We start from the raw sequence: 56,730 nt of genomic DNA on the forward strand, positions 1-56,730 counted from the left end.
TGGGCACGAGAAGAATCAATATATGGCGGTTGCAATGACGCTATCGAAATGTATCGTCATGTGAAGCAATTTACCCTAATTACATCGGACGAGTTTATCGATATCATCACTAGCTATGATCCTGAAATTCAGCTACTATGATTCACGAAAAATAAACACAGCCATTATCTCAACCGAAAACAAATTCAGCGCTGCAAGCATCGGTGCATCCTTCTCTCCGTAGGGACTCCCGAACACCAGCGTCAGCGCAAACAAAGGCAATGGCAACAGTACAGAATCCGTGACCGCCTATTCCCCCACCATCGTTTCTGCAAAGAACGACCTCAGCCTCACCTCCGCCGGCAAGGATATGGACATCATCGGGAGTAAGGCACAGGGCGAGAAGATCACGGCAAAGGTCGGCGGGAATCTCAAGATTGAGACCTTGCAGGAGAAAGAAACCTACGAGGAAGACAACCACTCCACCGGCTTTGGTGTCTCGTGGAACGTCAACTTCTTTGATAAAACCACCGATAAACTTGTTTCGCCAGGTTCTAAAAATGCCTACCGCAAATTTTCCATGCCCAACATCGGAGGTTCCTTCAGTAAAGGAAATATCGACTCCCACTATCGCAGTGCACGCGATCAGGCAGGATTCTTCGCAGGAAGCAAAGGCTTTGATATCTACGTAGAAAAGAATACCGACCTTAAGGGCGGCGTGATCGCGAGCAAGACGACTTCGGACAAGAACCATCTTTCCACAGGTACACTCTCCTTTAGCGATCTCAAAAACGAAGCCGATTACAGTGCAAAGAGTATCGGTGCCTCCTACCACAAATACGGCAACTATAAAAACATGACCGAGGACGAGCAGAACAAAGTTTACAACACCATCGGTCTTGCCCCGAACATCTCCATGCCCGTCAAGGGAGATGCAAGCAGCACAACAAAATCTGCCGTTGCCGCAGGAACAATCGACATCCGTGAGAATCCAGCACAGGACATCTCCGCCCTCAGCCGTGACACGGCAAACTCGCTAAAAAAACAACGATTTTAAATAAATGACAATTAAAGGAGACAGATTATGAAAAACGATTTTGAGGAGAAGTTTACAGAATATCAAGCAGATATGGTATCTATATGTCTTGAGTATGTTGATTGGCGTGCAGATGCTATATATATATACTGCTCATATGAAAGTAATACGATTTATGGTGATTGTTTTTTTGAAATTACTAAAAAAGTTGTAAAGAAGCACCAACTTAATGATATCAAAGGAAAGGAGGAAGGCTTTGAATATGATGTATCTGAAGAGCGACAAAGAGGTCTATTGGATATTATTTCTGAGGACATAGAAAAAATTTATACACTTTGCATGAAATATGGAAAAGACATGCCGACAGAAATGAAACTGGTATATGATGTAAAAAAGAATAGCCTCAAAGCAGACTACTGCTATGAGAATCTATGGACAGATTCTGAAACAAAATTAGGATTACATATTTGCGAAGAATGGTTTGAGGAGGTCAAGAAAAAAGAGGAAGGTTGAGTTAGCGACCTCAAAAATGAAGCCGATTACAGTGCAAAGAGCATCGGTGCCTCCTACCACAAATACGACAACTATAAAAACATGACCGAGGACGAGCAGAACAAAGTCTACAACACCATCGGTCTTGCCCCGAACATCTCCATGCCCGTCAAGGGAGATGCAAGCAGCACAACAAAACCTGCTGTTGCTGCAGGAACAATCGATATCCGCGAGAATAAGTCGCAGGACATCTCTGCCCTCAGCCGTGACACTGCAAACTCGCTCAACGAACTCGGACGTATCTTCGACAAGGCAAAAATCGAAGAACAGCAGGAGCTTGCCGCAGTCTTCGGTGAGGAGGCATTCCGTCTCGCCCACAACTTGAAGGATGATGGCAGCGGACGCAAGATCGCCATTCATATCGCTATTGGGGGCATCATGAGTGCGATCACAGGCGCCGGCTTTGCTTCGGGTGCCATCGGTGCAGGACTCAACGAGGCTCTTATCAAGAACCTAAAGGGTTTAGATCCCGGCACCGCCCAAATCGTCAGCGGCATCATCGGCGCAGCTGCGGCGAAGGCAATCGGAGGAAATGCACAAGCTGGAGCAAGTGCTGCCGCAAGCGGGGCAAAGTGGAATGAATATCAAAAAGATCCTCGTATAAAAGAAAAATTACAAGAAATACTAAAAAAATGAAAAGTTCGATGATCTTAAAGAAAACGAACGTATTATTGTCGTAAAACAAGATGAAAATGGAAACACTATTAGCGTTTCTGTTGATTCTGAAGGAAACTTAAAAGATCTTGATCTACCACCCGAATACGCAGATGCGCACCCTGAAATAAAGAATGGTGCGGTAATTGTACGTCGCGTGACCCTAGGATCGGCAACGGACGATGGCAATACATTTACTGTTTCATTGGGAGAAAACGATGGTCATATATCTAATCTAATCCCCGAACCCAACCAATTAAAAGATCGAGGACAGCAAACTTTCTCTTTTGAAAAGTTTAGCTTTACCACACACAAAGTATTAGATTTTCTCGGATATATTCCAGCAGTCGGTTCTGCAGCAAGTATAGCAGATGGAATCCTATACGTTGCAGATGGAAATTATGAAGAAGCTATACGATCTGTCGGAATGATCATTCCTGGTGCAAAATATCTCAAAGCCGCAAAGAAATTGACTGGTGTGCTGGGAATTTCACGCCTTATACGAACCGAAAAGAATGTTCCAGTGCGTTTGCCGGCAGGAAAACCGGCCTCTTCTTCTATACCGCTGGAAGATCTTGGAAGGATAAAGCCTGGCTCAAAAGACATATACATGCCGGATGGCAAGTCTCTACGCCCCAATATTCAATATAAGGCGGGAGAATTCGAGTATTTGTATAAGACCGATGAGGCAGGGCGTCTCAGCCAATTCAAGACAGACAATCTTCAGCTTACTGAACGTGATAAGAGGCTCAGGCACAACCCGAATACTCCTGGCAAACAAGAAGGAGACCAAGCAGCTCATCTTGCGGCAGATCGTTTCGGGGGTTCACCAGAGCTCGCGAATCTGGTATCTCAGAGTTCACATGTAAATCTGAGTGAGTACAAGAAACTAGAGAACGAGTGGGCGAAGGCCATTAAGGAGGGAAAGAATGTACAAGTTGAAGTAAATGTATTGTATGAAGGATCTAATGCAAGACCATCGTCATTTGATGTTGCATATTGGATAGACGGTAAATTAAACCATAAAACGATAACGCAATAGGAGAATTATTATGAAAAAGATATTTGAAGATTATTTTACAGAATTCCAAGCAGATATGGTCTCGATTTGTTTAGAATACGTTGAAGACAGAGCAGATAAGATCTATATTTATTGTGCATATGAGGCAAATTCGATCTATGGTGACTTCTTTTATATGATTTCCGGAAAAATTGTTGAGAGGGATCAGCTAAATAGCAATCTTGGATGCACTGATCTATTATATGACACATCAGATGATCGTCAGCTTGCAGTACTAAGGATTCTAACAGAAGATATGGAAAAAATCGCTAAATTATGTACGGAATATGAACGATCTGTACCGACAGAAATGAAATTGATATATGATGTAAAATCGAACGCATTAGAAGCCAATTACAACTATGAGAACGTAATAACGGGAACAGAATTTATCTCAGAACACATCTTTGATAAATGGTTCCAGGAGGTAAAAGCGAACAAAAATAATAGTTGAGTTCTCTATAAACTCTGTGGCAGTACCCGGAACCATATCCACATCCGCGAGAATCCAACGCAGGATATATCTCGGCGCTGAGCCGTGACACTGCTAACTCACTGAACGAGCTCGGCCGAATCTTTGACAAGAAGAAGATTGAGGAACAACAGGAGCTCGTGCGCGTATTCCGCGAAGAGGCATTCCGTCTCGCTCATAACTTGAAGGACGATGGCAGCGGACGCAAGATCGCCATTCATTTCGCTATTGGCGGCATCATGAGTGCGATCACAGGCGCCGGCTTCGCTTCGGGTGCCATCGGTGCAGGACTCAACGAGGCACTCATTAATAACCTAAAGGGTCTAGATCCCGGCACGGCACAGATCGTCAGCGGCATCATCGGCGCAGCTGCGGCGAAGGCAATCGGAGGAAATGCAACAGCAGGAGCAACTGCGACGGCGAGTGGGACAAAGTGGAACTTCTTTGGTTTTGCTTATCGCCCAGATAAAATGTATGCCGGCTCAGTAGATGGCAAGTACACTTTTGTAGAGATGGTCAAAGAATCCTTAGTAAAAGAAGATGGAAGCACCTTATCTGAGACAGAAGCAATTCAGCTATTAACGGACTTAGATAATTTTATGATGGAGCAGGAACCAGAAAAAGCAAATTCAAGGAAAATTCTTGTAGAAAAATTTTCAAATATCGTACGTGTCGCAGATCGACTGCATTCTCTAGGGTATACAGAAGAAAGTGTAAATCATTTCTTAAATCGATATACAGATCACGTGAATAAATCCTCTAAGCATCCATTTACATACGTCGGTATTGGAAATGGTAGCGGTTTTGTCGATTCTGAATATATAGGGAAGGATTTTCAATTCTCTAACTATATTTACGATCGAAGCAGTGTACAAAGCAAACAGAATCCCGGCATCTACGGATGGAAATATGTCGATGACATTCTTGTCGGAATCAATAAAAATGGTGATATCTTCCTTGATGAGCAACATAAGCCAGTTATTTGGGAAGCTGATGTGGCAGAGCACCCATTCGCAACAAAATCACTGAAAGATAAAATAGATTTTGTTGTGAAACAAACGGAGCTATTTCCCACGAAGGGAACTTCAGAAGATTTTCAAAAAGAAGTGGATCAAGGTGTAGCATACTACGTAGATCCAGCAGATTATATGGGGGCCGGAAGGGTTGTTAAAGTTGCTCAAGCAGTAAAGCCCCTGACAGAGCCACTCATAAAGGATTTGAGCAAAGCCGCAGCTGATAGGGTTGTGAGCGAGCTAAAAACATTCCAACCAAAAGTATGGATCATTGATAATCAAAAAATCCTACTGGATAAATCTGGCATGAAACATATTTTAGAACGATATCATCCGGCATTCTGGGCTGGAAAAACAGCGAAGGAAAAACAAACGTTTTTTGCACTAAAAACCTCTATAAAAGATATAGAGTACACAATTCAAGAGATCATATATCAAAATCGAAGTTCTCTCTCAAATATTTCCTCCTTCTACCAAAAACAGATTGAGGGGGTTATTAATGAAGTAAACTACGTTGTAGGATTTACAAAAGGAAGAATCGGTCAGTTTTATATTAAAGAGTAGGAGGATATAGTATGTTCATTTGTAAGTCTTTAGTGCGTGATCCAAGAAATAAAATCGTAGACGTGGATCTTATTCAACCCTCATGGTTCACTGAAGCAACGGATGCAGAAGGTCTCAAAAAAATATCTAAATATATTGATGACCGAAACTATATAGAGGGGGTAATTCTATTAAGTTATAACAATGAAAATATTTTCACCTATAGAAATTGGGACGATGTTAATTATTGGTGGATGTATATCACATTGGCAGTTCAGATGGTTTTAGACGAAGGGGAAGGATGGCTATACATGCCAGACCAACCGGCAAAGATCACTTTCAAAGAGTGTGGTAACGATCTCATTAAAATGTACACTGAGTGGAATGATAAAACATACATCTTGCCAGAAAAAGAACTACTAACGACCCTGCTTAAAGGTTCTATTCAATTTTTTGAGGCAATTGATGAACCCTTGGAACTTCATGGAGAGTATAATGACGAAATCAAATTCTCAAAAGAATTATTGCTTAAAGTTGAAAATAAATTTCCACAAAAATTACACAATAATATCAATCTTTGAAAGTATACGGTGATATCACTTGATAACACTCAACCGCCCCTCTTTACTACTCCTCATCCCCATCCTCTCCCTCTCTGCTGCCCCGACTATCGCCGCACCTGCACAGCAGGAGCAGCTCAGCCAGTCACGGGCGCAGGAGGCAGAGCGGCAGGAGCGACTCGGTGAGGAGCGTGTGGAGACGATTGTCGCCCCTCCCCCGTCTGCTGATCTTCCCGCAGATGAGAGCGTTCGACTCCACATCTCTCAGATCAGGATTGAGAACCAAGTGGAGCGATTCCGCTTCCTCGAACGTATCGCTCGCCCTTACAAGAATAAGGAGCTGTCTCTCAGCGACATCAACAAGCTCATCAATGCGATGAATCAGTCCCTCATGGCTCGTGGGTTCTCCACGAGCCGTATTGCTATCCCGGAACAAAATCTCTCCTCCGGGGAGCTCCGTCTCGTTCTGCAGATCGGCTATATTGGCACTGTTCGTTTCGCCGAGGGCAGTGATAATCTCTACTGGAAGAATCTCTTTCCCTTTCACGAGGGAGATATCCTCAACGTACGGGACATCGAACAGGGCATTGAACAGGCGAAGCGTCTCCCTTCACAGGATATCTCTGTTCAGCTCCTGCCTGCCAATGAGCCACAGAGAACGGATGTCGTGCTCACGGTAAAACGTGGAAAGAATTTCTACGGTACGATCTCGGTGGATGATTCAGGGCTTGAGGACACGGGAAAGCTTCAATGGTATACGTCCATCGGTATCGACCAGCCCTTTCACAAGAACGATATGCTCCGCATCGGTATGAATCTCGACGGGGCGCACGACGGGTATGAGAAAGGAACGCGCGGGCATAATATCAGCTATACCTATCCCTATGGGCGGCATACATTCTCGTTTTCCTATCAACGCTCAAAATATCATCAGACGGTAGAGAGTGTTCCCTATAACTTCATCAGTGCAGGCGATTCCAATATTTCTACACTGTCATGGGACTATGTTCTCCATCGCTCGGCTGCGATGAAGACGAGCATGGATATCCGTCTGCGAAAACGGAATTCACACAGTTTCTTGAACGGTGTTGAGCTGCCCATTCAAGCGATGCACCAAACGTCGATGGCGGTCGGCTTTGCTGAGCGGCTCTATCTGCAGCGCAATACGCTCTATTTCCGTCTGGCGCACCGTTTCGGTCTCGGATGGCTTGGCGCACAGAAGGAGAAAACTTATCCCGATGCCCCTAAGACACTCTATCGGATGTGGCTGCTCAATGTAGATTTTGTGCATCCGTTCGAGTTCTGTCATCATCCCGCAACATTTACAACATCCTTTCACGGACAGTATACGATGGATGGGATGCGGCTCTACGGCGTGGATATGATCAGCATGGGCAATCGCTATACGGTGCGCGGATTTGACGGAGAAACAACACTGACGGGAACAAACGGCTGGTATTTGCGAAATGAGCTTTCGACACGATTCCCGAAGCAAAAAGCAGAACTCTATCTTGGGCTTGATGTCGGTGCAGTTTACGGATACGGCACGGAGGTCTACAACGGACACGTAATTGCGGGCACCGTGCTCGGGCTGCGCGGCGCAATGGATGCACTCTCCTATGACGTATTCGCCGCCGCGCCCATACAAAAACCCGAAGGATTCCGTACGCCGGATGTGACGTATGGATTCTCCCTCGGGATGAAGTTCTAGCGTTTCATCCTCCGACACCAATCTCAATCCCTCCCTTGAAAACAACAACCACCTGCCCGTCCTCCTTGACTACAATGTGATCGAGCAATCCGCCCCATAGCTCCTCATCGAACTCAACTTGCTCCCCGTCGATACCACATACCAGTTGAATCATGCCCTCCAAGGTGTTTCTCTTGCTCTCCCTCTCGGTGATTTGCTCGTCCAACTTCTCCAAAGCCCCCTGCTTTTCCAGATAGCGTGCGCGAATCTCATTCTCCTGTTTCAGATACGTCGTCTGATCCTGTGCCACCCGTGCATTCTCGCGAATCAGCGTTTCAAGACGTTCTGCCAAAACGCTGAGTTCCTGCTCTATCTTACCGTGCTCCTCCATCAACTTCTCTGTCTGGCAAACGCCGTCAATCAGCTCCGTGAGTTCCGCAATCACGTTCTCTCTGACTTCCACCAAGGAGTTCAGAGCCTTGACGAAAATCCGTTTGATTTCCTCTTCTGTCAGATGCCTCGTACTGCACGGCTTGGAGATTATTGCTTCCCCCCACACAGCTCTCTGCTTTTGTAAAAATGAAACCTTTGACCGCCTCTCCCTAGTTATGCTCAAACGTTTTGCTTTACATCGTAAACTAAATAAGCTTTACTTGTTCTAAAAGGAAGGAGTATGGTCATCATGTCAACTGTTCCCACTCAAATAAGAATTGACCGGAACATAAAAAACAGGTCAGCGCTTTGTTTTCCGAGCTGGGTCTAGATATGTCCGGTGCCGTTAATATGTTTCTGCATCAGTGTGTCCTTCGTGGAGGTATTCCGTTTTCTATCGAAATACCCCGTTATAAGCAAACTGCCTTGATGGCAATGGAAGCAGCAAGAAGGATCTCCTACGACCCGAATGTCCCTAGTTATGACAACATGGATGATTTAAAGATGGCATTGGAAGAATGACCGATCGCATCAAATTCACCACCGCTTATAAGAAAAGTTACAAGCGTGCCAAAAAACGCGGCTTGAACCTCAAGCTCCTGGATGATGTTGTCGAGGAATTGAGATAAGGGCACAAGTTGGATGCCAAATACAGTGACCACGAACTCCATGGGAATGGGGCTGGATTTCGCGAATGCCATATTCAACCGAATTGGTTGTTGATATACTTCGTTGAAAACGATATCTTAACCTTGACTCTTGTCAAAACTGGAACCCATGCAGATATATCCGATGAATAAGCTGTTTGGTCTGCTCCCTAGAGAACGGACAGTAAAAAGATCCCTCCTGTTGTAAAATAAAAATTACAACAGGAGGGATTCGTCTTGTCTAGGAAGTATACAAAAATAGGAATGTTGTCAGATGAAATTCTCCACTGCATTGAACGGTGCAATGCAAAACTCCGTCAGCCTATGTTCACGCGCCGTAATCGCTATTGGGAGAATATCGCTGCTCAGACGACAGTTCTCGTCGAGAGAGCTCCGCAGATTTACAGCAGTGTCAGTAGTCCCCGATGTACCTCATCCCCGACACGGGTCTCTGTGATGCGGCAGTCGATGTCATAGAACCGACGAAGGTTCTCCTCGATGAGCAGGCTTTCCGTCGGCCCAAAGAGGTGCTCCCCGCGCCGCATGAGCAGGCTCTTGTCCGAGATCTTGAGTGCATTCTCGGGCGCGTGCGTATTCATGACAATGGTCATGTTCTGCTCTGTTGACAGCTTCTTCAGCAGGCGCAGGACAATCATCTGGTTATGAAAGTCCAGATGTGCCTCCGGCTCGTCGAGGATTATCAGCTTCGGCTCGACCGCGAGTGCGCGGGCGATGTAGACCATCTGCAGCTGTCCGCCGCTCAGCTCGGTCGCCGCACGCTCCGCGAGCGGCAGGACTCCGACCAGATCGAGCAGCTCCGCAACACGCGCGCGGTCTGCCGCCGCAGGTGTCCGAAAGAGTCCGATGCGCCGCGCACGCCCCATCATAACCATCTCAAAGACGGTGTAGGGAAAGGCGGGGGCATGGCTCTGCGGCACATAGCCGATCACATCGCTGACCGCAGCAGGGTCGGGTCGCTGCCCGTCCACCAGACACTCCCCGCGCGTCCACGGCAGAATACCGAGCAGACAGCGCAGGAGCGTCGTCTTGCCGATGCCATTGCGCCCGAGAATGGTGAGAACCTCACCCGCCGCGAGGGAGAAGGAGAGATCGGAGAACAGCTCATTTCTGCCGTCGTAGGAAAAGGCGGCATTCTTCACCGTAATCATGACCAATCCCCCTGTTTCTCCCGCGTACGCTTCAGCAGGAAGGCAAAGAACGGTGCGCCGAGGAGTGCCGTGAGAATGCCGATTGGCAGCTCTGCCGCAAGGAGACTCCGCGCGCAAATGTCAACGAGTGCGAGGAAGATCGCCCCCGTGAAGCACGCAGCGGGCAAAAGCCGCGCATGATCGACGCCGACCATGCGGCGGCATATGTGCGGAATGACGAGCCCGACCCATCCGACAATGCCGCAGGCCGTCACCGAGAGAGCCGTGAGGATCGTCGCCGCGACAATGGCAATGTTGCGGATGCGCGCGGGATTCACCCCGAGGCTGCGCGCCTCCTCCTCGCCGAGCGAGAGGATGTTGATGCGCCAGCGGATCGCGATCAGGAGCGCCCCTGCGGCAATCATGGGGAGTCCGATGATCTGGATTTTATCAAAGTCCGCCTTGCCAAGGCTGCCCATGAGCCAATAGGTAATGGCGGGCAGCTTGTCGTAGGGGTCAGCGGTATATTTCACGAGTGAGATGAGCGCGGAAAAGATCGATGAGATGATGATGCCCGAGAGCACGAGCGACATCATCGAGACGGAGCCGCGGCTGCGCGAGAAGTAGTACGCGAGTCCGACACTTGCCATGCCGCAGACGAAGGCGATAACCGAAGTTCCCGTGCCTGTCCCCCAGAGGAGGATGCCAAGCACGGCACCGAACCCTGCACCGCTTGAGACACCAAGCACGTCGGGGCTGACAAGCGGATTGCGGAAAATGCCCTGGTAGACAGCCCCCGAGAGCGAAAGCCCCGCGCCGACGAGCATGGCGAGGAGCGTCCGCGGCAGGCGCAGCTCCAGAACGACGGTCGATGCCATATCCGTCCCCGCATTGCCTCCGGCCGCGCGCATGAGAATGTCACAGACAGCCGTCGGCTCGATCGCAAAGCGCCCCGCTGCAAGAGAAAGGAAGAACACAACGATGAGCAGCACCGTCATGATCGTCCAGAGAGCTGCATTGCTTCGTTTCATCGGGCAGCTCACTCGTGCAGAATCATCTTGAGATCGGCATCCGTCAGCGTGTATGAGAAGAATTTCTCATAGAAGCCGCGCAGATCATCCGTCAGACGGTAGTCATTAAAAACATCCGGATGCAGTTTCTGCGCGATCCACTTGATCATCAGCGGTGTCTCGACACAGGGTGCATCCCAGCGGTACAGACCAATCGGAGCCTTGTAGACACGCCCCTCACGCACCGCCTTGATATTCTTCCAGTTCTGTCCCTCAAGTTTATCCTCGAAGAGATCGGCCGGCTGAATCGGGTCAAAATTGCTGAGGATGATGACATCGGGATCCCACGCGGCAATCTGCTCCATTGTGACCGGCGTCCACTGCCCCTGCACATCCTTTGCGACGTTCACGCCGCCCGCCGTCTCGATCATCATCGTGTTGACGGTTCCGCCCGCTGCAACCTTGAGATCGCGATCGCGCAGGTAGAGTACCTTCGGCGTTGCTTTGCCTTCGAGCGCCGCCTTTTTCGTCTCAAAATACGCCATGATGTCCTGCTGAAAACGCACAAGTTCCTCGGCACGTTCCTCCTTGCCGAACACCTGCCCGATGACGCGGATGCCCTGCTGGACATCCTCCAATGTACCGTACTTCAGTGCAATCGTGGGAACCTTCAACTTCTCGAGCTGCGCGATCTCATCCTCCTGATAGTTCCAGACGATGATGGCGCTTGGGTTCAGCTTGCCGAGTTCCTCCATGTGGATGGAGAAGTCCTGCCCGACAAAGTCTGTTGCGGCATTCGCCATCCCCGGCGCAAGCACCTTGAGCATGGACTTCTCATACGACGCCTTCGCCGACGGGTGCATGCCCGCAATGCGGTCGGCCGAACCGTCTACCGCAAAGGCAACAGATGCCCACGGAATCGGCACAACGGCGATGCTCTTAACCTCTTCCGGCAAATGCACCTCGCGTCCGGCCGTGTCCGTCACGACCCGCTCCGCCTTGGGCGCGGACGTTTGCTGTGATCCGCATCCTGCGAGCACAGCGCATATAAGCAACAGTCCCGCAAGGAGACCGAATGAAAAACGATGTGTCATCATGTCCTCCTATTTCTGCCTACACTTAAATATCCGCCCGAGATTATCAATTGACGGAAAGGTTATCATAGTCTTTAATCGAATGCAATTGAATAAATTCGAAACAATACTTCAATATTTTCGAATGATTATTGTTTCAGAAGTGCCTGTAATAGCGAAGTGAAGTCCGCGCCAAGTACACCACTTCCCTCTCCTGCAGCATCTCTGCCCGAAAGCAGCCCCGACGGCAGCGGAACAATACGCTTCTCCCCCATCACAGGCAGCAGCGCAGGATCGGCAATGACAGCATCTGCCGCATTCCATGCAGACTGCAGGTCTGCAGCCGTACGGAAGACGAGCACGTCGGTATCGGCTGCCTGCCGATAAAGTACTGCTGTCTCCTCTCCCCACGCATAGGCTGCGCTGTGGATATTGCAAAACCCATATGAACGAAGCAGATAAGCAATGGCTACGGCAGCAATCGGATCGGCGATGATGAGGATCTTATCCGCACGCATATCTCCCGCTGTCTGCTCCGCAAATGTGCCCTCTGAGGGCAAACCGAGCGCCGCAGCGATCTCAGCCCGCCAGGCCGTCCGGCCGGCATCCCCGAGCGGCAGGCTGCGGACAACGGGCACACCGCACTCCCTGTGCAGCCATTCCGCCGCAGACACACCGGCAGCAGATACCAGCCAGACCAGCGCAGGGCGTTCGGTCAGTGCATCGCGTCCTGCAATGCACACATTGCAGCCGTACGCAGTGAGAAAATCAATCGGGGCATCCAGCTGCGCCATATCGCCGAACAGCAGCGGACTGTACCCGAGGATGAGAGCTGTCCGTCCCGCCTCCCGCCATCCGTCGGCCGCCTCCTGCACAAGACGAAGTGCCGCCTCTGCAGCACCGTACACGGCATCATGAAAGCCGTCCGTCGGTGAGGCACATGCGCGGCAGCCATGTTCCTCCGCCGCATGCAGAACAGGCGTCGTCTCCATCGCCATAAACGCGGGCACCGGCGAACTGAGGAGATGCACCATGCGGTACGCGCCCTCTGCCGCAAGCGCACCAGTCTCTGCGGCAGCAGTCTCCTCCATGCCGAAGATGTAGTCCTCTGCCTGCGGTATGAGCGCATAGATATCGCTGCGCCCCGGCATGAGATCCATGCGTGCGAGCGCATTGCGGCAGCCCGACGGCGTGACAAGGACATGCGCCGCGCCCTCTTTCCGCAGGAAATCCGCCACGCCTGCCGTATCGCTCATCGGCGGCGGCAGCTGGGCTGATGCCGTGACCGTCCCCTCCTCCGGCGGCAGTGCGGCGAGGATCTCCTCTGCAGTCTCGTGACGGATGCCGTCCGCCTTTGCCAGAGGCCCGCGAAAGAAACAGCGCACGATGCAGCCCGTCTCCGCAGAAAGTGTGCGCTCGATGTCTGAAAAATCTGGGCGTGTGAGGATGTCGAGGCAGGAGAGATAGATCACGACCGCGCGTGTGCCAGGAAGGCGTGCGGCATCCCGCACCGCATCTCGGATCGCTTCCTCCGCCGTTCCGAGCACATAATCCTCTGCCCGCACGGCAGCATAGCGGAACTGCCCGAGTGCTCCGATCTGCCGTGCGCGCCGGTAAATGGAGCGAAAACAGATGAGTGCCCCTGCCGCAACGACGACGAGATCGCGTCGTGCCCACAGTCTGTCGAGGCTCGTATCAAAGTCTTTAATGTCCTCAACGACGATTGGCTGCATCCGCATCCTCCCCGTAACGCAGCAGTGCCTCCCCACCCGAGAGTCCACTCTCTTCCTCAAGGATTTCGAGAAAAAGATTCATTGCAGGGCTGCGCCATTTATTCCGATGAACCCCGTAGTATGACGTGACAGTCATCGGATCCGACTGCGCTGCAGACAGCCGGCCGAGGCCGACGCGCTGTCGTACTGCATAATCTGGCAGTGGTGCAACCCCCATGTTGTTCTCAACCAGATTGATGATCGTCTGTGTGCTCCGCAGTTCAATCATATTCGTAAATGAGATCGCCTGTTTCCGCAGATAATCATCCACCATCTGACGAATCTCGCCCGGATACGGCATTGTAACTAGCGGCATCTCGTTAATCTCCATTTCCCTCTCACGAAAGTTCGGGCACCATACAGCCACATCAACCGAGGTGTAGAAATGCACGGGATTTTCCTCAAACATCCAGAATGCAAGACTTTCCTTATCTCTTTCCTGAATCGTGTACGCGAGACCGACATCGATCTGCCCTTCACTGAGTGCCGCAACAACATCACGGCTCGTGAGCGAACGCAGGCGCAGATCGACGCGCGGTGCATGTGCATGAAGACGTTGGAGCAGTGGGGGCAGACGGAAACAGAGCAGTGACTCCGGCGCGCCGACTGTGAGCGTCCCCTGATAGGTGGCAATGCCGTATTGAAAGCTTTTGACCTTCTTCACTGCAGCAAGCACCTCGTCCACATACGGAATCAGTTCCTCTCCCGCCTTTGTCAGGATCATGCGCCGCCCGCTTTTCTCAAAAAGCGGTACGCCCGTCAGCTTTTCCAGCTGCGCGATGTGGAACGTAATCGTCGACGGCGTGTAACTGAGGAGACGCGCCGCCTTTGTAAAGCTGCCCGTGCGTACAATTGTCTTGAACGTCGTGAATATCTTTAGCTCCATCCGTATCTATCCTCATTGGCAAGTACGAAATACTCAAAAAAATGTAGAGAAGAAATCGTTCATTGTAAAATGAAATTGGACACATAAAAAGTCGAACATACAAAATCGTTCCGGCAAAACACCTTTGCCAAGACCAGTATATTCGACGCTCATTCTACCATAAAACACCGTGTATTCAAACATCTAAACGTCAATCAGCGCGTACAGTCAAGCCGATGATTCGACTCCTTCCGCCTCTCTCTTGACAATAGGCAGAAGCAGTGATATTCTTCCTCACGGAAGCCATCATCACGACAAACAGCATACTGATGAATCAGGTGTCGCAAGACTCAATAGAGAAGCCGGAAGAGCCGGCGCGGTCCCGCCACTGTGTCAGCGAGCGAATCTGCAGGAAACGTCACTGAGGAAACTTGGGAAGGCGCAGAGGAGCGATGAACTGGAGCCAGGAGAACTGCCTGATCAACGATCACCGTCTGACCTGCGAGCGACGGGGAGGGGATCTGCGTCTTGCGCCGGATCGATCCGCATCTTTGCGGCGTCGTTTCGGCGGTGATTTTCTGCACTTCGGCGCTGCACGCGGCGAGGCAAGGATATTTTGCAGTCTCTTCTCTCATTCGCAGAAAGGGGCTGCCTTTATTTTGCGAATGTCCAAGACGCAAAACAGCACCTCTTCTCACAGACCTCGGACGTATGCTCTGCAAATCTACAGCTTCCATGGGCGTCGCAGGAAATGCTTTCAGCAAAAAGGGGACTGCGGCGAAGAACTCATATTTTTGATGGGGTGAACACATGAACACGAAGAGAAGAAATGCACTCATCACGATCGGCGTCGGACTCATCCTATGGTTCCTGCCGGTTCCTGACGGAGTCACACCACTTGCCTGGCATTTGCTTGCGGTCTTTATCGCGACAGTGCTGGGCTTTATCCTGCATCCGCTGCCGATCGGCGCGGTGGCCTTCATCGCGATTTCCTTCTCCGCATGGGCAGGCCTGCTAAAGACGTCCGATGCCTTGGCAGGCTACGGCAACAGCACGATCTGGCTGATCGTCTGTGCGTTCCTCTATTCCCGCGGCTTCATCAAGAGCGGACTCGGCAAACGCATCGCTTTCCGCATCATCGAGGCAATCGGCAAGAGCGCGTTGTCGCTCGGCTATGCCATCGCCCTGAGCGAGCTTGTGATCTCGCCCGCGACGCCCTCGGCCACAGCGCGCGGCGGCGGCATTCTCTATCCAATCGTGCGTTCACTCGCGGAGGCTCTAGGCTCGAAACCCGGTGAGAGCGCACGCCGCATCGGCACCTACCTCATGCAGGTCGGCTACCATACGGACGCCGTGACCTGCACGATGTTCGTGACCTCGATGGCGGGCAACCCGCTCTGCGTGGCGCTCGCAGAGAAGACGCTGGGCGTTCAGGTCACGTGGATGGGCTGGGCGAGCGCCGCAATCGTGCCGGGACTCATCGCGCTCCTGCTCGTCCCCTATGTCATGATGAAACTTTCGCCGCCCGAACTCGTGCGTATTCCGGACGCCAAGGATCTGGCACAGCGTGAGCTTTCCGAAATGGGGCCGATGAGCCTTGCGGAAAAAGGGCTTTCCGTCATCTTCGTCGTCTCTCTCGCACTCTGGGCAAGCTCCGGCCTCACGAACATCGACGCGACACCCGTTGCCATGGGCGCAGTCTGCCTCATGCTGATACTCGACATCATCAACTGGCAGGACGTCATCCAGGAAAAGGGTGCATGGGACGCGATGTTCTGGATGGGCTCTTTGATGACACTCGCTTCGGCTCTCGCAAAATCGGGCATCATCACATGGATCGCCAACGGTGCGGGCGCGGCGATTTCGTCGCTCGGTTTCGATTGGGTCGTTTCCTGCCTCATCATCCTGCTCTTCTACACCTACATCCACTACGCCTTCGCCAGTGTCACGGCACGCATCAGTGCCCTCTATGCGGCATTCATCGCTGTCAGCGTCAGCGTCGGTGCACCGCCCCTTTTGGTCGCCATCATCTTCGGCATCTTCGCCGATGTGCCGATCTCCCTCACGCATTACGGCAACGGCTGCGCCCCCATCTACTTTGGCGGAGGCTATGTCTCGCAAAGCGAATGGTGGAAGAACGGCTTCATCATGACGACCATTACGACGCTGATCTACCTGACAATCGGCGCAGCATGGTGGAAAGTTTTGGGTCTTTGGTAAAAAAAGAGCAACGTTTTGTAGTGACCCCCAAAAGTTAGATTTCTCAAGTCTAACTTTTGGGGGTCAGGTCATTTCATCGCTGCTCTTTATCTTGCTGAAATACCTGCTATGCGAAGATTTCCACATCCGGAATAACAATGCACGTGCAATTCCTACACGCTGGCGCTGTCCCCCGCTCATATTGGTTGGACAGCGTTCGGCAAATTCCTAGGAAATATACAAAAACAGAAATGTTGTCAGATGAAATTCTTCACCACATTGGGCGGTGCAACATAGAACTCCGTTAATCTGTTTTCCCTTGCCGTAATCGCCATCGAGAAAACACCGCTAAACGGACGGCAGTTCCCATCGAGAGAGAGTTCCGCTAAGAAAAGTGCATTCCGTACCGTCGCCTTGCCTTATACTTGCACTTCCACTCCTTCACAAATTGAACGTCCAGACAAGGGCAATCCCCCTCTCATCGAGGAGGTCGTCGCCGAGGCGCGCCATGCTGAGAAGAAGATCGTCTCGCTCTGCTCCTACGCCGCGAAGATGATGACGAGCAAAGAGGAGTACCGCGACGTACTGTAATCTCAGTACTCGCTGAACCCAAAATTCAGACCGAGCCGCTCGCCCGTCGTCGTATACTCTTTGAATTTGTAGATGAGCGGGTGCCACCTCGCCGTGTCAATCCGTCCGTCCCGCAACAATTCATCCGAGACGAAGATCGCCGTGATCCGGCAGACGACAACGGCGAACCAATCCTTGGGCGTGATGCTCTCCACGACGGTCTCGATATGGATGGGACACTCCGCAATCCGCACTGTCCGCACCGTCTCGCCGGACAGCTGTGTGAGGCCGGCGGCGGCGAATTTATCCGGGCAATAGGTATAGCCGAGCTCTTTTTTCACGCCGGAAGGCTCTCGGACGCCCGTCATTTTTTCAATGCGCTTCAGCTGCTCATAGAGCGTGCTGTCCGGCACGCTGAACGTCGCCTCCGCACCCTCTTCCAGATTTTGAAAGCCTTTATTCCCCTGACCGATGCCGATCACCATCGTATTGCCAAGCGTCCAGGACGAGGACAGCGGCGTCAGATCGTCCGCGCCGGTCGCGCAGTCCTTCGTTGTCATGAAAAACACGGGAAACCCGTAGTAAAACCCAAATCGCTCAATTCTTTGATGCATCGTATGCTCCTTTCCGTCAATGAATCTGTTTTCAGCATACCATCTGCGTCAAGCCCCCATAATCAAACACCTGATAAGAACCACGGGTTTGACGCATCATCCACGCGGCACTGGTTCCCCTGGCTGAACAAATTTCTGACAGACAAAGGTGTTACCACTGAATCCATCGATATGCCGACACCAGCACAGCCGGACTGCAAAACATGGATATCATTTCTCTCAGAGCATCTCACGAGCGTAACATCAAACACCTATTTTATTGCCCATAGTCTGGGATGCATTACAACGCTGCGATATTTACAAACAGTCGCTGCACCAATCGGCGGCACTGTGCTCGTCTCCGGATTCGATCAGCCGATTCCAGACTTTTCGTTCCTCGATGAATTCACCGCCACAATCCCAAACTATAAACTGCTTTCAAGAACAATCCCAAACAGAGCTGTTGTTTCCGCCATAGACGATCCGATTGTCCCCCACGAGTTCAGCCGCTCGTTTGCCGAACGGTTCGATGCAGTCTTTTATGAGACCAAGACGGGCAGGCATTATCTGGACGCTGACGGCGTGACAACACTCCCCATTGCTGCCGATGTACTGTCCCGCATGATGGAATAATTGCAAATAGAATACCTGGCCGATGAAATAGAAAAGAGATTCCAAACGTCAATCGGACGAATGGAATCTCTTTTTATCGCTCAAGTGATTTGAGTGCTGCCTGCTTCGCATGAATGCGTGTGGTATCAAAGAGTGGAATATCGGTATCGGATTGCTGGATAAGAAGTCCGATTTCAGTACATCCTAGGATGATCCCCTGCGCCCCGTTCCGTGCGAGTTCATGAATAATGTCCAGATATACGGCTTTGGATTCCTCCAAGATTTTCCCAAGACACAGTTCATCGTAAATAATGCGATTGACGACATCGACATCATCGTTCGGAATGATGACCTCAATCCCCTGTCTGATCAGAACGTTCTTATAGAAATCCTGCTGCATGGTATATTTCGTGCCGAGCAGGCCGACTTTTCGGATGCCGTGTTTCTTTAGCTGTACAGCGGTCATGTCCGCAATATGCAGGATTGGGATATGAATTCTCCTGCCGATTTCAGGTGTTACCTTGTGCATCGTATTGGTGCAGATTACGATATAATCTGCCCCCGCCCGTTCCAATGCTTGTGCGGCTTCAGACAAAACATCTGCGCTCTTATCCCATTCCCCGCTCGCTTGATATTTCTCGATTTCATCAAAATCAACACTGTATAGAATACATTTTGCAGAGTGCAGACCGCCCAGCTGCTTTTTTATCGTTTCGTTGATGACCTGATAGTATGTCACCGTACTTTCCCAACTCATACCACCGATCAGCCCTATTGTTTTCATCATATCACCTCTGCCGTTACGATAACACCGCCCGTCCGTCATGACAAGGTAAAAATTGTAGGGAGGACAATTCACCCCGCTCTGCCTTTGTTCTTCCTAAAGGATCAATGTCTCCGTCTGCGGCGGGATCGTATTTTCCTCCATCAGATCATGAACAATCCGCAGTCCGCGCACGAGCTCCTCATTCGTTGGCGGTGAGCAGAGGGCAAGACGGATAAAGGAATGCTCCGCCTCGCTGCCGACGGCAAAGCAATCCGACGAGAGGACACGCACACCGCGATGCTGCGCCTGCGCCTCAAAATTCGCCCCACCGCATCCCACAGGTAGCGGCATCCATTGGAAGAAGCTGCGTGTATTCCCCGTATGTGCAGGGAAGAGCCCTCGAAAGATGCGATTGCGCTCCTCAGTCAGCCGACATTTCTCCCGCATTATACGCTCCGCCGCGCCGCTGGCAATCAGCTCTGATGCAATCGCGGCACTCAGCGGCGGGATCGCCATACTGATGCTGCGCGCCGCTCTTCGAATGAGCTGCCTAAAATGCGATGGAACAAGCATGTATGCAACACGCAGTCCGGGACAGGTAAGTTTTGAAAGACTGTGCAGATAAACGGACTGCCGCGGGAGGAGCACGGTCATGGGCGCAGCGTTCCCGCGTGCCGTAAAGCCGTAGGCATCGTCCTCAATCAAAAGGATGTTGTGCTTACGCAGCACTGCTGCAATATCCCTGCGCCGCTCCTCAGGCATGACGATGCCAGTCGGATTCGCGCAGGACGGCATAAGATAGATACCCTTGATGTTTATCTGCTGATGCTGCTGTGCGAGCGCATCCGGCAGCATCCCGTCCGCATCTCCCTCGATGGGGATGAGGCGGATGTTCAGCTGTTTTGCAAGGCTGATGAAATTCGCATACGTATACCTGTCCACCGCAATTCGATCTCCTGCATCGAACAGCGCAGTGAGTACGATTGCAAGTGCACTCTGCGTTCCGGCAGTAAGGAGGAGATTCGTCGGCTCTGCCGTGAGAAAAAAACGTGCAAGCCAGCGGCACGCAGTCCGCGCATGACGGTCCTCATCCTGCGCACTGCCAAGCGTGAAGAGCCGCGCTGCATCCCTGCCGCGCAGGATCTCCCGCGCGGTATCCGCAAGAATCTCGCTAAGTGAATCGTACGGATGTATGCTGCCAAGTTCGATAAGGGGCTTTTTCGTATCTCCTGTTGTATTCGACAATGCTGCATTCGGCGAGACGAACGTCCCGCGCCCAATGACCGCATAGATCAGCCCCTTGTCCGTACAGAGACGAAAGGCGCGCGTCACCGTGCTCAGATTGAGATCGAGGTAGTCGGCAAGCTCCCGCTGCGGCGGGAGTTTTGTATGCGGCGGCAGTCGTCCGCTGAGGATATCCCGTTCAAGCTGCACGGCAAGTGCACGATAGAACGGAGGATGGAGCCCCGCGCGTGCGGGACTCCATGTCATCGGATAATTATCGAACGAATTGATGGGCATAGGACATCTCCTACAACATTGTCATACATACAATTTTACTGTTGAAATCATACAATAAGCAGTCTAACATAATAATTGTATGTATTATATCACAAAGGGGATGCCAGTGGAGATGAAAAACAACGTTACTTCAACGTGCACAGCGATATCTGCCTCACTTTATATCCTGCCCTTTATCCTGGTCGGCTCGTTCCTGTCCATCTTCGACCAGTTCGTTATCAATGTCGCCGCCCCCGCCATTATTTCCTCCTTACATCCGTCGGCTGCAGAATTCGAGGGCATTATGAGCGGATACGCGCTCGTCTATGGGGCGGGGCTGATGGTCGGCGGGCGCCTTGGCGACCGTTTCGGACGGCGACGTATCTACCGTCTCGGGCTTTTTCTTTTTGCCGTGACCTCGCTGCTCTGCGGTGCTGCTCAGACAGCACCGCAGCTTGTTGTCGCACGCCTTCTGCAGGGGCTTTCGGGCGCCGTCATGGTGCCGCAGGTACTTGCTCTGATTCGTGTCTCATACGAAGATAATGCACGTGTGCAGGCACTATCCGCATTCGGCGTGTCCATTGGACTCGGACAGATCATGGGGCAGATACTCGGCGGCTGGATTCCCGCATGGGATTTCCTCGGACTCGGTTGGCGCATGATTTTCCTTGCCAACATGCCGATCTGCCTGATCGCCGGCATTGGCTGCAGGTCGCTGCCCACAGGCCAAAACGCTGCACACGGGGCACACCAAAAGCAGCTCGGAAGTCCTCTTCGACTCTTTCGTTATCGTGGCTATACGGTCGGAATTTTTCTCAACGTATGCCTGTACGCCGCCATTGTCCCCTTCTTTGTCGTGCTCGGTCTCTACCTGCAGAATATCTGTGACCTCACACCGCAGACGGCGGGGCTCGTCTTTATGGCAGTCGGTACGGGATTCGTCCTCGCCTCGTCCGCAGGTCCTGCACTCATGCGGAAGTTCGCGCCGCCGCGCGTACTGATCTGCGGAACGATCTGTACCAGCGCGGGCATCTTCGCCGTCCTGCTCGGCTCGATCACGGGGCTGTCCACTGCGATTCCCTTTGTCCTCCTCTCTCTTTTTCTCCTTGGGATCGGCAACGGCACGGTGATTCCCATTGCGACGGGTATTGTCCTGCGCTATCTGCCGATGGCTGATGCGGGCGTTGGCGGTGCCATCCTGACGACGGGGCAGCAGCTCGCAGGTGCACTTGGGATTGTGCTTACGGGTGAGTTTCTCATGGGAGACGGCGCATCCCTCAGCTCTCCCGCCACCTATGTGGACGGTCTCGCCCTTCAGGTGTGCGCCGCATCGGCTGCACTCTGCTGCGCCGCTCTCCTCAGCCGTATCCCTGCCTCCGCGCAAAATGTATCCTAAGTCGCAATATCAAATCAGACAGCAGAACATAACAGAATCAAAAACTATGGCCAAAGATTTTTTAGTGCGGCATCGAAGCATTCTTGCAGCGCCTCATAACCTAGAATTTTGAGTGGCAGCGTATTGACCCAATCCTCTACGCGCTCCACTTCTTCCTCGCTCAAGTTCGTCATATCCATCCCCTTCGGAATGAAATACCGAATGAGCGCATTCTGCTGCCCCTTCGTTCCACGTTCCCTATGGACGTAAGGACGAGCATAGTACGCCTTCGCCTCCGGAACAGCGTCTTGCAGACGAGCAAACCGCTCCCATTGTCGCAGGTGGTCGTATGAAACACCTGTGAAAACTGTGCCCCGCAGCGATCTCTTAGTTAGGTGGTCTTCGTGCAGATCTGAACCTCAAATAGACATGTACGTCTGTTGAGCCCTCAGATCGCACCAGGGGAATGCTTGTCTTTAAGAATGCGGGGGCTTCTACATATCGGGTGAAATCCCACGCGCAATGAGCTTGGAGGGCTTTACTGCGTTCTTGCGATTACGCTCATAAACGATTTGACCAGTTTCGGCAAAATGCTGGTCATAGTATGTCCAGTCTGAACGCATCTGCCTTGCTGTACTGCGCTTTATTTCAGCGTACAGAGTGGAGCATGCGGTGCCGAGGGCTTTGGCGATTTTCACCTTAGGAATTCCAAGACGCAGCATCGCTTCGATCGGCCCGTGCAGATAAGCGTTTAAGTGTTTGAATGTGCGGCGTTTTGTGAATGCAGATCAAGTAATTGACCTGATCTATCTGAAGTATCTGAAAGCTAATGTGTCATATATACATGATCGTCGAGTGGAAATATACCCTTACGCAAGAGATTCCATACATTATGCCTCCCGCCGCTGCAATCTCAAGCGCACGCTTCGCCTGATACTGCCCCTGCACATCCGCAAAGTCATCGGTAAAAGCCGCATCTTTTTTCTGTTCTGTTGGATGTGGCACAGCAGGAGTCAGCATCTCCATACCCGTCAAATGACGCACAAGCTGCGCCAGATTCTCGACCGCATAGACCTTTAGTCCGTCGACGAGCAGTGCCTCATCTGCATTGGACGGTGCAACGTAAAACTCCGTACCTCGCTCACGCGCCGTAATCGCCATCGGGAGAATGCCGCTGATCGGACGGCAGTTCCCATCGAGAGAGAGTTCCGCTGAGAAAAGTGCCTGCTGCACCGCCGCCTCCGGAACCATACCGTAGGATGCAAGCAGACCGACGGCAATCGGAAGATCGAGCCCCGAATTATCCTTTCGCACATCGACGGGCGTGAGATTCACCGTCACACGCTCCTGCCGCAGCTGAATGCCGGAGTTCCGAATCGCAGTGTGTACCCGCTCCTTCGACTCCTTTATCGACGTATCAGGAAGCCCCACCAGTTCAAAACCCGGCCGCCCCGGCGACACATCCACCTCAACGTCGATCATCCGTCCATCTATCCCGAGGGTCATCGCACCATAAGTTTTTGCAAACAACGGCCTTCCCTCCACATTTCAAATATAAGAAAATTATGACACAAAAGAGGTGAAGATGCCTAATAATTCTTTGCAAAGAAAAAGAGATTCCAAACGCTAGGTCGGGCGAATGGAATCTGTGTTGATCTTGTATTCTTCACGCCCATTGTTTATGTTGAGAGTCTTTCAACTAAAAGAAAATACACATCCTTAAGCTAAAGATGGTATAGCATATTGGATGTGCATTATTTTGTTCAGTAATTATATTTTTGAGTAGCATTATCGCCGATAGGGCATCGGGCAATCCCTCTATTTTTTGTACCCAGTCCACTGCTCGTATTTATTGGCACAGTGGTACCCCGCCTTGGTTTCTTTGCCCTTGAACGAACTCTTCTTATTGATGCACACACCCAAAACTCGATCATTTTCACAGCGAACAGACTTGCCGGATTCTCGCTTGCCCATCCAATGTTCACAAGTAGCACAGCATTTGCGGTTCAGTAGGACGCTCATTAATATCACCCCTTTTATCAATAATTCGCTAAATTTTTATGCCTAATGTGGAAATCAACGCTCTGGCAATAAACACGACCTCCTCACATTTCTTACCCACTCTCACTGTCCATATAAATCGTGCTGCCGGGAAGCAAGGGATAATCGCCTGCACTTTTTCGCTAATATAATCGAAAAGCTCATCCTCCTGCTCTGACACCCCCCACCATTCCAGCATTTCATCTGGGATGAGAGAATGTTCTTCGTCCACACTAAAAGAGATCAGCACGCCCTCTACTGTCTCATCCCGGACAGGCAATTCTCCTGCCTCAGAGACACATTGGATTTTCCCATCACGCGATGCCAGCGTTTTACTGACATGCAAATAGTCCAAGTCCCCCATATCCTCATAACAGCTTTTGCCCCACCACAGTCCAAACCAGTGCATAAAGGCCTTTGCACAATCCGCATCTGCGAAGCAAAAAATATCGGGATTATTCAAATGTCGGTAAAACTCATCCGTTTGCCGCGCCAGCAAGGGCTGCACGGATTCGATAAATTCCCCCTCGGAAGCTGTACGATATATGAGAAGCATATCCTGCTGTTCGAATATCTCTGGCGGCATCTCTGCAATGTGAGTGCCCGAGACCAGCAAAACACGCCATAGCCATACTTCATCCTCGTCCACATTGTCCTCGCAGCTTTCTCTGTCTAAAGCCCACTTCCATATCACGTACGGCTCATCATCCCCTTCGTATCTCTCGCGCTCTTTATAAAACCGTCGCATAGGCATACCATATAAGGGATCACATTCCATAACACAGGAATAATTGTGCTCCAACGGAGGGATCAAATTCTCATCGGTACAGGTAATCCGCAGATCCCAAATTTCCTTGTAGGATGACATTTCTTCCCCCCATCCATTCGATTGATCGCACGCCTTTTCCGCGCACAAGTTTTTGAATGCTGCACCTCTCTATGCCCATCAGTTTGATCATAATTCGTCGCGCGAGCGAAACCCTTGATCGGTCAGACTCGTTGCAAGAAGTGCAGTCACGCTCTGCTCATGACACTCTATGATCATCCATATAATGTCTGCACTTTCGTGAAAAGAACGACTAAGTTCCTCCGCTTGTCCACATACTTCAAGCATTGAAAGCTGCTCATCCCCTCGAAAGATTAACAAAGCTCCCTGTACTTCTGCATCTTGTGCGGACAATTTTTCCTGCGGAAACAGATTTTTCTTCGATATGCAGAGAATATTGCCTTGCTGTGATGCGAATGCCTTGATCACATCATCGAAGTCAATATCAATCACTTGAACATCAGCGAGCATCTGCCATCCAATGAAGCGAATAAACTCTTTTGCTGCATCCACATTGGCAAAACAAAAGACTGCAGGATGACATACGACCTCACCCGGCTCCCTCTTCTGCAGAGAAAAGAGCGGTCGCACGCATTCGGCCAGCTGCTTCTCGCTGTTTGTCCGATAGACAAGTACCATATCCTGCTTCTTGAGCATTTCGACAGGGATCTCTGCTACGGATACATCCGCCGTCAAGAGGATTCGCCAGACCCGAACATCATCTTCGGCATGTGTCAAATCGGCTTTTTCTGTCCCTCGACAGAACCGCTTGACAGGAATGTCGCATTCGATCTCACAGCTCTCCTGATGAGGAGCGTATTCGCTCAATGACGGCAGTAAATCATCATGCTTGCACGCAATTCTAAGCTCGCGCGTACTCTCGTAGACTCGCATGTTCGCTCTCTCCTCACCAAGTTGATTTCCTGCATACAAATAGAGCCGACTCAATTCACTGCCCTTTGGGTGCTATGGTTTTTAGGGCATGGGCTGTGCGACAAAAACAAGGATTTCGTTCTTATCATGCACCTCAATCTGCCATAGAACATTTACCCCATCTGCAAAACAACCGGCGATGGCTTCCGATTTTTCCATAACTTCGAACATGGAGAGATCTGCCGAACCTCGGAAGATCAGCTGTACCCCCTGTACTGCTCCATTCCGAGACGGCAGCTCCTCTAACGGGAGAGATTCTCCCGAGATCCATTGCAGAATCCCTTTTGTCGATGCAAGAAGCGGTAAAACATCGTCCCATGTCGCACCAACCACCTGAGATTGACGCGGTGCCCATAAGCCCGACCCACAAACATAAGCCTTCGCAGAATCGGCATCCGTGAAACAAAGGACGGCAGGCATGGCGCATCGGTCACCGCCATTCTCCTGCAGCGCGACCAAGTGCTCTGCACAGGCGGCAAAGTTTTTCTCAGAATCCGTACGGTAAACACAGATGGCATCCTGCTCTTTCAACACTTCAGATGGTATGCTTCTCACCTGCATGTCCGAAAGCAACACGGTATTTCGCCAAGACACCTCATCCATGGAGATTGGAGTTTCATGTTCCTGTTCCACTTCCGGATAAAATAGACGCACGGGCATCCCGCATCGGGATTCATACTCCTCGACATGAGAGTAATAGTGAGCAAGCGCAGAAAACACGCTCTCATCCGTGCAGGTGAGTCTTACCCCATGATCCATCGAGGTATTCTCTTTGTCTTTGAACATTTCCTCAAACATTGTTCCCCCTCTTTTCATCCGTTTCAGTCAAGACTGGATTTTTCTCAAAGCCTTATACAAATATCACATCATCTCCCCTGACTTCTGCGCCACATATCAATGGAACCGGATCGATAACATCAGGATTGTATCCATGCGCTGATCTTATCCGTAAAATCCATTGCTTTCCGTTCAGGATGACCGACACGCAATATACGGATACCATCCGTCTCGGAAGCAGCCTCTAGCCACGGCATATTCCCTTTTCCGATTTGACACTGTCCATCGACCTCGACCGTAAAGTCACCAAACAAATTCCGTATATAGCCATCATAGTTTCTCCCCGTATAAAAGACGATCTTAGCGGGTTTAATAATTTTTATCTCTTCTTTTATGATTTCGAGTTGCGCAATACAAAAATCCTTCATCTCTCTCGGATTCTTATCCGTTGTCGATGAAACATTGCATTTTACCATGTTAGTGAAAGCAATATTCTCAATGCTGTCATTCCCAAACACGTTTTGACAAATCAATCTTGTATAATTCCAGTATGCCCACCTTCTCTTATACCACAATACATCTCTGGAAACAGTAAAGTTATTGTAACAATGCGTCTCCGCGCTTCCCGGAATACCACGAGCTGTTTTCCCTACAAATAATACACGATAAGAGTTTTTATAAAAATTTTTACCTACGCACCATGCGCTGATCGGACCTTGAAGTTCAAGCCCATTCTGGTCGCAAAAATTTTTACATGCAACGCAAATGGGATTCGTGGAAGCATCATGGTGAACACTTAAACGTTTCGCTGCATACATTTCCAATATCTTTTCCTCAGCTGGACTATAAAAGTTCATATCGGTTATATCCCCCTCTATTACCTAAAACCATCTTCAATAAGCAATGCAAGGAACACCTGCAATTGTCCCCTTGTTTTCTGATTCATCATCTTTTGGATATAAAAGGAGCAGATTATTTGCTCCAATCGTACGCATTTCTCTCAACTGAGTGACCTTCCTTGCTGTCGTGATGAGGATTGCCTGCCCTACATTTTTGTGGGACTTATATATCTCCTTAAAATTTTCCCAACTTCCGCTCGCGTTTCCGTATGCATCGATTTTTTCAAAGTGCCGCCCAAGTCTCGATGCCGACACACGCAAAGGTGACAGTGGCGAAAATATCTCATCCCGCCATAAAAATACGCTGTAATACGACAGCCAAAAGTAATTGTCCTTTTTTATAAATCGAACGAGCGCATCCAGAATCGGCACTATCGTCTTTGCGTCTGTTTCGCAGTCAATGATAATGACCACGCGATCATGCCCTGTCGTTATCTCGCGCAGTTCTACCGCCCCTTCAATTCTGTACGACACAACATAATCGAGTCTATTTGGCAATCGCTTCGTAAGAGCTCTCCTTAACTCACTGTCAAATTTTCTCATTGTACCTCAACTCCGATCCGTGTATACCTATCATCGAAAACATCAGGATCCCTTTAGATCCTTTGGCAAATGGAGCTTGAAAAGCAATGATGCCCGCATCTCCTCCGGTGTGTGGCACATTCTTCCCACAAAAGTGATCGTTAGTGCATGCGACTTACCGATAAACACTTCCCATACAATCGACTGCGTCACGAATATCATCCCGCAGACTTTCCGGCTCTAAAATCTCTGCATACTCCCCGTACTGCAGTGCCCAGTATCTCATCGCCAGTTTATTGCAGGCAACGGAAACAATAAGTTTACCCGACTCCTCTTGAACAATGCGAAACTCCTTACCGAACCAGTCGATCAGCGCTCCCATCTTGTACTCAGAGACGCGCATCTTCACTTGCACGCTCGGACTACTGAACATATAGATGTGCTCTGCCATATGCTTGGGTAAACTGTAGCCTTGGACAAAATCTTCCATTTGATCCATCGGCTTGACCTTCTCATCGAGCATCTCCAGCTTCGTCATATAATCTAGGCGATAGTGAGAAAGTCGATTACTTGTGTCGTAACTGCAGAGCAAATAATATCTGCCCTGATTTGCCACCATCTGATACGGGTTCACGATGTACGGTTCTTTCCGTCTGGGGTGCAGCTGGAAGTCTTTGCCATAGCTATTGTAAGTGAAGCTGATGATAGCCAAAGTCTGTCACAAATGTCCTGCGTACCCAATCGATCTCCTCCGGTGTCTGTCAGTAGGTGTAGATGTTGCTCCAAAGATTCATACGTCCTCCTCATACACTCTTGCCATCCGTCGTATAGCCTCACGAACTGCCGTGCGCAGGCTCTGCGGCTCTAGAATCTCAACATACAGACCATACTGCAGTGCCCAGTACTTCATCGCCGTCTCATTGCACGACAGCGTGACAATCATCTGATCGTTCTCCTCCTGCATGATGCGGAAGGCTTTGCCAAACCAGTCAACGAGCGCATCCATCATATAGGGAAATGTTCGCATCTTCACGGTAACGCTCTCGCCGCCGAACATATAGATATGCTCTGTCATGTGGCGCGGGAGGTTGAATCCACGAGCAAACTCGCGCACAGCACTCTTCGGCTTTGCCGCATCGGGCAGCATCTCAATCGCCGTGATGCGGTCAATGCGGTAGTGCGATACGTTGTCGTATTTGTCGTAGTTGCCGATGAGATAGTACCAACCGTTGTTCGCAACAAGTTGATAAGGATTGACGATATAAGGCTTACTCCGTTTCGGATGGAGTTTAAAGTCCGTCCCATAGGTGTTGTAGGTGAACCGCACCTTGCGTTTTTCCTCGATGGCATCGTTGAGCACATCAAGGGCGATCATCACCTGCTTGTTGTCCGCATGTGCGAGTTCGGGCAGATTCGAGATGTGCGCAACCTTTGCATGAAAGTAGCGATTGCCGAATGACCGCAGCTTTTCAACGAGCCGCCTTGCCTGCGCTGTCGAGAGCGTCCGCGAGAACAGCACGCTGTCGATCAGCATGCGCAGCTCGGCATCATCGAAGTCCCGTTCCACAAGCCAACATCCGCCATGCGTTGCGATGCCGTACCCCATGTCCTGCAGGGACTGGATGTTGCTGCGCACCGAGCGGCGATCGCAGGTAATCCCATACTGCAAATGCAGCAGACGGATAATCTCGCCCTGCGTCAGCCTATGCTCTGCATCCGAGTGCTCCTGCAGTACCTTCAGAATCAGCAGGTTCAGCATTTTCTTATTTGCACCATACATTGCTCTATCTCCCTCTCATCTTGCTCACACAGAGAGTATAGCACAGACGATGTGCATTTTTTTTGTACATTTCTCCAGGCGGATATAAATACCTTAAACTCCCTGCACCATAGGTCCAGCAAACATGGTCCCACACATACATCTCCTAATGATGCTTTGCAACAAAAAAGATTCCAACCGCTAATATGGCGATTTCCATATTGATGTGATTCAAAATGGTGGTCTGTTCGCCGGCTGATGTGTAACTTTCCTGCTCCTTCTCCATAATCCTGGTTGACAGACATAACAAGATTCATCCAATCGCTCTCATGATGTCATTAAATAAGAGCAACAGCATTTTTTGTTTGCGTTATCATAGGAATCACTGGTAAAATGAAATCTATCAGATTGGCACGGCTTTCTCGTCTGAACAAAATGAGAGAATGAATGCGGAGTGGTTCTCTGCGGGAGATTTTTCGCCGAAGCGCAGGCAAAAAAGATATGTCAAAAGCCGTACACTGAATTTATCAGTGATTCCCTAATCATCAGTTGTTTCATAAAAATGGAGGAATGAAACATGAAAAAGCTTATTTTGTTCATGATGCTGGTCGCAGCTGCTGCGATTTTCATGCCGACGAACAGCTGCGAGGCACAAGATGTCTGGGTGGAACACTGGAACTACGAGGATGTCGACATCTATGTGATGGACGAAACCTTGAAAACCGGCACATCAGGCACAGGAAAATTTTTCAAGGTATCCGTCAAAGAAGTACGAGATGGAGAGCTTCTGTCAGTCGTCAACTGGACGTTCAGTAAATATAAAACGGATATGTGGCGATACGTCACCAGCGATATGAAAGGTGACCATACCACAGTCGTCATTCCGCGAAATCAGATATTTGAATTCTGCATGAAATCCCTTGGCTGGAGCTATCGCTTGCAGGGCAGCTATTACTACTGAACATGTCTCACCCCTTCACAATTCCTCCCGCTCCATGCGTGTCAGCTGCTGCCAGTGACGGTACATCGTTGACATAGCGAGGATGAAGGCGAGGATCTCGGCGATGGGGCCCGCGTACAGCGCGCCATCCAGCCCAAAGATGCGCGGCAGGAGGATGAGCAGCGGCAGGAGGAAGAGCCCCTGCCGCGAAAGGGATAGCATGAGCCCCGTTCGAACGCTGCCGATTGCCGTGAAGTAGTTAACGGTGAGCGGCTGGACACCGCTGATGCAGACCATCATCAAATAGATGCGCAGATATTTTTCGGCAAAGTCAAAATAGAGCTCCGACCCGCCGCCGAAGATGGCGGTGATTTGGCGTGGAAAGAGCTGAAAGACCAGAAAGATTGCCATGCTTAAAAGCAACGCAAAAACAAGTCCCTTGCGATAGGTCTCCTTGATGCGTCCGTAGTTCTCCGCCCCCATATTAAAGCTGAAAATCGGCTGACACCCCTGCGCCAGGCCGACGGTAAAGGCGATCAGCACACTATTGAGCTTCGTGACAATCCCCGCCACAGCGAGCGGAATATCCGCACCGTAGACGCTCGCCGCACCGTAATGCGTGAGGATATTGTTGAGCGTAATGCCGACAGTCATCATGATGATCTGATTCAAAAAATTCGACAGACCCAGTTTGGCGATACGAAGCATCTCATGCCTCCGCATCCGCAGCATGGTGCGCACGATTGGAAACGCCTGAAAGCGGGAGAAATAACGAATACATACGAGGAATGAGACGATCTGCGCCATGACGGTAGCGAGCGCCGCCCCCTCCATTCCCCAGCCGAATCCGAGCATGAAGAGTGCATCCAGCAAAATGTTCAGAACGGCTCCGCTGACCATACATCGCATCGCATAGGACGGCGCGCCATCCGCGCGGATGAGCGCCGTGAAAAAGAGGAGAAACGGCAGTCCGCATGCCGTAATTCCGAGGTAACGCTGTGCATACGGCAGAACGTTCTCCGTCGCTCCGCAGAGCAGGAGCACAGGCGTCTGGAAGATGAAAATAAGACCGCCGAGCAGGATGCCGAGCACGGCGGACATGACGAGCCCCGTGCCGACGTAGCTGCGTGCGGCGTCCTGCGCCTTTTCCCCCATAGAGAGGTTGAAATTTGCCGCCGTCCCGATGCCCACGAGCTGCGCCAGTCCCGTGGAGAGAATCACGATGGGAAAGGCGGTATTCGTCGCAGCGTTTCCTAGGATGCCGACCGTATGTCCGATGAAGATCTGATCCGTGATGTTGTAAACCGTATTGACGAGCATACTGACGATGGCAGGAAGTGCAAACTTCCGAATCAGTCCGCCCACGGATGCAATGGCAAGCGGATTCTCCTTTTGTGTCACAATGGATTCCGTCATAACGCTCTCCTGACCAGCGTGGTATCGTCATCGATTCTCCCGTGCGCGGACAGACAGCGCCCACCAGACGGCAGGCATACTGCAGCTGCACTGGGCACGCCGCACACCGGCGCGCTTCACCTCAATCCCCATACTGCTCCACCATGTTCTCCAATTTCTCGAACGTCATCGGCGTCGGTACGCTGAATTGTTCGTTCCGATCAATGTCCTCCGCCAGCTTTCGATAGCCCTGCACCTGCGCGAAGTCAGGAGCATAGATGCCGTACGTCTGCCAGAACGCAATTTTTTCAAACTTATCTCTCCTTACTGTCTCTTCATATAGAATACCACAATGGCACGAAAAATTCTGTGCGTTTTGCGCCATTTGCCCATCGATATAATGCTCCACCGTTTTGCAGAACACCGACAATTTATGGTATACTGCCGATAGAACAACACAGAGAAAGAATGGAGCACAATGGGAATGGGAGGACTCACAATGACAAAGCTGCCAAAGATCGCACTCGGCACATGGGCATGGGGCAACGACGGCACGTTCGGCGCGGCATACACGGAGGATCAGCTGCGCCCCGTCTTTGATTCCGCTATGCAGCATGGGCTGACCCTCTGGGACACGGCTTATGCATACGGGATCGGCACAGCGGAGAAGACACTCGGCGCATTTCTCAAGGGGTATGCACGCGACTCCTTCCTCCTCTCGGATAAGCTCACACCGCAGTGCATGGATGAGTCGTCCGCCAGTCCCGTCGCGGATATGTGGGCCATGCAAAAAAAGCTGCTTGGCACAGACAGCATCGACATCTACTGGGTGCACAACGCAATTGAGGCACCGCAGTGGATCAAGCACCTTGCCGCATTCTTCGAGAAAGCGGAACATACGCCCATCATCGGCGTATCGAACCACAACATGGGACAGATCGAGGAAGCAGATACCATCCTCCAACATCATGGACTGAAACTCGGCGCGGTACAGAACCACTTCAGCCTGATCAACCGCTTCTCCGAGGAGGCTGGCATCCTTGACTACTGCCGCAAGAAGGATATCCCCTTTTTCTCCTACATGGTGCTCGAACAGGGCGCGCTCACAGGTCACTACAGCACGTTGTATCCGATGCCGGCGGACGCGGCGCGCGCAGCAGTCTACAACCCGATCATGGACAAGATCGACACACTGAACCTCTCGCTCAAACTGCTCGCAGACAAGTACAAGGCGAACATCGCCCAGATCTCCATCGCATGGGCGATCGGCAAGGGTACGGTTCCCATCATCGGCGTGACCAAGGAACATCACGTTACCGATGCACTGCGCGCGACGGAGATCACACTCACCGCCGAGGAGATCACCCTCCTCGAGAGTACGGCGGACAAGCTCGACTTTGACATCATCCGCGACTGGGAAAAAGGGATGGTATAGATCAGTACAAATGCAAAAAGACTGCGGTACGAGGTATATCCCCGTACCGCAGCTTTTCTTTTATACAACAAAAAATCCCCGGAAATCCGAGAATTTGCACACAAAAAGAGCAGCCATTCTGCCGGTTTTCCTTTGCAGTGCAGAGTATCTCTGCGGGCAGGGAGCGGCGTTTCCGCCTGCTCCCCCGTGACTGCATGCCACAGTCAAACCGCCGTACCATAGCGTATGCCACAGGTACGGCGGTTTGAAAAACATAGCGCGTAAATTGCTTGCTTAGCATAGTATGAGAATTGCATTAAATCAAGAGAATGTTGAAATACCGCTGACATCCGACCGCATGCCGACTCGTACCGTCAGCGGCAGTGACCGGAAAAGCTGCAAACAGTCCTCTGCAACGACAGAAGAGCTTCATGCACCTTCCCTCCGTGCGAGTTCCTCGCGCAGAACGCGCTGCATGAGGTCGGTGTTCGGTCGGACACCTGTCCAGAGGGAGAACGCCTCCGCGCCCTGCATAACGAGCATGGTCTCACCGTTGATTGTCGTGCACCCATGCGCTGCCGCCGCACGAAGAAATGCAGTCTCGGCGGGGGTATAGATGAGATCGTAGACGGCGGCAGAGGGGCTGATTGCCGCAGGATCCACAGGCGGCATTGCATCCGTCTGCGGGCTCATGCCGATCGGCGTGGTCTGCACGACAATGTCTGCCGTACAAAGCACATCCCGAAAGTGCGGATCGTCAAAGCAGTACACGGCAAGTGTGCCGTCTGCCGCAAAGTCGGTGCAGAGCGCCTTGCCTTTTGCGAGATTCCGCACACCGATGCACACAGAGGATACGCCGCTGCGCAGGAGTCCCCAGAGGGCGGCACGTGCTGCACCGCCCGCGCCGATGAGGACAGTGCGTTTTCCCGCAAGCCCAATCCCACGCGCGGCAAAGCCTGCCATAAAGCCTGTTACATCCGTATTGTGCCCCGTCATTGTCCCGTCCGATGCAATCACGACGGTATTGACCGCCCGAATGCGCTGTGCATCCTCGCTCAGCGCATCGAGGAGCGGCATAATCTCTGTCTTGAACGGAATCGTAACGTTGAACCCTGTCACACCCGCGTCGCGCAGTCCGCATACCGCCGAAGCCAGTGCATCACGCCGCACAGGAAACGCCGTATAAACATAGTCCAGACCTGCCTCATGCAGTGACGCATTCTGTATGATCGGCGACAAACTGTGTGCAATCGGCGCACCGATCACACCCAGTATTTTTGTTTTCCCCGTAATCACGTGCATCCCTCTTATCTTTCCCGTCAGCTGTGCTTCCCGCGCACCTCTTCGAGCAGTCCCATCTTCAGCTCGTAGTAGTTCGGCGTCGTATCGAGATAGTGGCGGTGCGGATTCTCAAATCGCTGTTCCTCCGGCCAGATCTCCTCCGCCAGCTGACGGCGCACATATGCGCGAATCTCCTCCAAGGGCGGCAGCTCCTCGACCCGCTCCCCATCCCTGACATAGAGACGGCGCAGGTTCACCGCCGAACCACCCTCGAAGAAGCGGTTTTTCCATGGCTTGCGCGGATCAACATAGCGGAACGGCTGCGTGAGGTCGACCGGTTCGCCCTGCACTGCAATCATGTCCGCGACCGCCTTGCCGTGACGGTCATAGATGCGGTAGAGATCCTTCAGTCCCGGATTCGTCAGTTTCTCGACATTCTCCGACATCTTGATGCGCGGCTGAAAGATGCCGTTCTCCTCCACAGCGACGAGCTTATACACGGCGCCGAAGACAGGATCGGACTTTGCCGTGATGAGCCGTTCGCCGACACCGAAACTGTCCACGCGTGCGCCCTGCAGGAGGAGGGATGAGATGGTGAACTCATCGAGGCTGTTCGAGAGGATGATCTTGCAGTCCTCAAGACCCGCCTTATCGAGCATTTTTCGAATGCGCTTCGAGAGATAGGCGAGGTCGCCCGAGTCCACACGCACGCCTGCGAGACGATGTCCCTGCGGCGCGAGAACCTCATGGGCGATACGGATGGCGTTTGGGATACCCGAGTGAAGCACATCGTAGGTGTCGACGAGGAGGACGGTGGCCTGTGGGTAGATCTCTGCATATTGTTTGAACGCCGTGTACTCATCCTTGAAGAACATGACCCAGCTGTGCGCCATAGTGCCCGAGACGGGAATATTAAACTGCTGCCCTGCCGAGACCGTCGCCGTCATGTCGATGCCGCCGATGTACGCCGCGCGTGCCCCATAGGTTGCCGCGTCCATATTGTGCGCGCGCCGCGCACCGAAGTCCGCAACTTTGCGCCCCTCGGCGGCACGCACGATGCGCGACGCCTTTGTCGCGACGAGGGACTGATGGTTGATCTGCGCGAGGATCGCCGTCTCCACAAGCTGTGCGTCGATGATCGGTGCAACAATCGTCAGGAGCGGCTCATTCGGATAGATGATCGTTCCCTCAGGCATGGCGTAGATGTCGCCGCGGAAGCGGAAACCGCGCAAGAAGTCCAGGAATTCCTCAGAGAAGAGGTTCTGTTTGCGGAAATAGGCAATGTCCGCATCGGAGAAGGAGATATTCTCCACGAACTCGATGACGTGCTGAAGCCCCGCAAAGATGGCGTAGCCCCCCTTGTCGGGGACGGAACGGAAAAAGAGATCGAACGCCACGCGAACATCGCGGTTCGGCTGATGAAAATATCCATAGGACATGGTCATTTCGTAGAAATCCATCATCATGGATAGATTTCGTTTATCAAACTGTGTCACAGCGCGTTCCCCCTATCGGGCATAGAAACAAGACAGATCAAATCGAATCCATTATAGCATTTTCTGGAGATTCACGCAAAGATTCTTTATTTTCTTTTGTTTTCGTCTGCTGCTCTAAAAAATCACGGTCTGCCTGTGACAGCGTGACGCGTGCGAGGAGCTCAGGGCGATGCCGCATCGTCGTGAGAAGTGCCTGTTCGTGCCGCCAGCGGGCGATCTCTGCATGATTGCCCGAGAGGAGGACGTCGGGGACAGCTTTGCCCTCGAAGTCACGTGGGCGTGTGTACTGCGGATAGCCGAGCAGCCCATCGAAGAAGGAGTCTGTTGCGGCGGATGCGGCATCACCGAGCACGCCCGGCAGCATCCGCGCCGTAGCGTCCACGGTCAGCATAGCAGGAATCTCCCCGCCCGTCAGGACAAAATCTCCGACGGAGATCAGTCGATCTGCGAGATCATAGATTCGCGCGTCAAAGCCCTCATAGTGTCCGCAGATGAGCACCAGCTGCTCATACGATGCGAGTTCCTTTGCTGCACGCTGGGTAAACACCTCCCCTGCGGGATCGAAGATGATCGTACAGCGGTGCTCCGCATACGCAGCGGTCCTCCCATACACGTCGCGCACGGCGGCGTACAGAGGCTCAGGCTTCAGCACCATGCCTGCCCCGCCGCCGCACGGCGTATCATCCACATGATGATGCTTATCCGCCGCGTAGTCGCGAAAATCTGTATAGTGGATGTCGATGAGCCCGCGCTGCACTGCGCGTCCAATGATGCTGCTGCCAAATACGCCCGCAAACATCGCGGGAAAAAGCGTCACAAGGTCAATTCTCATAGCTGCTTCATCCTACTTTCTGCATATCCTTCATTATAGCATGAAGCCGCAGACAAATTGCGGCGTCTCTGCAAAATATTTGATAAATATATTCAGAAAAACTGCACTTTGATATATAATGGAGAAGTCAACACTATGGCAGTGATTTGGAGCGGTACCATGGAAATCAACCTTGCACATTTCAATGTCAGCATCGGACGGCAAAAGCCTGAGAATATTCTGCACAGCGATGTTCCCTGCCCGTTCTGCGACACGTCAAAACTGACGGGCATCATCGAAAGGGACGGCGACATCATCCTGCTCAAAAATAAATACAATGTGATTGAGGAAGCCGACCAATTCGTCCTCATCGAGGGGGCAGACTGTTATGCCGATATTCCCGAGTATTCCAAGGCGCATATCCGCCGCCTCATTGCCTTCGGCATGCGGCACTGGAAGAAGATGCGCGAGAGCGGCGCATACGATACAGTGCTCTTTTTCAAGAACTACGGTCCGTACTCAGGCGGAACGATCCGCCACCCGCACATGCAGCTCGTCGGCTTCCCCCATTTTCGTCCGGAGCTTGCCTTCTCCCGTGAGGAGTTTGAGGGACTAACGATTGACGAAACGGACGGCGTGGCGTTCACGCTCTCCACGCATCCGCGCGTCGGCTTTCGCGAGCTCAATATTATCCCGCGGAATGTGCGTACAACCAATGTGATTGCCGACTACATACAGATTGCCGTGGATTTTATCCGGCGGCGCAATGACAGCTATAATATTTTCTTCTACCATGACGGCGCGGATATCTTCATCAAGATTCTGCCGCGCTTTGCGACCTCCCCTGTCTTTATCGGCTACAACATCCGCCTGCTTCCATCGAATCTAAAGGAGATGCGGGATGAGATCCGAACAATATATTTTGAAAGCGACCATACAAAATGCAGGACATGAACAACACGATTGAAGAAATGCCGCGCCGCAGGAAAACGCGGCGCAGAAGCAGCGTGCGAAAGAAGCCATCGCGCAGAAAAAAAACGCCCCTTTCCCTCGGGCGTTTTTTCATGATACTGATTCCTATACTGCTTCTCGTTGGTGCGGGGACATTCTTCTTCGCACCGCATACATGGCAGGAGCTCGGTACACTGCTGCCCGAGGCGGAGCATCAAAAGCCTGCGAATCAGCTGCATGAGATCTGCGAGCCGGATGCGGCCGATCGAATTCTGCGCGTGCTCTTTGTACGACGCGCCATCGATGCGCGTCTTGACCGTGCGGACTACGTCCCCATCGGACGCATCGCCCCCGATCTGCAGCATGCCATCATCGCGGTGGAGGATCGACGTTTCTATGAGCACCATGGATTCGACATGACGGGCATGGCACGCGCGACCCTCGTCAACATCCAGCATGGGCGCATCGAGGAGGGGGCAAGCACGATCACACAGCAGCTGGTGAAGAATCTTTTCTTCGGCAGTGAGCAGACCTTTGTACGCAAAGCCGAGGAGCTTCTGCTCGCCCTGGACATCGAGATCGCCTGTTCAAAGGAGGAAATCCTCGAAATGTACCTGAATGTTGTCTACTACGGTGACGGATTTTACGGCGTACATGCGGCATCCGACGGGTACTTTGGGAAGTCTCCTGACGCACTCGATCTGCCCGAGGCATCCATGCTCGCGGGTGTTCCGAATGCACCGTCCGAGGTCTCACCATCCGTGAACTTCATCGCGGCGAAGAAGCGGCAGGCGGTCGTGCTGGATGCAATGCAGGCACAGGGAATGATTGATGCGCGGACGGCGGAAGATGCGAAGCTGCAGGCTCTTATTCTGCGCCCGCGCCGTTAGGGCGTTCAGCGGTCGATGAGTGCTGTTTCCTCCGCAAAGAGTCCCGTGCGCGTCACGTACGCTTCGGCAGGGTCGATCGGCAGAGCAAAATCCCGTGCCATCACGCTGAGCACCTCGATGGGCTTCACACTGCCTGCAGGTCTGACCGCCAGATGCATCCAGAGAATGAGGCATCCATTTTCATACTGAAACGAAATGGGTGCCTTTATGTATTCCTTTGTCTCTATGCTGCGGCTTTTTTTCGGGGTCACACGTTCCCATACAGCATGCACGGCGGCGTTGTAGCGGCGTACGCTCTCACGTACGGGTGCGAGATCTCCATCATAGGGGATCTTGAGCCGATAGCGTGCCTCATCCACCTCTGCCATCAGGGCGCGGTGTTTCCCCTCCTGAAGGCGCAGACGGATGATCTCTGCTCCGCGCGGGAGCTGCGACCGCAGGCACTGCATGACCTCATGAGGAGGCAGTTCCTCGGTCATCTCAAAGTCCACATATTCCGCATCGCTCGCTGCGCCCAACGAGAGCGCCGAGGCGAAGGCGACCTTCATGTGCGGGTTAAAGCCCTCCGAATACGCCATGGGAAGCCCTGCACGTTTGCATGCGCGGACAAAGAGGTTCGCATAGTCGAGATGGGAAACATAGCGCAGTTCCTCGCCCTTGGTGATGAGTCCGCGATAGCGTACGGCCATGCGTTCCTGCGGCGCTCCTCCCTGTTTTGACGGATCAGCAGTCATGTCCGCCGCTCCATGTACTGCAGGTATATCCTGCTCTTCCTCGGCAGCATAGTCGATTACGTCGACGCCGAGCGTCGGACAAATCCCGCAGCCCGTACAGTGCGTGCGTCGGCAGTCCTCCGTAAGAGATGCCGTAAGTGCCTTCTGCCACTCCGTTTTCAGATAGCGTTCGAGCACGCCGGGTGAGGTGTGTGTCCACGGCAGTGGTTCTCCGATCGTGCGTGTGCGGCGGCTGTAATACGTCCAGTCGACACCGCAGTCCGCAAAGGCAGCGAAATAACGTGCATCGTCGAAGAGATCCGACCAGCCGTCAAACTTCGCCCCATTTTTCCACGCGGTAAGAAGTGCCGGCGCAAGGCGGCGGTCACCGCGTGCAAAGACTCCCTCGATCACGGAAAGGCGCGCATCATGATAGTGAAATGTGATCGCTCGATCCGCGATATTCTCCTTCAGAAGCTGCTGACGCCGCTGAAATTCCTCAATTGATAGCTGCCCAAACCACTGGAACGGTGTGTACGGTTTCGGTACAAAGCAGGAGACGGAGACGGTGACCTTGCACCCACGCCGTCCGCGAATCTCCGTATAGAGATCGACGACCTTCTTCGCGAGGAGGGCGATGCCGATGATGTCCTCATCCGTTTCCGTCGGCAGCCCCATCATAAAGTAGAGCTTCACCTGCTTCCATCCGTGACGGAATGCCGCCCCGCATGCTGTGAGCAAATCCTCCTCCGTCACCCCTTTATTGATAACGTCGCGCAGACGCTGCGTCCCTGCCTCAGGCGCAAAGGTCAGTCCAGACCTACGCACACGCTGTACCTTCTGCGCGAGCTCCACGGAAAAGCTGTCAATGCGCAGAGACGGGAGAGAGACACTGACCTTCTCGTCCCGATAGTCATCGATGAGATCATCCACGAGACATCCAAGCCCCGAGTAGTCCGCCGAAGAGAGCGAGGTTAGGCTCATCTCATCGTAGCCGCTGGAGGAAATCATCTCATGCGCCATATTCCGCAGTCGTTTCTCCGTGCGCTCACGTGCAGGACGGTAGGCGATACCCGCCTGACAGAAGCGGCAGCCTCGTGAACAGCCGCGAAAGAGCTCGAGCATGGCACGGTTGTGCACGATGTCCATATAGGGAACGATGGGATGTTCTGCTGAGACAGCATCGTTCATGTCCTTCACCACGCGCTTGTAGATCACGGGACGCGCATCAGGGTGAAGCGCATCCATGCGCACGAAATTTCCTTGTGCATCGTAGACGGGCGCATAGAATGACGGCACATAGATGCCGTCCACGCCGAGCAGCTGCGTCAAGAATCCGCGCCGTCCGCCCGGTCTGTCCGCTGCGCTCCACCGGATAAAGCAGTCGCAGATCTCGGGCAGTACCTCCTCTCCCTCGCCGATGACAAAGAAGTCGAAGAAGTCGGCAATCGGCTCGACGTTGTAAACACATGGGCCGCCGCCGACGACGAACGGCATATCCTCACCGCGCTCCGCCGCATAAAGCGGGATTCCCGCCAGATCGAGCATATTCAGCACATTCGAGTAGATCATCTCATATTGGAGAGAGAAGCCGACGAAGTCAAATGCACGAACTGCGTGACGAGATTCCAGTGAGAAGAGCGGAATCCCGCGCACACGCATCTCCTCCTCCATATCGATCCACGGAGCGTAGACGCGTTCTGCCGCGATATCCGCACGGCGATTTAGAATCTCGTAGAGAATGGCGAGCCCGAGGTTGCTCATGCCGACCTCGTAGACGTCGGGCAGAGCCAGTGCGAATCTGCACCGAACGCCGTCCCAGTCCTTATGGACGGCATTCCACTCCCCCCCCGTATACCGCGCAGGCTTCAGCACCGACTGGAGCATGCTGTGATCGAGTTGTACCACCATTTCCTGTCCCCACCTTGTATCGTTCATAAGAAAAGGGGCTGCGCTGCACGAAGGCAGGCAGCCCCGAAAAATCTAAAAGAGTAACTTTTGCCGCCGCAGCTGGATGTTCAGCAGGATGGCGATCGCCATAATATTTGTCGTCAGTGAGCTGACACCGTAGCTCATGAGCGGCAGCGGTATGCCCGTAACCGGCATGATGCCCATTGTCATTCCAACATTGATGAGAACATGGAAAGCAATCATTGATGTGATTCCGACCGCGAGCAGCCGTCCGAATGTATCGCTTGCATTCTGCGCGATGCGTATCCCACGCCATAGGACGACGAGATAGAGGAGGAGCAAAATGGTACAGCCGACAAAGCCAAGCTCCTCTCCTACGACGGAGAAGATAAAGTCCGTATGGTTCTCGGGCAGGAAGTTCAGCTGGCTCTGCGTCCCGCCAAAGAGCCCCTTCCCGAACAGCATACCCGAGCCAATCGCAATCTTCGATTGGATGATGTGATAGCCTGCACCGAGCGGATCGACATTCGGATCCATAAACACCATGATGCGCATTTTTTGGTAGTCTTTGAGAAAATGCCACAGCACGGGCATCGCCGCCAGTCCCGCAGCGAAAATTCCGAAGAGAATACGGAGACGAATCCCTGCCGCGAAGATCATGCCGAAGAAGATCGCCAGGAAGACAAGCGATGTCCCAAGATCCGGCTGCTTCAAGACGAGCAGGAATGGTATGCCGACATAGGCTGCAATAGGGGCGAGGTCCATCAAGGAATCAATCTTTCCACGCTTTTCGAGCATTGCTGCAAGCGCGATAATCATGATGAGTTTAGAGAACTCTGATGGCTGTATACTGATCGGACCGAGTGCGATCCACCGCTGCGCACCAAGCGCTGTCTGCCCGATAAGCATAACAAGGATCAGCAGGACAAGATTGAACACATAGAAGTGGTTTCCGTACCGCTGGAGGATTTTATAGTCGAAGTTCATCAAAAAGGCGGCAATCGCAATATCCACCAGAATGGAAATGCCCTGCCTCTGCACAAACCAGTAGCGTTCCTCACTCGGTGTATTGACATGTGTCGCACTGCCGATAATGATGAGACTCATGATGACAATGGCAGCCGCTGCCGCGATAAGTGTCAGATCTGTGCGGCGCAGCAGGCGTTTCGAAAGAATCATCGCACATTCCTATGACCGCCGCCGTGCTGAACGCTGACGACAGGAATATTGACGACGAGTGCCATTGTATCATTTTCATTCTCGAGCGCAAATTCCATTTCCCGCGTATCGATATACATGTACTTCGAAATCACCTGAATGATCTCCGCTCTCATGTTATCCATGATTTCCGGGGAAACATTCGCGCGGTCATTGATGATAACGAGCTGCAGACGGCGGCGTGCGACATCGCCTGAGCTCTCCTTTCTGCCGAGAAGTCTTTTCAGTGCCTCAATCACGCCAACGCCCCCTTACTTCTTCCCAAAGAGTTTGCCCTTAATCGTTTCCCAGAGGCTCTCTTTTCCTAGTTCACGGAAAGGAACCTCCTCGCCGCAGAGCCGCGCAACCACATCAAGATATGCCTGTCCGGCAGGTGACCCCTTCATGGTGACACATGGCTCGCCACGGTTTGTACTCGTTACGACCATCTCATCATCGGGAATCTGTCCGATGCACTTGACTGACAGGATCTCATCAATATCGTCCATATCCAGCATATCGCCCTTCTCAATCATCTTCGGACGGATACGATTGACGACAAGGCAGATATCCTCCTTATCGGCACGGCCGAGTTCCCCAATGATCTTATCGGCATCACGCACCGCAGAAATCTCCGGCATCGTGACCACAATTGCTGTGTCTGCCGCAGCAATTGCTGTCTTAAAGCCCTGCTCGATTCCTGCAGGGCAGTCGATGATGATGATATCATAAGAACGGCGCAGCTCTTCACAGAGCGCTGCGAGTTCATCCGGATTTACGGCACTCTTATCTTTGACCTGTGAGGTCGGCAGGAGATAGAGCGAATCGTATTTCTTGTGGCGAACCAGTGCTTTTTTATACGGTACATGCCCGGATGTCACATCGACGAGATCGTACATGATGCGATTCTCAAGGCCAAGCAAGAGATCCAGATTACGCAGCCCCGTATCGGTATCAATGAGCACGACACTCTTGCCGCGCATGGCAAATCCGACGCCAATGTTCGCTGTCGTCGTCGTTTTTCCAACGCCTCCCTTACCTGATGTCACCACATAGATTTCACTCATACTACGGACCTACCTCTCTATTGGTTCAATGACGATCCGACCGTCCTTCACATATGCACGCTCTGCTTTTCCGCTGTCCTCCGGCTCATCCGGTGAGCGGGCAACATAGTTGGCAATACGGATCTGCGTCGGCATCAAATGATCTGCAATGACAAATGCTGTCGTATCTCCTGCCGCTCCCGCATGGATTACGCCACGGCATGTACCGCGTACATCAACGCTTCCTCCTGCCGTGATCTGTGCCCCAGGGTTGACGTTGCCGAAGACGATGACCGATCCCTCCGTTTCGATCGCCTGCCCGCCGCGCAGCGTCTTCTCGACAACGAGCATCTGCCGGAGTTCCGGCTCCTCACTCTCCTGTACGGCAGGTGCCTGAACATCGGCAGCCATCTGCGGCGGCAGCGGTGCCGGCTTAGGCTTTTCCTGGCGGCAGATCAGGCCATGCGTCCGAAAGAGTTCCTGCAGCTCCGCCAGCTCTTGCTTGGAGAACAGATCACGCGGTACACGCACCAGTGTCCCGCGCAGGAAGAATCCAGCGCCGGAATCCAGTTTTTTCCCTAATTCTTCCATGATCTCCGAAAAGGGCATGGCAGGGGGAAAGGCAAGCGACAAGCCGCCGTTCTCCCCCTTGATCTTGATCTTTTCCTCACTCATTTCCATCCCTCACTTGCTCCCTGCAGGCCGCTCCTGATCCAGGCCAAAGGCGGCTTCCATGATGCGTCGGCCGATCGGTACGGCCGACAGGGAACCAAAGCCGCCCTGCTCTACGATCACGGCAACCACAATGTTCGGATTCGCAAAAGGCCCATACGCCACAAACCAACCATGATCTCGCCCCTGCGAATTCTCCGCCGTCCCCGTCTTGCCGGCAATATCAATGGGAAATCCGGCAAAGACCCCCGCTGCCGTGCCGATCTTCGTCACCTCGTGCAGTCCCTCCTGCACTTGGCGAATGACCCCTTTGTTCACATCCAATTCCGAAAGCAGCACCGGCTGGAACTCACGCACCGTATTTCCATTGACATCCACAATACGCTGCACAAGATGCGGCTGATAGCGCCTGCCGTTCGCCGCAATCTCCCCCATGACCATCGCTGCTTGGAGCGGTGTCACAAGGTTGAATCCCTGCCCGATCGCTGCATCAAAGGTCTCCGAAAGATACCAGTCACCATCTTCATAGTTGTCCTTCTTATATTTGCGGTTTGGCACCAACCCCTCTGCCTCATAAGGCAGATCGACCCCCGTACGTTGCCCGAGCCCGAACATGCGGGCATAGCGTTCGAGAGTATCAACACCGAGACGGTTGCCCATCTCGTAAAAGTAAACGTTATCCGAGTGCGCCATCGCCTGCTGGAAATTGATCCAGCCCAGGGCCTCGCCTGCGGCATTCGTCTTCGGAATGATCCAATGGCGCCCGGAGTCAAAGATCTTCTCCTGCGGGGTCACCTTATGCTCTGCGAGTGCTGCTGTCCCCGTGACAATTTTAAAGGTCGACCCCGGCGGGTATTCCCCCGTAATCGCCTTGTTGTCCATGGGATGGAACGGGTTGTTGTTGAGAACATTCCAGTTTTGCGTGGAGATGCCTCCTGCAAAGAGATTTGGATTAAACGCCGGTCGGCTGACCATCGCGAGCACCTCACCTGTCTGAGGGTTCATGACGACAGCAGCTGCGGCGTTGGCATGAACAGCAGCAAGCTGTTCATCGACGGCACGCTCTGCAGCTTCCTGGATGTGCTTGTCAATGGTCAGAACCAAATCATTGCCCGGAACGGGCGACTGACGTCCGAGGATCTGTACGGGACGTCCGGATACATCCACTTCGACCTGGTCGCCGCCATTAACCCCGCGCACCTCCTTGTCATAGACACGTTCCAGACCAAACTTGCCAATGATATAGCCGGACTTATACCCCTCACCTTTGCGCTTTTCCAGTTCCTCCTCGTTGATCTCACTAACATAGCCGAACACATGCGCTGCATATTCACCATAGATGTAGTCACGGACGGGAAGAACCTCGATGACAACACCTGGATACTCATCCTTTTGCTCTTCGATCACCGTGACGATATCGGGAAGCACATCATTTTTGATGCGGATGGGATCGAACCCGACATGTGCATCGATCTTCTTCTGAATCTCAGCAACGGGAACGTTGATGAGTTTCGATACCCGCGCGATCACCTCCATGGAGATCGGCTCAGTCAGGGGAAGCAGCGAGACTGTGAACCCGGGACGATTCGTCACCAGCAGTTCCCCATTGCGGTCATAAAACGTCCCTCGTGCCGCCTCTGCGGGGATGATGCGAATACGGTTTCCCTCCGCAAGACGGGTATATAATTCTCCCTCATATATTTGAAGGTAAGCAGCACGTCCGATGAGTACGGCAATGATGAGAACGATCACGCCGCTGAGGAAATGCAGGCGTCCGCTGAAATCTTCATTTTCGTTCACAGTCACACTCCGAGAAAACGATCAATTGCGTTCGCGTATGCGTCGCTCCAGATGAAACGTTGCCCAGTGAATCGGATAAGCAAAGATCACCTGAAAGAGGAGCAAAACCAAAAGGATGCGCCCCATATGCAGAAACAAATTAAAGCGATAGCCGAGCAGATATACGACCAGTGCCGAGCTCAGATATTTCGCCGCTGTTGCAGCAACGGATGCCGTAATAGGGAAAAAGAACTGCTCCTGAAGCACGCGATCCGAAAAGCGCCCGAAAAACAACCCAATCAAGGTCAGCAGAAATGCATTCAAACCGAAAAAGGAGCCTGTACTGAGATCCTGTACCAGTCCAAGAAAAAATCCGACCAATGCCCCCCACACACTCCCACGCAGGAAGGAAAAGGAGACCGTCGCCAAGATCAGCAGGTCTGGAACAACACCATAGATGGAAATGAGCGGCAGAAAAGAAAATTGAAGAACAAAAAGGAGCAGAAAGAAAGGGACAAAAAGACGATATTTCTTCACGGTGCCGCCGCCTTCGTCTGCGCCGCCGAAATCTGTGCTGCCGCCTCAGCCCCGGGGCTGAGCGGCTGCGGCTGAATCGGCTCGGGGGGAGCCTCCCGTGACGCCGTGATGATCGCCACGTCTTCCAAGCGTTGGAAGTCCACGGCCGTCTCGATGACTGCCACTTTTAAGAGACCACTGTCATCACTGTGCTGTGAAGCAACACGTCCAACCGCAATTCCCTTCGGATAGATCCCCCCGAACCCGGACGTAACGACAGCATCTCCGTCTTCAACGTCCGCATTCCGTGGAATATTGATCATCTGCGGCATATAGGGGTTATCCATCGTGCCGGTTAGGATGCCCGTCACACGCGACTCAGCGCGCTGAACCAACGTACCAACTGAGGAACGTGCATCGAGGATGAGCTGCACCTTGGAGGAGACAGGGTCGACCTCGGTTACATGCCCGACAAGGCCCTTCCCCGTCACCACCGGCATGTTTTCACGTACACCGTCCTTCGCGCCACGGTCAATGACGATCATACTCGTCCACAGTGCCGTATCTCTGCCAATCACACGTGCCGCAAGCAGATCAAATTGATGTGCTCCCTGTTTGTAGGAAAGAAGCTCTCTCAGTCGCTCATTCTCAGCGGCATACTCTGCCGCCGTCGTATTCTGCTGCCGCAGCTGCTCGACTTCATTCTTGAGCATCTTGTTCTGCTCGTGCACTGTAGCGATCTCCCAGAGATTCGCCGAGATCGACTGAATCTGCTGTCCGACAAACGAGGACGCCATCTCAAATGGAGCGAGTATTGTCCCCACAGTACTCGTTGACGCAGTGGCCTGAAACCGACCGCGTGCAGCGAAGAAGATCACGCAAAAGAGTGCGAGAAGGACAAAAAGCAGTGCCCATATTTTGCGTCCCGACTGCCTTGCCCGTTCGAGTCGGTCAATCATTGCTTCAATTTCTTCGAAGACATAACGACACTCTTGAGAAGTCCGATGTTCTCCAGAGTACGCCCTGTCCCCTCACCGACACAGGAGAGCGCATCTTCAGAAACGAGAACCGGCATCCCCGTCTCATGAGAAAGGAGCTTGTCGAGATTCATGAGGAGCGCTCCGCCGCCTGTCATCATGATGCCATGATCCATGACGTCCGCAGCAAGTTCCGGCGGCGTTTTTTCCAATGTGTTCTTCACCGCATCGATGATCTTGTAAATTGGCTCATTCAGTGCCTCACGAATCTCCTTGGCATGAACAGTAAGCGTTTTGGGCAGTCCGCTCACAAGATCACGTCCGCGGATGTCCATCGTGCGATCCGTATCCGGTGTCACAATTGCCGTACCAACCGAGATCTTGATTTCCTCTGCCGTACGCTCGCCGATCATGAGATTATACATACGCTTGATGTACTGGACAATTGAGGAATCCATCTCATCGCCGCCGATGCGAATGGAACGGCTCGTCACAATACCGCCGAGCGAGATTACCGCAATCTCCGTCGTGCCGCCGCCGATATCAACGACCATACTTCCCGTCGCCTCTTCGACAGGGAGCCCCGCACCGATCGCTGCAGCCATCGGTTCCTCAATGAGATAAGCCTCACGTGCCCCTGCCTGCTGCGCTGCGTCAATGACCGCACGCTTCTCCACCTCGGTGACCCCCGAAGGGACACCGACCACAACACGCGGCCGAACGAACGACTTCGAACGCATTGCCTTGCGGATGAAGTACTTCAGCATCGCCTGTGTCACGTCAAAATCGGCAATGACGCCGTCTTTCATCGGGCGAATCGCAACGATATTCCCCGGTGTGCGGCCGATCATCTGTTTCGCTTCCTCGCCCACCGCGAGAACATCGCCTGTATCATTCTTTATCGCAACCACCGAGGGCTCACGCAAAACAATTCCGCGTCCCTTGACATGAACCAGCGTATTTGCCGTCCCGAGGTCAATCCCCATATCATTTCCACCAAAAAGACCAAACATTGTAAATGGAGTCTCCTTCCGCAAAATAAGCAGCATTGTATAAGTCCGTTCTTTGGCCGATTCTTTCCCTGGGCAAATATATGCACAGAGTTTTCCTGCCGACAGACGTGCAGAATCAGTATAGCATAAGAAGGTATTTTTTTCCATGAGATTTTATTTGGAAAGAGCGATATTCATCCCCTTTTCTTCCCATGCATAGCAGTTCAGACAATCTTCCCGGATTCCTTGACGTACGACCTATGTTTCCTCTATAATAAATTTAAGGACTCGCTGATAAACTCGGCGATTTCTCAAGGGAACACTGTTAAGAGGAGACGATAGCAGATGGACATTCAATCGAGGCTGCTGACCGTGGATTTTTACGACTGCAAAGGCGATCGGTGCGGCAGTGTGCAGACTCTGCAGGAAAGCGTCTCCGAAGCGCTCCGCACGCTGAACCTTACCCCTCTGCAGATCATCAGCAGCAAGCAGAACAGCGGACACATCTCTCTGCTGGCACTCCTCCCGGACGGGCACATTGCTGTCCACGTACATCCTGACCTTCGGCATGCATCACTTGACATCTACCTTTGTCAGGAGAACGTATCGCTCGATCCCGTTACCCATGCAATGCGCAGGATCTTCCAGCCGGACAAAATGAAGAGCACCCATCTGCGCCGCGGCGATTTCCGCTCATCGTCAGAGATTCGTCCAAAAACGACAACACGCGTCGCACCGATACGAAAAATTAAAAGTACAGGGGCAAAGGTTATCCGTATTCTTGCCCGTCGAAATCGACGTTAACAGATCATGAACAAAATAAACGTCCTCCGCAGGTTTACCACCTCATTTGGCAGATTGCGGAGGACGTTTCAATTTTATACTGTTATATTTTTTTCTGGCAGGCCGGACAATAGCCAAAGAAATACATCTGCTGAGAAACAATGCGATATCCGGTCACAGATGCCACGTTCTTATCCAACGAAGGAATCGAGGATATCGGTACATCGGCAACTGTATCACAGGAGATACACCGCACATGCGGATGCTGGGATATGTCCGCATCATAACGAAACGCCTCCTCACCCACATTCAGTTCACGTACAATTCCAATCTCACAAAACGCATCGAGGGATTTATACACCGTAGCGAGACTCATCGTCGGATAGCTCGGACGCAGTTCCTTATACAGCGTCTCTGCTGTCGGATGTTCCGTCGTCTGCGCCAGTGCCGCATAGACGGCAAGCCGCTGAGGGGTAACCTTTTTTTTATTTCGGCGAAGAATATCTGTTACCTCACCGACGGTCAGCATTGTTCGTTCACGCATAATTATTCCTATTTCCCATTTCAAAAAATCTAAAATCATTATTATTTATGTATTATAATACTCTATCTCAAAACTCATGTCAATAGTCCCTTCTTCCCTTTTCTTTCTTCATCATACGATGGGAACAGTAATTTATTCCTGTCCATAAAAAATCGTGTTATAATGGCATATATTAAATTGAGAAAGGCTGGACAGCATGCGCATTTCCGATATTCCCGCAGCCATAGCAAAAGAATTGTCCATTCATCCCAAACAGGTGGAATCCGTCATCACACTTCTCGACAACGGCAATACGATTCCCTTTATCGCACGTTACCGCAAGGAGGCAACAGGCTCCATTGAAGATGAACTGCTGCGCCGCATAGAAGAGCGTCTGACGTATCTTCGTAATCTCGTCAAACGCCAGGAGGAAATCCTTGCGCACATCGAGGAGCAGGGCAAGCTGACAGATGACCTGCGCACAGCAATTGATACGGCCGAAAAACTCCAGACGCTCGAGGACCTCTACCGTCCCTATAAGCAAAAAAAACGCACGCGTGCCTCCATTGCACGTGAACGAGGGCTTGCCCCGCTTGCCGATGCCATGCTGCTGCAGCGTGAGACAAAAGGAAGCATCGAAGAATATGCGGCTGCCTTCATCGATGCGGAAAAGAACATTTCTTCCTCTGCTGACGCGATTGCAGGTGCACGTGACATTCTCGCCGAGATCATCATGGACGAGGCAGGCGTACGCCGCAGCATACGTGAGAATTTCAAACGCAGCGCCATCCTTGAAACAACACTCCATCACGAGGCAGAGGATGCCGGCACCTTTGCCATGTATGATGGTTACAGAGAGCCTGCCCGTACGCTTCCCTCGCACCGCATTCTCGCCATAAACCGCGGGGAGAGAAAAGGCTGCCTGTCCGTCCGCATCAGCATCGATCATGAAGAAAACATAACATGGATTGAGCGGCACATCCATAAGCATCCATCAATTTTCACCGACGAACTGCACGCTGCTGTAGAGGACGGCTATAAGCGTCTTCTTGTCCCCGCACTGGAGCGTGAACTGCGCGCCGGCCTAACCGCCTATGCAGAAGAAAAGGCAATCCGCATTTTTGGGCACAATTTGCGTCAGCTCCTTCTGCAGCCGCCGCTCGCAGGGCATACGGTACTCGGACTTGACCCCGGTTACCGCACGGGATGTAAAATGGCCGTTGTCGACGCGACAGGAAATGTGCTCGACAGCGGCGTGATCCAGGTGACACAGAGTGACGGCGCACGTGCGGCAGCGGCAAGGACGGTGGAAAAACTCGTCACCGCATATGGCATCACGCTGATCTCCATCGGCAATGGTACGGCATCCTATGAAACAGAACAGTTCGTTGCGGCACTGATTCGCAAAAATGGATGGAGCGATGTACGCTATCTCATCACAAACGAGGCAGGTGCATCGGTCTACTCTGCCTCCGCGCTGGCAAAGGAGGAACTGCCGGACTACGACGTAACGATACGCGGTGCCGTATCCATCGCGCGGCGTGTACAGGATCCCTTGGCGGAGCTTGTCAAAATTGATCCGCAGGCAATCGGTGTTGGGCAGTATCAGCACGATGTCAGTCAGAAGGAACTAAAGGATACCCTCGACGCTACCGTCGAGGATGCTGTCAATCATGTGGGCGTTGATCTGAACACCGCCTCACCGGCACTCCTCAAGCGTATCGCAGGCATTAATACGGCAATTGCAAAGAACATCGTGACCTATCGCAATAAGCATGGACGCTTCAAAAACCGCGCTGCCCTGCACGGCGTCCCGCGCCTTGGCGATGCTGCATTCACCCAATGCGCCGGATTTCTGCGCATCCATGACGGTGAAACGCCGCTTGACAGTACCGCCATTCACCCCGAATCCTATGAACTTGCCCGCCGTATTCTCGCCGAACTCGGCGCAAAGGAGAGTGATCTCGGCGACCGCACAAAGTTTCCCACATTGGCGTGCAAAACTGCACAAAGCAGTCCGCAGACACTGGCACAGAAGCTCCATGCAGGCGTTCCAACCGTTACAGATATTCTAAAGGCAATCGCCTGTCCGGGACGCGACCCGCGCAAGGATCTTCCCGCACCGCTCACGCGGCAGAATATCGTCAAGCTCTCCGACCTCGCCGTCGGTACCATCATGCGCGGAACCGTCCGCAACATCACGGACTTCGGCGCATTTATCGACATTGGGCTGAAACAGGCAGGACTTCTCCACATCTCGGAGATGAGCTGTCACCGTGTACGCCATCCGCTTGATGTTCTGTCCGTCGGCGACACTCTCGACGTCATGATCATCAGCATCGATGAGGCACGCGGCCGTATCGGGCTCTCAGTAAAACGCATGGAGGCGGAAAAAAAGCACGCATGACACTTCTTGAAAAAACAATCGCATCCATAAAAGTCCCTGCAACACTCCCTGCTTCTTCTGCTTTCTCCGTACTGGCAGTACAGGACATCAGATTTGGCAAACTGATGACCGCCCTCCTCCGCTATATCAACATTACGGGTGAGCGGCATCCCCCTCTGCCGCAGACAAGTGTTGTCATCTCCTGCGCCGACCATGGTGTCGCCGCTGAAAGTGTCAGTGCGTATCCGCCGGAGACGACACTGAACATGATGTGCAACTACCTCATCGCACATGGCGGTGCCGCCAATGCCGCAGCAAACTACGTGAATGCCCGCCTTCTCATTGTCGATCTCGGTGTCAATGCTGACACATCCGCAATCCCGGGGCTCCTGCATCGAAGTATTGCGCGCGGTACGGAAAATATGACAAAGGGGCCAGCGATGACACGTACACAAGCCGTGCGTGCCGTCGAAACAGGAATTCAAATTGCATCCGACTGCGCTGCCCGCGGCGACCACTGCATTCTGCCCGGTGAAATGGGCATTTCAAATACAACGTCGAGTGCCGCCATCAGTGCCGCTATTCTGGGACTCCCTCCCGAGGAAGTTACGGGACGCGGAGCAAACATTTCGGACGAACGACTGCAGCATAAAATTGACATTGTACGGCGTGCCCTCGCCGTCAATCATCCTGATCCGCGCGATGGCATCGACGTACTCGCCAAAGTCGGCGGCTTTGAACTGGGCTGCATTGCCGGGATCATCCTTGGTGCCGCCGCACATCGTATGCTCGTTATTCTGGACGGAGCGAACACCACGTCAGCAGCGCTCATTGCCCACACCATTGCCCCCCACTGCGTGCATTATCTCCTCGCCTCGCACGTCTCTCTGACCGAGCACTCCCAACCCCACGCCCTGCAGCGCATGGGACTCCCACCCATGCTGCGCCTCGATATACGTCTGAGTGAGGCAGCAGGCGCATCGATTGCCCTGCGCATGTTGGAACAGATGTTAAAGGTATGGAAAACAATCGACACTCCCGTGAAGATGTGTGATATCCTTCCCATTCCGCCGCAAAAAACAGCGACAGAGGCACTGCCCATCCCAGCTCCCGACAGCAGCGTCATGGATGACGCCCAATACCGACTCGACAATCTGGCAAAGCCAATTCACAGTCTCGGCTACCTTGAGCGTGTCGCCGTGCAGCTTGCCGGCATCACGCGGCAAGTATGTCCGCCCGTCGATAAAAAAGCGGCACTGCTCATCATTTCTGATGCGGAGGAGATGTCCCCTGCACTGTGCGGTATCATCTCCGCAATGACGAAGGGAAACGGCATTGATGTCTATCTCCTCTGCACCGGAGCAGCAGATGCGCAGGACATCAGCACTGCTGCACGCAGGATCGCAGCCGAGCATTTGCTCCTCATCCTCGGCAGCATTGGAGATCATACGGCGGCTGTCCGCGCGGTACTCCATGCGGGTGCAGAGGGCGGTGCACTGCTCCTGCCGGGTGACGCTGCAGCCGACCGCATCGCACGTGATTACAGTGCGGAGGATGCTGCGCTGCGCCCCTATCTCTTACACGTTCTGCCCGATATGATTACAGCAGAGATCGATGCGCCTGCAGGCATTGGCGGTCTCCTCGGGCTTGAGATTGTCCGCGCCGCCCTCCACGTCATCAACGATATGAAGACCTTCTCTGAGGCAAACGTCGCCGTTGCCATCGACGGTGCAGGCGCAGGACGGCAGGTACGGGAACAATAAAAATACGGCAGAGAGATCTGCCGTATTTTTATTTTGAACATTATATCTCTGCCTCAAGCTGACCGCGCTTAAAAACTTTGCCGATCGTACCGAACTGGAAGGTTGCCGGCTCTTTGACCGTAAAACGTCCATAGGTATTTCCTGCACGGTAGTTTGAGTTAAATGCCTCGCGCATCCCCCCCGCCGTATGCATCTCCTCCCCATAGACAAGAAAGGGGTTGGGAACAACAGCAAAGAGATTATTTCCAAGCGGCATTGCCCAGTAATCCGCATCCCGCGTTGGTGTCACAGCGACGAAACGCGGCTCAAGCTCAGGGCGGCTGTGGCGGAGCTGCATATTCGTACAGCGCATCCCCTGCACTTCAAATTCTTTGATGAAGTCATCCTGTGCCTTCTTCTTCTGAAACATCGTCCCTGGCACATCATAGAGGGCATTATACTTCCGAACAAAATCCGCCGCACGTTCCTCGGGCGTCAGCTCACGCAGTTCGTGCTGGGGAATTCCTGCAAGCGTTGCCTCGGCTGACCTCTTTCGTGCAGCTTCCGTCTGCTTCGCCTGATTGCTTTGCACCGGTTCTTTGCCGCCGGTCGCATGTGCATAGCTCCCCGCAGCTCGCTTCATGGCAGTTTGCGGTTTTTTATGCTTTGCCTCAGTCGGCTGCGCAGATGATGCCCCCGTATAGGCACGCGCCATTTCACGCTTCATTTCTTCATCGAGAAGATCACTGACTGAGACAGGTGTTCGCGCCGTCGTTTCTTCGTGCAGAGTACCGTTATCTGTATTTTTCTCTTCCTCTGACAAGTACTGCGGCTGTCCTTCTGCATGCACCACTTGTTCCAGATGCTGCGTCAATTCGTCGATACGGCTCTGCTGACGCAGAACCATTTTCTCGAGCAGCGTGACACGCTTCGCAAGTTCATGAATCCGTGTCAGTTCATCAGTTCCCATTCCCCTGTTTTACCTCCCAAGGAAGCACGAATGATTTCAGCACTGTCATCTGGACGGGCTGCATTGCATCAGCGATTCCCTAAAGTGCAATCGACTGTGCACGGGCAAGCGTCTCACGCGCCTCACGCACAATGCCGTCGATGATAGCCTTAACCGGCTCGACCTTGCGCAGCAGTGTCAGCGTCTCGCCTGCCTGTATCATACCATTTACGACATCGCCGTCGACGGCGGCGAGCTTGTTCGTCCCCGTTGCACGGTCGAGAAGCTCCTGCTTTGTCGCCTTGCCGGAGTACTCGAGCGCGACAAAGTCCTCAGAAAATTTATTTTTGATGCCGCGCACCGCACCGCCGATGGTAATCCCCGTCACGATCGTATCCGTATCCACTGCTGCGAGCAGCTTCTCCTTCATATTCGGATGTACAACGCACTCCTCCGCAATGAGAAAGCGTGTCCCCATCTGAACACCAGCAGCCCCCATGAGGAGTGCTGCAGCGAGGCCGCGTCCGTCACCGAATCCGCCCGCCATAATCACTGGGAGCTCTACTGCGGGGATAACCTGCTCCATGAGCGGCATCGTCGAAAGGACACCGATATGTCCGCCCGCTTCCATTCCCTCGACGACGATCGCATCTGCTCCCTTTTCCTCGACACGCTTTGCAAGTTTGACACTCGGCACAACCGGAATGACCTTGACCCCGGCAGCATGAAGCTTCTCAAAATACGGAACGGGATTGCCTGCGCCGAGCGTGACAAACGCCGGCTTCTCCTCACAGATTACGTCCACGATCTCTTCCTTGTTCGGCGCCATGAGCATGATGTTGACACCGAACGGACGGTCGGTCAGACTGCGGCAGCGGCGAATTTCATTGCGTGTGTACTCCGTCGTGCGTCCGCCCGTCGAAATGATGCCCGCACCGCCCGCATTGGATACCGCAGAAGCAAGGTTCGCCTCCGAAATCCACGCCATACCGCCCTGCAGGATGGGAACATCCAGCCCCAAAAGTTCCTTCAGCTGATTTGCCATATGAATCCCTCCTATATATTAGACTCGTTCTATGCCTGCAATGGCATAGGCGGACATTCCTTCGCCCGCGCCTGTAAACCCTAAACGCTCCTCCGTCGTTGCCTTGACATTAACATTGGAGACAGCAACCCCCAGCCTGCCTGCAATATTTTCACGCATCGCAGGAATATAAGGCATTAGTTTCGGTGCCTGTGCTACGATACAGGCATCCACATTGCCGATGGCATAGCCTTCAGTCTGCACGAGGCGCACTACCTCGGAAAGCAGTGTGCCGCTTTCTGCTCCCGCATAGCGCGCATCCGTATCAGGGAAATGCTGTCCGATATCCCCGAGTGCTGCCGCGCCGAGGAGCGCATCCGAAATTGCATGGAGCAGGACATCCGCATCTGAATGTCCGAGCAGCCCCTTTTCATACGGTACATCGACACCGCCGAGGATGAGCTT

At 52.5% G+C, this 56,730-nt stretch carries 54 protein-coding genes, 6 pseudogenes and 2 riboswitches (1 of these 62 only partly in view); of the genes and pseudogenes, 22 read left to right on the top strand and 38 right to left on the bottom strand.

Annotated elements, in window-relative coordinates:
* Window positions 1–247: 247 nt before the first annotated feature.
* The 8 genes and pseudogenes from HMPREF0908_RS11155 to HMPREF0908_RS01630 form a co-directional block, all read left to right on the top strand.
* Window positions 248–1,036, top strand: a pseudogene (locus HMPREF0908_RS11155) (hemagglutinin repeat-containing protein); the annotation flags it as partial.
* Between the two features lie 27 nt (window positions 1,037–1,063).
* Window positions 1,064–1,528: a hypothetical protein gene (locus HMPREF0908_RS01600; RefSeq protein ID WP_006689667.1), complete on the top strand. Its 465-nt coding sequence runs from the start codon at window positions 1,064–1,066 to the stop codon at window positions 1,526–1,528.
* 81 nt (window positions 1,529–1,609) lie between these two features.
* A complete protein-coding gene (locus tag HMPREF0908_RS01605; protein ID WP_006689668.1) occupies window positions 1,610–2,203 on the top strand; it encodes a hypothetical protein in 594 nt (197 codons plus the stop codon).
* Window positions 2,204–2,378: 175 nt separating this feature from the next.
* The gene (locus tag HMPREF0908_RS11095) at window positions 2,379–3,263 is read left to right on the top strand and encodes a DNA/RNA non-specific endonuclease (RefSeq protein WP_211204777.1); all 885 of its coding nucleotides are present in this window, start codon (window positions 2,379–2,381) and stop codon (window positions 3,261–3,263) included.
* Between the two features lie 10 nt (window positions 3,264–3,273).
* A complete protein-coding gene (locus HMPREF0908_RS01615; protein ID WP_006689670.1) occupies window positions 3,274–3,735 on the top strand; it encodes a hypothetical protein in 462 nt (153 codons plus the stop codon).
* A gap of 200 nt (window positions 3,736–3,935) precedes the next feature.
* Window positions 3,936–5,330: a hypothetical protein gene (locus HMPREF0908_RS11160; RefSeq protein WP_245522889.1), complete on the top strand. Its 1,395-nt coding sequence runs from the start codon at window positions 3,936–3,938 to the stop codon at window positions 5,328–5,330.
* 11 nt (window positions 5,331–5,341) lie between these two features.
* The gene (locus HMPREF0908_RS01625) at window positions 5,342–5,890 is read left to right on the top strand and encodes a hypothetical protein (protein WP_006689672.1); all 549 of its coding nucleotides are present in this window, start codon (window positions 5,342–5,344) and stop codon (window positions 5,888–5,890) included.
* A gap of 19 nt (window positions 5,891–5,909) precedes the next feature.
* On the top strand, window positions 5,910–7,580 hold the full coding sequence (locus tag HMPREF0908_RS01630; RefSeq protein ID WP_006689673.1) for a ShlB/FhaC/HecB family hemolysin secretion/activation protein: 1,671 nt from the start codon (window positions 5,910–5,912) through the stop codon (window positions 7,578–7,580).
* 4 nt (window positions 7,581–7,584) lie between these two features.
* Here HMPREF0908_RS01630 and HMPREF0908_RS01635 read toward each other — a convergent pair.
* Window positions 7,585–8,094: pseudogene (locus HMPREF0908_RS01635) on the bottom strand (recombinase family protein); the annotation flags it as partial.
* Window positions 8,095–8,324: 230 nt separating this feature from the next.
* On the opposite strand from HMPREF0908_RS01635, the gene HMPREF0908_RS10500 reads away from it, so the two are divergent.
* On the top strand, window positions 8,325–8,513 hold the full coding sequence (locus HMPREF0908_RS10500) for a type II toxin-antitoxin system RelB/DinJ family antitoxin (protein ID WP_245522910.1): 189 nt from the start codon (window positions 8,325–8,327) through the stop codon (window positions 8,511–8,513).
* Window positions 8,510–8,791: pseudogene (locus HMPREF0908_RS10505) on the top strand (type II toxin-antitoxin system YafQ family toxin). Before HMPREF0908_RS10500 ends, HMPREF0908_RS10505 begins: the two are co-directional and overlap by 4 nt.
* Before the next feature lie 129 nt (window positions 8,792–8,920).
* On the opposite strand, the pseudogene HMPREF0908_RS11405 reads toward HMPREF0908_RS10505, so the two are convergent.
* The 6 genes and pseudogenes from HMPREF0908_RS11405 to HMPREF0908_RS01665 all read right to left on the bottom strand — a co-directional run.
* Window positions 8,921–9,028 (bottom strand): annotated as a pseudogene (locus tag HMPREF0908_RS11405) (magnesium chelatase domain-containing protein); the annotation flags it as partial.
* 11 nt (window positions 9,029–9,039) lie between these two features.
* Complete coding sequence (locus HMPREF0908_RS01645) at window positions 9,040–9,807, bottom strand: ABC transporter ATP-binding protein (protein ID WP_006689676.1); 768 nt, start codon at window positions 9,805–9,807, stop codon at window positions 9,040–9,042.
* Window positions 9,804–10,817: a FecCD family ABC transporter permease gene (locus HMPREF0908_RS01650; protein ID WP_006689677.1), complete on the bottom strand. Its 1,014-nt coding sequence runs from the start codon at window positions 10,815–10,817 to the stop codon at window positions 9,804–9,806. Before HMPREF0908_RS01650 ends, HMPREF0908_RS01645 begins: the two co-directional genes overlap by 4 nt.
* Before the next feature lie 8 nt (window positions 10,818–10,825).
* Window positions 10,826–11,893, bottom strand: coding sequence for an ABC transporter substrate-binding protein (locus tag HMPREF0908_RS01655; protein ID WP_006689678.1), 1,068 nt, complete (start codon window positions 11,891–11,893; stop codon window positions 10,826–10,828).
* 125 nt (window positions 11,894–12,018) lie between these two features.
* A complete protein-coding gene (locus HMPREF0908_RS01660) occupies window positions 12,019–13,608 on the bottom strand; it encodes a nitrogenase component 1 family protein (protein WP_006689679.1) in 1,590 nt (529 codons plus the stop codon).
* Window positions 13,583–14,527: a LysR family transcriptional regulator gene (locus HMPREF0908_RS01665; RefSeq protein WP_006689680.1), complete on the bottom strand. Its 945-nt coding sequence runs from the start codon at window positions 14,525–14,527 to the stop codon at window positions 13,583–13,585. The genes HMPREF0908_RS01660 and HMPREF0908_RS01665 overlap by 26 nt, the downstream gene beginning before the upstream one ends.
* 298 nt (window positions 14,528–14,825) lie before the next feature.
* A riboswitch (cobalamin riboswitch) is annotated at window positions 14,826–15,000 on the top strand.
* Between HMPREF0908_RS01665 and HMPREF0908_RS10895 the strand changes: the two genes are divergently transcribed.
* The gene (locus tag HMPREF0908_RS10895) at window positions 14,959–15,312 is read left to right on the top strand and encodes a hypothetical protein (protein ID WP_156778190.1); all 354 of its coding nucleotides are present in this window, start codon (window positions 14,959–14,961) and stop codon (window positions 15,310–15,312) included. (Overlaps the previous riboswitch by 42 nt.)
* Window positions 15,313–15,316: 4 nt before the next feature.
* Window positions 15,317–16,726 (top strand): anion permease, encoded by a 1,410-nt coding sequence (locus HMPREF0908_RS01670; RefSeq protein ID WP_006689683.1) that lies wholly within the window; start codon window positions 15,317–15,319, stop codon window positions 16,724–16,726.
* Between the two features lie 257 nt (window positions 16,727–16,983).
* On the opposite strand, the pseudogene HMPREF0908_RS11165 reads toward HMPREF0908_RS01670, so the two are convergent.
* Window positions 16,984–17,121: pseudogene (locus HMPREF0908_RS11165) on the bottom strand (magnesium chelatase domain-containing protein); the annotation flags it as partial.
* On the opposite strand from HMPREF0908_RS11165, the gene HMPREF0908_RS11170 reads away from it, so the two are divergent.
* The gene (locus HMPREF0908_RS11170) at window positions 17,120–17,296 is read left to right on the top strand and encodes an N-acetyltransferase (protein ID WP_006689684.1); all 177 of its coding nucleotides are present in this window, start codon (window positions 17,120–17,122) and stop codon (window positions 17,294–17,296) included. The pseudogene HMPREF0908_RS11165 and the gene HMPREF0908_RS11170 overlap by 2 nt on opposite strands.
* A gap of 2 nt (window positions 17,297–17,298) precedes the next feature.
* On the opposite strand, the gene HMPREF0908_RS01680 is transcribed toward HMPREF0908_RS11170, so the two are convergent.
* The gene (locus HMPREF0908_RS01680; protein ID WP_006689685.1) at window positions 17,299–17,889 is read right to left on the bottom strand and encodes a flavin reductase family protein; all 591 of its coding nucleotides are present in this window, start codon (window positions 17,887–17,889) and stop codon (window positions 17,299–17,301) included.
* On the opposite strand from HMPREF0908_RS01680, the gene HMPREF0908_RS01685 reads away from it, so the two are divergent.
* Window positions 17,884–18,501: an RBBP9/YdeN family alpha/beta hydrolase gene (locus tag HMPREF0908_RS01685; protein ID WP_245522892.1), complete on the top strand. Its 618-nt coding sequence runs from the start codon at window positions 17,884–17,886 to the stop codon at window positions 18,499–18,501. The genes HMPREF0908_RS01680 and HMPREF0908_RS01685 overlap by 6 nt on opposite strands.
* Window positions 18,502–18,574: 73 nt before the next feature.
* On the opposite strand, the gene HMPREF0908_RS01690 is transcribed toward HMPREF0908_RS01685, so the two are convergent.
* Both HMPREF0908_RS01690 and HMPREF0908_RS01695 read right to left on the bottom strand, forming a co-directional pair.
* Window positions 18,575–19,267, bottom strand: coding sequence for an aspartate/glutamate racemase family protein (locus HMPREF0908_RS01690; protein ID WP_006689687.1), 693 nt, complete (start codon window positions 19,265–19,267; stop codon window positions 18,575–18,577).
* A 93-nt stretch (window positions 19,268–19,360) separates the two neighbouring features.
* Complete coding sequence (locus HMPREF0908_RS01695; RefSeq protein WP_006689688.1) at window positions 19,361–20,767, bottom strand: aminotransferase-like domain-containing protein; 1,407 nt, start codon at window positions 20,765–20,767, stop codon at window positions 19,361–19,363.
* A 112-nt stretch (window positions 20,768–20,879) separates the two neighbouring features.
* Between HMPREF0908_RS01695 and HMPREF0908_RS01700 the strand changes: the two genes are divergently transcribed.
* The gene (locus tag HMPREF0908_RS01700) at window positions 20,880–22,142 is read left to right on the top strand and encodes an MFS transporter (RefSeq protein ID WP_245522893.1); all 1,263 of its coding nucleotides are present in this window, start codon (window positions 20,880–20,882) and stop codon (window positions 22,140–22,142) included.
* 44 nt (window positions 22,143–22,186) lie between these two features.
* Here HMPREF0908_RS01700 and HMPREF0908_RS11370 read toward each other — a convergent pair whose 3' ends face one another.
* The 9 genes and pseudogenes from HMPREF0908_RS11370 to HMPREF0908_RS01745 form a co-directional block, all read right to left on the bottom strand.
* Complete coding sequence (locus tag HMPREF0908_RS11370) at window positions 22,187–22,315, bottom strand: hypothetical protein (protein ID WP_281042001.1); 129 nt, start codon at window positions 22,313–22,315, stop codon at window positions 22,187–22,189.
* A gap of 685 nt (window positions 22,316–23,000) precedes the next feature.
* Window positions 23,001–23,651: pseudogene (locus tag HMPREF0908_RS01710) on the bottom strand (magnesium chelatase domain-containing protein); the annotation flags it as partial.
* Window positions 23,652–24,171: 520 nt separating this feature from the next.
* Window positions 24,172–25,029 carry a hypothetical protein gene (locus HMPREF0908_RS01715; protein ID WP_006689693.1) on the bottom strand — a complete coding sequence of 286 codons (858 nt, stop codon included), beginning with the start codon at window positions 25,027–25,029 and terminating at the stop codon, window positions 24,172–24,174.
* An 87-nt stretch (window positions 25,030–25,116) separates the two neighbouring features.
* Window positions 25,117–25,881 (bottom strand): hypothetical protein, encoded by a 765-nt coding sequence (locus tag HMPREF0908_RS01720; RefSeq protein WP_006689694.1) that lies wholly within the window; start codon window positions 25,879–25,881, stop codon window positions 25,117–25,119.
* Between the two features lie 81 nt (window positions 25,882–25,962).
* Window positions 25,963–26,718 carry a hypothetical protein gene (locus HMPREF0908_RS01725; RefSeq protein ID WP_006689695.1) on the bottom strand — a complete coding sequence of 252 codons (756 nt, stop codon included), beginning with the start codon at window positions 26,716–26,718 and terminating at the stop codon, window positions 25,963–25,965.
* Window positions 26,719–26,837: 119 nt separating this feature from the next.
* A complete protein-coding gene (locus HMPREF0908_RS10900; RefSeq protein WP_156778191.1) occupies window positions 26,838–27,554 on the bottom strand; it encodes a hypothetical protein in 717 nt (238 codons plus the stop codon).
* 36 nt (window positions 27,555–27,590) lie between these two features.
* On the bottom strand, window positions 27,591–28,139 hold the full coding sequence (locus tag HMPREF0908_RS01735) for a hypothetical protein (protein WP_006689697.1): 549 nt from the start codon (window positions 28,137–28,139) through the stop codon (window positions 27,591–27,593).
* Window positions 28,140–28,293: 154 nt separating this feature from the next.
* Window positions 28,294–28,830, bottom strand: coding sequence for a WYL domain-containing protein (locus tag HMPREF0908_RS01740; protein WP_006689698.1), 537 nt, complete (start codon window positions 28,828–28,830; stop codon window positions 28,294–28,296).
* Between the two features lie 78 nt (window positions 28,831–28,908).
* Window positions 28,909–29,898, bottom strand: a complete 990-nt coding sequence (locus HMPREF0908_RS01745; protein WP_006689699.1) for a helix-turn-helix transcriptional regulator — start codon at window positions 29,896–29,898, stop codon at window positions 28,909–28,911.
* A 556-nt stretch (window positions 29,899–30,454) separates the two neighbouring features.
* On the opposite strand from HMPREF0908_RS01745, the gene HMPREF0908_RS01750 reads away from it, so the two are divergent.
* Window positions 30,455–30,838: a hypothetical protein gene (locus HMPREF0908_RS01750; RefSeq protein ID WP_006689701.1), complete on the top strand. Its 384-nt coding sequence runs from the start codon at window positions 30,455–30,457 to the stop codon at window positions 30,836–30,838.
* 15 nt (window positions 30,839–30,853) lie between these two features.
* Here HMPREF0908_RS01750 and HMPREF0908_RS01755 read toward each other — a convergent pair whose 3' ends face one another.
* Together HMPREF0908_RS01755 and HMPREF0908_RS01760 are read right to left on the bottom strand one after the other, a co-directional pair.
* Window positions 30,854–32,233, bottom strand: coding sequence for an MATE family efflux transporter (locus HMPREF0908_RS01755; protein WP_006689702.1), 1,380 nt, complete (start codon window positions 32,231–32,233; stop codon window positions 30,854–30,856).
* Window positions 32,234–32,354: 121 nt separating this feature from the next.
* Complete coding sequence (locus HMPREF0908_RS01760; protein ID WP_040572322.1) at window positions 32,355–32,597, bottom strand: P-loop NTPase family protein; 243 nt, start codon at window positions 32,595–32,597, stop codon at window positions 32,355–32,357.
* A 114-nt stretch (window positions 32,598–32,711) separates the two neighbouring features.
* Here HMPREF0908_RS01760 and HMPREF0908_RS01765 point away from each other — a divergent pair, with 114 nt between their 5' ends.
* Window positions 32,712–33,647 carry an aldo/keto reductase gene (locus tag HMPREF0908_RS01765; RefSeq protein ID WP_245522895.1) on the top strand — a complete coding sequence of 312 codons (936 nt, stop codon included), beginning with the start codon at window positions 32,712–32,714 and terminating at the stop codon, window positions 33,645–33,647.
* A gap of 111 nt (window positions 33,648–33,758) precedes the next feature.
* Window positions 33,759–33,909: riboswitch (molybdenum cofactor riboswitch) on the bottom strand.
* A 146-nt stretch (window positions 33,910–34,055) separates the two neighbouring features.
* Here HMPREF0908_RS01765 and HMPREF0908_RS01770 read toward each other — a convergent pair.
* From HMPREF0908_RS01770 to trmD, 3 genes are read right to left on the bottom strand one after another with little or no spacing between them, the layout of a single operon-like run.
* On the bottom strand, window positions 34,056–34,928 hold the full coding sequence (locus HMPREF0908_RS01770; RefSeq protein WP_006689705.1) for a shikimate dehydrogenase: 873 nt from the start codon (window positions 34,926–34,928) through the stop codon (window positions 34,056–34,058).
* Window positions 34,929–34,945: 17 nt separating this feature from the next.
* Window positions 34,946–36,403 carry a nicotinate phosphoribosyltransferase gene (locus tag HMPREF0908_RS01775; protein WP_040572323.1) on the bottom strand — a complete coding sequence of 486 codons (1,458 nt, stop codon included), beginning with the start codon at window positions 36,401–36,403 and terminating at the stop codon, window positions 34,946–34,948.
* 37 nt (window positions 36,404–36,440) lie between these two features.
* Window positions 36,441–37,235 (bottom strand): tRNA (guanosine(37)-N1)-methyltransferase TrmD, encoded by a 795-nt coding sequence (gene trmD / locus HMPREF0908_RS01780; protein ID WP_006689707.1) that lies wholly within the window; start codon window positions 37,233–37,235, stop codon window positions 36,441–36,443.
* A gap of 159 nt (window positions 37,236–37,394) precedes the next feature.
* Between trmD and HMPREF0908_RS01785 the strand changes: the two genes are divergently transcribed.
* A complete protein-coding gene (locus tag HMPREF0908_RS01785; protein ID WP_040572484.1) occupies window positions 37,395–38,168 on the top strand; it encodes a DUF4931 domain-containing protein in 774 nt (257 codons plus the stop codon).
* Complete coding sequence (locus HMPREF0908_RS01790) at window positions 38,156–39,055, top strand: transglycosylase domain-containing protein (protein ID WP_006689709.1); 900 nt, start codon at window positions 38,156–38,158, stop codon at window positions 39,053–39,055. Before HMPREF0908_RS01785 ends, HMPREF0908_RS01790 begins: the two co-directional genes overlap by 13 nt.
* A gap of 5 nt (window positions 39,056–39,060) precedes the next feature.
* On the opposite strand, the gene HMPREF0908_RS01795 is transcribed toward HMPREF0908_RS01790, so the two are convergent.
* The 9 genes from HMPREF0908_RS01795 to HMPREF0908_RS01835 form a co-directional block, all read right to left on the bottom strand.
* A complete protein-coding gene (locus tag HMPREF0908_RS01795; RefSeq protein ID WP_040572486.1) occupies window positions 39,061–41,676 on the bottom strand; it encodes a TIGR03960 family B12-binding radical SAM protein in 2,616 nt (871 codons plus the stop codon).
* A 75-nt stretch (window positions 41,677–41,751) separates the two neighbouring features.
* Entirely contained in the window at window positions 41,752–42,858 is a 1,107-nt protein-coding gene (gene rodA / locus HMPREF0908_RS01800) for a rod shape-determining protein RodA (protein ID WP_006689711.1), read from the bottom strand.
* Entirely contained in the window at window positions 42,855–43,136 is a 282-nt protein-coding gene (minE, locus tag HMPREF0908_RS01805; protein ID WP_006689712.1) for a cell division topological specificity factor MinE, read from the bottom strand. The genes rodA and minE overlap by 4 nt, the downstream gene beginning before the upstream one ends.
* A gap of 12 nt (window positions 43,137–43,148) precedes the next feature.
* Window positions 43,149–43,943 (bottom strand): septum site-determining protein MinD, encoded by a 795-nt coding sequence (gene minD, locus HMPREF0908_RS01810; RefSeq protein WP_006689713.1) that lies wholly within the window; start codon window positions 43,941–43,943, stop codon window positions 43,149–43,151.
* A gap of 9 nt (window positions 43,944–43,952) precedes the next feature.
* Complete coding sequence (gene minC / locus HMPREF0908_RS01815; protein WP_040572487.1) at window positions 43,953–44,597, bottom strand: septum site-determining protein MinC; 645 nt, start codon at window positions 44,595–44,597, stop codon at window positions 43,953–43,955.
* 9 nt (window positions 44,598–44,606) lie between these two features.
* Window positions 44,607–46,394 carry a penicillin-binding protein 2 gene (mrdA, locus tag HMPREF0908_RS01820; protein ID WP_040572324.1) on the bottom strand — a complete coding sequence of 596 codons (1,788 nt, stop codon included), beginning with the start codon at window positions 46,392–46,394 and terminating at the stop codon, window positions 44,607–44,609.
* Between the two features lie 21 nt (window positions 46,395–46,415).
* Window positions 46,416–46,910 (bottom strand): rod shape-determining protein MreD, encoded by a 495-nt coding sequence (gene mreD / locus HMPREF0908_RS01825; RefSeq protein WP_006689716.1) that lies wholly within the window; start codon window positions 46,908–46,910, stop codon window positions 46,416–46,418.
* Window positions 46,907–47,848 (bottom strand): rod shape-determining protein MreC, encoded by a 942-nt coding sequence (mreC, locus tag HMPREF0908_RS01830; RefSeq protein WP_006689717.1) that lies wholly within the window; start codon window positions 47,846–47,848, stop codon window positions 46,907–46,909. Before mreC ends, mreD begins: the two co-directional genes overlap by 4 nt.
* Window positions 47,845–48,879 (bottom strand): rod shape-determining protein, encoded by a 1,035-nt coding sequence (locus HMPREF0908_RS01835; RefSeq protein ID WP_040572325.1) that lies wholly within the window; start codon window positions 48,877–48,879, stop codon window positions 47,845–47,847. Before HMPREF0908_RS01835 ends, mreC begins: the two co-directional genes overlap by 4 nt.
* 324 nt (window positions 48,880–49,203) lie before the next feature.
* Here HMPREF0908_RS01835 and HMPREF0908_RS01840 point away from each other — a divergent pair, with 324 nt between their 5' ends.
* Window positions 49,204–49,662 (top strand): S-adenosylmethionine decarboxylase family protein, encoded by a 459-nt coding sequence (locus tag HMPREF0908_RS01840; RefSeq protein WP_006689719.1) that lies wholly within the window; start codon window positions 49,204–49,206, stop codon window positions 49,660–49,662.
* Between the two features lie 82 nt (window positions 49,663–49,744).
* On the opposite strand, the gene perR is transcribed toward HMPREF0908_RS01840, so the two are convergent.
* The gene (gene perR, locus HMPREF0908_RS01845; RefSeq protein WP_040572326.1) at window positions 49,745–50,185 is read right to left on the bottom strand and encodes a transcriptional regulator PerR; all 441 of its coding nucleotides are present in this window, start codon (window positions 50,183–50,185) and stop codon (window positions 49,745–49,747) included.
* A gap of 196 nt (window positions 50,186–50,381) precedes the next feature.
* Between perR and HMPREF0908_RS01850 the strand changes: the two genes are divergently transcribed.
* Complete coding sequence (locus HMPREF0908_RS01850; RefSeq protein ID WP_006689721.1) at window positions 50,382–52,571, top strand: Tex family protein; 2,190 nt, start codon at window positions 50,382–50,384, stop codon at window positions 52,569–52,571.
* Window positions 52,568–54,313 (top strand): nicotinate-nucleotide--dimethylbenzimidazole phosphoribosyltransferase, encoded by a 1,746-nt coding sequence (locus HMPREF0908_RS01855; protein WP_006689722.1) that lies wholly within the window; start codon window positions 52,568–52,570, stop codon window positions 54,311–54,313. Before HMPREF0908_RS01850 ends, HMPREF0908_RS01855 begins: the two co-directional genes overlap by 4 nt.
* A 40-nt stretch (window positions 54,314–54,353) precedes the next feature.
* Here HMPREF0908_RS01855 and HMPREF0908_RS01860 read toward each other — a convergent pair whose 3' ends face one another.
* The 3 genes from HMPREF0908_RS01860 to ispF all read right to left on the bottom strand — a co-directional run.
* Window positions 54,354–55,262 (bottom strand): hypothetical protein, encoded by a 909-nt coding sequence (locus HMPREF0908_RS01860; protein WP_006689723.1) that lies wholly within the window; start codon window positions 55,260–55,262, stop codon window positions 54,354–54,356.
* A 79-nt stretch (window positions 55,263–55,341) separates the two neighbouring features.
* Window positions 55,342–56,286, bottom strand: coding sequence for a nitronate monooxygenase (locus HMPREF0908_RS01865; protein WP_006689724.1), 945 nt, complete (start codon window positions 56,284–56,286; stop codon window positions 55,342–55,344).
* Between the two features lie 18 nt (window positions 56,287–56,304).
* Window positions 56,305–56,730, bottom strand: the 3' portion of a protein-coding gene (gene ispF / locus HMPREF0908_RS01870) for a 2-C-methyl-D-erythritol 2,4-cyclodiphosphate synthase (RefSeq protein ID WP_006689725.1). It continues 51 nt past the right edge of the window; 426 of the gene's 477 nt are visible here — the last part of the coding sequence; its start codon lies beyond the right edge, outside the window; the stop codon is at window positions 56,305–56,307.

This window comes from Centipeda flueggei ATCC 43531, assembly GCF_000160695.1.
Classification (GTDB): Bacteria; Bacillota; Negativicutes; order Selenomonadales; family Selenomonadaceae; genus Centipeda; species Centipeda flueggei.

What these genes read in the sequence shown, in the direction of transcription:
- HMPREF0908_RS01600 (WP_006689667.1), top strand. Translation starts at nt 1,064, where the DNA reads ATGAAAAACGATTTTGAGGAGAAGTTTACAGAATATCAAGCAGATATG.
- HMPREF0908_RS01605 (WP_006689668.1), top strand. Translation starts at nt 1,610, where the DNA reads ATGACCGAGGACGAGCAGAACAAAGTCTACAACACCATCGGTCTTGCC.
- HMPREF0908_RS01615 (WP_006689670.1), top strand. Translation starts at nt 3,274, where the DNA reads ATGAAAAAGATATTTGAAGATTATTTTACAGAATTCCAAGCAGATATG.
- HMPREF0908_RS01625 (WP_006689672.1), top strand. Translation starts at nt 5,342, where the DNA reads ATGTTCATTTGTAAGTCTTTAGTGCGTGATCCAAGAAATAAAATCGTA.
- HMPREF0908_RS10500 (WP_245522910.1), top strand. Translation starts at nt 8,325, where the DNA reads ATGTCCGGTGCCGTTAATATGTTTCTGCATCAGTGTGTCCTTCGTGGA.
- HMPREF0908_RS01645 (WP_006689676.1), bottom strand. Translation starts at nt 9,807, where the DNA reads ATGATTACGGTGAAGAATGCCGCCTTTTCCTACGACGGCAGAAATGAG.
- HMPREF0908_RS01650 (WP_006689677.1), bottom strand. Translation starts at nt 10,817, where the DNA reads ATGAAACGAAGCAATGCAGCTCTCTGGACGATCATGACGGTGCTGCTC.
- HMPREF0908_RS01655 (WP_006689678.1), bottom strand. Translation starts at nt 11,893, where the DNA reads ATGATGACACATCGTTTTTCATTCGGTCTCCTTGCGGGACTGTTGCTT.
- HMPREF0908_RS01660 (WP_006689679.1), bottom strand. Translation starts at nt 13,608, where the DNA reads ATGCGGATGCAGCCAATCGTCGTTGAGGACATTAAAGACTTTGATACG.
- HMPREF0908_RS01665 (WP_006689680.1), bottom strand. Translation starts at nt 14,527, where the DNA reads ATGGAGCTAAAGATATTCACGACGTTCAAGACAATTGTACGCACGGGC.
- HMPREF0908_RS10895 (WP_156778190.1), top strand. Translation starts at nt 14,959, where the DNA reads ATGAACTGGAGCCAGGAGAACTGCCTGATCAACGATCACCGTCTGACC.
- HMPREF0908_RS01670 (WP_006689683.1), top strand. Translation starts at nt 15,317, where the DNA reads ATGAACACGAAGAGAAGAAATGCACTCATCACGATCGGCGTCGGACTC.
- HMPREF0908_RS01685 (WP_245522892.1), top strand. Translation starts at nt 17,884, where the DNA reads ATGCATCGTATGCTCCTTTCCGTCAATGAATCTGTTTTCAGCATACCA.
- HMPREF0908_RS01680 (WP_006689685.1), bottom strand. Translation starts at nt 17,889, where the DNA reads ATGCATCAAAGAATTGAGCGATTTGGGTTTTACTACGGGTTTCCCGTG.
- HMPREF0908_RS01690 (WP_006689687.1), bottom strand. Translation starts at nt 19,267, where the DNA reads ATGATGAAAACAATAGGGCTGATCGGTGGTATGAGTTGGGAAAGTACG.
- HMPREF0908_RS01695 (WP_006689688.1), bottom strand. Translation starts at nt 20,767, where the DNA reads ATGCCCATCAATTCGTTCGATAATTATCCGATGACATGGAGTCCCGCA.
- HMPREF0908_RS01700 (WP_245522893.1), top strand. Translation starts at nt 20,880, where the DNA reads ATGAAAAACAACGTTACTTCAACGTGCACAGCGATATCTGCCTCACTT.
- HMPREF0908_RS11370 (WP_281042001.1), bottom strand. Translation starts at nt 22,315, where the DNA reads ATGACGAACTTGAGCGAGGAAGAAGTGGAGCGCGTAGAGGATTGGGTC.
- HMPREF0908_RS01715 (WP_006689693.1), bottom strand. Translation starts at nt 25,029, where the DNA reads ATGTCATCCTACAAGGAAATTTGGGATCTGCGGATTACCTGTACCGAT.
- HMPREF0908_RS01720 (WP_006689694.1), bottom strand. Translation starts at nt 25,881, where the DNA reads ATGCGAGTCTACGAGAGTACGCGCGAGCTTAGAATTGCGTGCAAGCAT.
- HMPREF0908_RS01725 (WP_006689695.1), bottom strand. Translation starts at nt 26,718, where the DNA reads ATGTTTGAGGAAATGTTCAAAGACAAAGAGAATACCTCGATGGATCAT.
- HMPREF0908_RS10900 (WP_156778191.1), bottom strand. Translation starts at nt 27,554, where the DNA reads ATGAACTTTTATAGTCCAGCTGAGGAAAAGATATTGGAAATGTATGCA.
- HMPREF0908_RS01735 (WP_006689697.1), bottom strand. Translation starts at nt 28,139, where the DNA reads ATGAGAAAATTTGACAGTGAGTTAAGGAGAGCTCTTACGAAGCGATTG.
- HMPREF0908_RS01745 (WP_006689699.1), bottom strand. Translation starts at nt 29,898, where the DNA reads ATGTATGGTGCAAATAAGAAAATGCTGAACCTGCTGATTCTGAAGGTA.
- HMPREF0908_RS01750 (WP_006689701.1), top strand. Translation starts at nt 30,455, where the DNA reads ATGAAAAAGCTTATTTTGTTCATGATGCTGGTCGCAGCTGCTGCGATT.
- HMPREF0908_RS01755 (WP_006689702.1), bottom strand. Translation starts at nt 32,233, where the DNA reads ATGACGGAATCCATTGTGACACAAAAGGAGAATCCGCTTGCCATTGCA.
- HMPREF0908_RS01760 (WP_040572322.1), bottom strand. Translation starts at nt 32,597, where the DNA reads ATGGCGCAAAACGCACAGAATTTTTCGTGCCATTGTGGTATTCTATAT.
- HMPREF0908_RS01765 (WP_245522895.1), top strand. Translation starts at nt 32,712, where the DNA reads ATGACAAAGCTGCCAAAGATCGCACTCGGCACATGGGCATGGGGCAAC.
- HMPREF0908_RS01770 (WP_006689705.1), bottom strand. Translation starts at nt 34,928, where the DNA reads ATGCACGTGATTACGGGGAAAACAAAAATACTGGGTGTGATCGGTGCG.
- trmD (WP_006689707.1), bottom strand. Translation starts at nt 37,235, where the DNA reads ATGAGAATTGACCTTGTGACGCTTTTTCCCGCGATGTTTGCGGGCGTA.
- HMPREF0908_RS01785 (WP_040572484.1), top strand. Translation starts at nt 37,395, where the DNA reads ATGGAAATCAACCTTGCACATTTCAATGTCAGCATCGGACGGCAAAAG.
- HMPREF0908_RS01790 (WP_006689709.1), top strand. Translation starts at nt 38,156, where the DNA reads ATGCAGGACATGAACAACACGATTGAAGAAATGCCGCGCCGCAGGAAA.
- rodA (WP_006689711.1), bottom strand. Translation starts at nt 42,858, where the DNA reads ATGATTCTTTCGAAACGCCTGCTGCGCCGCACAGATCTGACACTTATC.
- minD (WP_006689713.1), bottom strand. Translation starts at nt 43,943, where the DNA reads ATGAGTGAAATCTATGTGGTGACATCAGGTAAGGGAGGCGTTGGAAAA.
- minC (WP_040572487.1), bottom strand. Translation starts at nt 44,597, where the DNA reads ATGAGTGAGGAAAAGATCAAGATCAAGGGGGAGAACGGCGGCTTGTCG.
- mreC (WP_006689717.1), bottom strand. Translation starts at nt 47,848, where the DNA reads ATGATTGACCGACTCGAACGGGCAAGGCAGTCGGGACGCAAAATATGG.
- HMPREF0908_RS01835 (WP_040572325.1), bottom strand. Translation starts at nt 48,879, where the DNA reads ATGTTTGGTCTTTTTGGTGGAAATGATATGGGGATTGACCTCGGGACG.
- HMPREF0908_RS01840 (WP_006689719.1), top strand. Translation starts at nt 49,204, where the DNA reads ATGGACATTCAATCGAGGCTGCTGACCGTGGATTTTTACGACTGCAAA.
- perR (WP_040572326.1), bottom strand. Translation starts at nt 50,185, where the DNA reads ATGCGTGAACGAACAATGCTGACCGTCGGTGAGGTAACAGATATTCTT.
- HMPREF0908_RS01850 (WP_006689721.1), top strand. Translation starts at nt 50,382, where the DNA reads ATGCGCATTTCCGATATTCCCGCAGCCATAGCAAAAGAATTGTCCATT.
- HMPREF0908_RS01855 (WP_006689722.1), top strand. Translation starts at nt 52,568, where the DNA reads ATGACACTTCTTGAAAAAACAATCGCATCCATAAAAGTCCCTGCAACA.
- HMPREF0908_RS01860 (WP_006689723.1), bottom strand. Translation starts at nt 55,262, where the DNA reads ATGGGAACTGATGAACTGACACGGATTCATGAACTTGCGAAGCGTGTC.
- HMPREF0908_RS01865 (WP_006689724.1), bottom strand. Translation starts at nt 56,286, where the DNA reads ATGGCAAATCAGCTGAAGGAACTTTTGGGGCTGGATGTTCCCATCCTG.